Origin of the sequence: Microvirga roseola (genome assembly GCF_020866965.1) — a bacterium.
Classification (GTDB): domain Bacteria; phylum Pseudomonadota; class Alphaproteobacteria; order Rhizobiales; family Beijerinckiaceae; genus Microvirga; species Microvirga roseola.
In genome coordinates this window covers 1-47096 of record NZ_JAJATX010000030.1, presented here as the reverse complement: position 1 = coordinate 47096, position 47096 = coordinate 1, and the positions used below count along the sequence as shown (strand labels likewise).

The window sequence follows — 47096 nt, the reverse complement described above, 5'->3', positions numbered from 1 at the left end:
TACGATCGTCGGCGGCCAGGGCTCTGACTGGCTGATTGGTGGCACAGGTAGAGATATATTCTGGTTCGATGTCGATGCTCCCCTAGGTGCCGGCAACGTGGACACAATTGAGGACTTCGCAACCGGAGAGGATAAGTTCCAGCTCAGCCGTAGCGTCTTCACCAACGCGTCGGGCGGGACCTACATCGACAGCTGGTCGTTTGCGGTCGGTTCGGCCGCGACCTCCTCATCGCACCGCATCGTCTACAATCAGGCAACCGGTGATCTGTTCTACGATGCGGACGGATCCGGAGCTGCTGCGGCCCAGGTAAAGTTTGCTGCGGTCACGGCGGGATCGACCCTCAACTGGACGCATTTCCTGCTCGTCTAGGACAGTAAGAATCTCAGGTGGTGGAGGAGCCAGTGGATGACCACCGGCTCTTCTTTTTTGGAAGGCTTCGATCCCTCAGGCTTCGATGACAGCTACTCCGAGACCGGGCGACTTGGTCAGTCGTTGCTTGCGGCGCATGGGCAAAAGAAATTGCCGCTTCCATGGATGGGAGCGGCGCCGGCATCAGCTTTCGGGGTCCGGATTATAAGGGCAGGCGAAAAGCTTTCGCCTCGTCCGGCAGATTGCAAAGAAGAGGAAATCCCCGATCCGGGCCTGTTGGACCGGCCCGGCCTCAAGCCGCCTGTTCGCTGTCGCCCAGGCGCTTGTCGAGGTATTTGTCCACGGCCACCATCAGTTCGTCGACCCTGCCGTCGAAGAAATGGTTGGCGCCCTCGACCACCGCGTGCTCGAGCTTCACGCCCTTCTGGGTCTTCACCTTTTCGATGACGCTGATCACGTCCTTGACCGGAGCCACGCGATCCTCCGAGCCGTGCACGAAGAGGCCGGAGGACGGGCAGGGGGCGAGGAACGAGAAGTCGTAGCGGTTCGCCATGGCGGCGATCGAGATGAAGCCCTCGATCTCCGGGCGGCGCATGAGGAGCTGCATGCCGATCCAGGCGCCGAAGGAAACGCCGGCGATCCAGCAGGCGCGGGCATCCGGGTTCATGGCCTGGGCCCAGTCGAGCGCGGCGGCCGCATCCGACAATTCGCCCTGGCCGTGGTCGAAGGCGCCCTGGCTGCGGCCGACGCCGCGGAAATTGAAGCGCAGGACCGAGAAGCCGCGGTTCACGAAGTCATAATAGAGGTTGTACACGATCTGGTTGTTCATCGTGCCGCCGAACTGCGGGTGCGGGTGCAGGATGATGGCGATGGGAGCACCCTTCTGCTTCGCAGGCTGGTAGCGCCCCTCGATGCGACCGGCGGGACCCGTGAAAATGACTTCAGGCATGAACGCGAACCTCTTGCTCACCTCTCCGTCGGGAGAGGGAAAACCCCGAATGCCTTGACTTCCGGCTCCGGATTCTTCAAAAAAGGGGCCTTAGAATAGTTCTAAGTTGCACCTTTGTTACATTTGCTCTGCGCCGGAACGGCCCCAGGGCAAACCTGGCATGATGTGGTTGCGGTGCTTTAGCACGGCAACCAGGGGCAATTGCAAGAATTTCGTGAGGCTTGGGACGGCAGCCATGGCATCGGGCCAGCGCATCTACCTCGACCACAACGCCACCTCGCCGGTCAGGCCCGAGGCGGCGGAGGCGGTCGCGCGCGCCCTGCAACTGCCCGGCAACCCCTCCTCGGTCCATGCCGAGGGCCGCGCCGCGCGCGCCGAGCTCGAGGGCGCACGGGAAAAGGTGGCGAGGCTCGTCGGAGCCAGGGCCAAGAACGTCGTTTTCACGAGCGGCGGGACGGAGGCTGCGAACTTGGTGCTGACGCCCTCGTTCCGCCGCCTCGGACAGGCTGGGACGGTGCGGCTTCTCGTCGGCGCAGCGGAGCATCCCTGTGTGCTCAATGGCCACCGTTTTCCGTCGGAGAAGGTTTCGGCGATTCCCGTCGACGCCCGCGGCGTCCTTGATGTGGACTGGCTCGAAGCCCACCTGAAAGGGGCCGGGGAGGAGCGGGTCCTAGTCTCCGTTCAGCTTGCCAACAACGAGACAGGCGTCCTGCAGCCGGTTGCCGAGATCGCCGCCCTGGTTCATGAGCATGGCGGCCTCGTCTACACGGACGCCGTCCAGGCGGCCGGCAAGGTCCCGGTGGACATCGCCGCCCTCGGCGTCGATGTGCTGACCCTGTCGGCCCACAAATTCGGCGGGCCGAAAGGAATAGGGGCGGTTGTCTTCGCTTCCGACCAGTTCGAGATCGCGGACCGGCTCGTCCGGGGCGGCGGCCAGGAGAAGGGCCACCGGGCCGGCACCGAGAACGTTGCCGCCATCGCGGGCTTCGGAACGGCCGCCGAGATCGCGCAGGCCAACCTGACCCGCGAGGCCGGGCGTCTGAGTTCCCTGCGGGACGAGGCCGAGGCGCATCTGCGCCGGGTCGCGCCCGAGGCGCTTGTTGTGGGCGCGCAAGCTGAGCGGTTGCCTAATACCTTCGCCTTTGCCATACCCGGCCTCAAGGCCGAGACGGCATTGATCGCCTTCGATCTGGCGGGGGTGGCCCTGTCCTCGGGTTCGGCCTGCTCGTCCGGAAAGGTCAGGCGGTCGCATGTGCTCGACGCCATGGGCGTGGAGCCCGCCCTCGCAGAGGGCACTTTGCGTGTGAGTTTGGGGTGGACGACCACGAAAGAGGACGTGATCCGCTTTGCGGAAGCGTGCGAAAGGGTGGTCGGCACCTTATATAAGCGGAAGGCGAGCGCGGCCTGACTGAGTGGCCAGGCTTGCTTTTCATTGTCATCAACCCGCGGTCCTTGAAACCGTGAGAGGTGGGAGAGACAGATGCCTGCAGTGCAGGAGACGATCGACCAGGTCAGGTCGATTGACGTCGATCAGTACAAGTACGGCTTCGAGACCGAGGTCGAAATGGAGAAGGCTCCGAAGGGTCTCTCCGAGGATGTGATCCGCTTCATCTCGGCCAAGAAGGGCGAGCCCGAGTGGATGCTCCAGTGGCGCCTCGACGCCTACAAGCGCTGGCTCACCATGAAGGAGCCGAACTGGGCGCGCGTGTCGTACGACAAGATCGACTACAACGACATCTATTACTACGCCGCGCCGAAGAAGAACCCGGCGCCGAAGTCCCTCGACGAGGTGGACCCGGAGATTGTCAGGACCTACGAGAAGCTCGGCATTCCGCTCCGCGAGCAGGAGATCCTGGCCGGCGTCGAGCCGCGCAACCGGGTCGCCGTGGACGCGGTGTTCGATTCCGTGTCGGTCGCCACGACCTTCAAGGAGGAGCTGAAGAAGGCCGGCGTGATCTTCATGCCGATCTCAGAGGCGATCCGGGAATATCCCGAGCTCGTTAAGCAGTATCTCGGCTCGGTCGTGCCGGTGACGGACAACTACTTCGCGACGCTGAACTCGGCCGTGTTCACGGACGGCTCGTTCGTCTATGTGCCGCCGGGCGTACGCTGCCCGATGGAGCTGTCGACCTACTTCCGCATCAACGAGAAGAACACGGGCCAGTTCGAACGCACCCTCATCATCGCGGACAAGGGTTCGTACGTCTCGTATCTCGAGGGCTGCACGGCCCCGAAGCGCGACGAGAACCAGCTGCACGCCGCGGTGGTCGAGCTGGTGGCGCTCGACGATGCCGAGATCAAGTACTCGACGGTCCAGAACTGGTATCCGGGCGACGCTCAGGGCAAGGGCGGCATCTACAACTTCGTGACAAAGCGCGGCGATTGCCGGGGCAAGAACTCGGTCATCACCTGGACACAGGTCGAGACGGGCTCCGCCATCACCTGGAAGTATCCGTCCTGCATCCTGCGCGGCGACAATTCCCGCGGCGAGTTCTACTCGATCGCGGTGTCGAACGGTATGCAGCAGGTCGATTCCGGCACCAAGATGATCCATCTGGGCAAGAACACCACGAGCCGGATCATTTCGAAGGGCATCGCGGCGGGCAAGTCCGACAACACCTATCGCGGCCTTGTCTCCGCCCATCGCAAGGCGACCGGCGCACGCAATTTTACGAACTGCGACTCGCTGCTCATCGGCAACGAGTGTGGCGCGCATACGGTGCCGTATATCGAGTCGAAGAACGCCAGCGCCGTGTTCGAGCACGAGGCGACGACATCGAAGATCTCCGAAGATCAGATGTTCTACTGCCAGCAGCGCGGCCTCTCGGAAGAGGAGGCGACGGCGCTGATCGTGAACGGCTTCGTGAAGGACGTGCTGCAGCAGCTCCCCATGGAGTTCGCCGTCGAGGCGCAGAAGCTGATCTCGATCTCGCTGGAAGGCTCGGTCGGTTAATCGCAACTTAGCCCCTCGTCCTGAGGAGCCGCCAAAGGCGGCGTCACGAGGGACGAGGGGCGTCTCGCTGAAATCATCAATCATCCTTCGAGGCGGCGCGCAGAGGCGTGCTCCTCAGGATGACAGTTTTAGGAAAATCACCATGCTCGAAATCAAGAACCTGCATGTCCAGATCGAGGACAAGCGCATTCTCAACGGTCTCAACCTCACCGTGAACAAGGGCGAGATCGCCGCCATCATGGGCCCCAACGGCTCGGGCAAGTCGACCCTGTCCTACGTGCTTGCCGGCAAGGAGGACTACGAAGTCCTCGACGGCGAGATCCTGCTCGATGGCGAAAACCTGCTGGAGATGGAGCCGGACGAGCGTGCGGCTGTGGGCGTGTTCCTGGCCTTCCAGTATCCGCTGGAGATCCCCGGCGTCGCCTCGATGACGTTCCTCAAGGCCACCCTCAACGCCCAGCGGAAGGCCCGCGGCGAGGAGGAACTGTCGACCCCGGACTTCATCAAGCGCGTGAACGCCGCCGCCCAGCAGCTCGAGATCCCGAAGGACATGCTCAAGCGCGCCCTCAATGTCGGCTTCTCCGGCGGCGAGAAGAAGCGCATGGAGATCCTACAGATGGCGCTGCTGCAGCCATCCTTCTGCATCCTGGACGAGACCGATTCCGGCCTCGACATCGACGCGCTGCGCATCGTGTCCGAGGGCGTGAACGCTCTGCGCTCGCCCGACCGCGCCTTCCTCGTCATCACGCACTATCAGCGCCTGCTCAACCACATCGTGCCCGACACCGTGCACGTGATGCACAGCGGCCGCATCGTGAAGTCGGGCGGCAAGGAGCTCGCGCTCGAGCTCGAAGCGAGCGGCTATGCCGAATACCGCACAGGCGAGGCCGCGTAACATGGCCGACGTCACTCTCATGAAGACGCCGGCCGAGACCGCGCTGGCGCAGGCTTTCGAGAGCGCGAAGACCCTGTTGCCGGGCAACGTGGAATCGCGCGCTCAGGCCTTCGAGCTCTTCTCGGCGCGCGGGCTGCCGCACCGCCGGGTGGAGGAGTTCAAGTACACGGACCTGCGCGCCTTCCTGCGCGAGGCCGCACCCTTCGCCGTCGCGCCCTCGTCCAAGGAGGCCGCGGCGGCTTTGGAGAATGCCAAGGCGCTCGCAGGCGTCGAGGCTCTGCAGGTGCCGTTCGTGAACGGCCACTTCGTGCGCGATGCGGTGGATTTCAAAAGCCTGCCGGAAGGCATCGAGATCGTCCCCCTCGGCGAAGCCCTGGCCGACAACCATGATTGGCTCGCCAGGCTCAGCCCCGTTCCGTGGGCGAGCGACAACCCGGTCTACCAGCTCAACACCTCCTTCATGGCCGACGGCGTCATGATCCGCGTGGTGGGCGAGGTCACGGCGCCGCTCCATCTGCGCTTCGTCACGGCGGCAGAGTCGGCGGTTGCCACTGCGACCCGCGTGCTGGTGCTGGTCGAGGACGGCGCTTCCGTCACGCTGCTTGAAAGCCACGAGAGCACCGACGGCGCGAACCATCAGCCGAACGACGTGGTGGAGCTGATCGCGGGCGACGGCACGAAGGTTCAGCACGTGCGCGTCAATGCCGAGGGTGACAAGGCTCTGGCCCTGTCCACCATGGCGATAAAGGTCGGCGCGGATGCCGCCTTCAACAGCATCAACGTGGTGACCGGCGCGGCCGTGTCCCGCCATCAGGTATTTGCAGTCCTGAACGGCGAGAACACGAACCTGCGGGTCAACGGCGCGACGATGCTGAAGGGCTCGCAGCATGGCGACTCCACGCTCGTCGTCGAGCATGCCGCCCCGCAATGCGAGAGCCGCGAGCTGTTCAAGACCATCATCGACGGCGAGGCGACGGGCGTGTTCCAGGGCAAGATCATCGTGCCCCACCACGCCCAGAAGACCGACGGCCGTATGATGTCGGCGGCGGTCCTCCTCGGTGAGGGCGGCGCCATGAACAACAAGCCGGAACTCGAAATCTTCGCCGACGACGTGCAGTGCGCCCACGGCGCGACCTGCGGTCAGCTCGACGAGGACCTCCTGTTCTACCTCATGGCGCGCGGCCTGCCGAAGAAGGAGGCCGAAAGCCTTCTGGTCCAGGCGTTCCTCGGCGAGGCTGTCGAGTTCGTCGAGAACGAGGCGGCCCGCGAGGCGCTGGTTGCCACGGTCGAGGGCTGGCTGAAGGCTCGGGGCTGAACACTCCAATACGTCATGGCCGGGCCTGTCCCGGCCATCTCAATCCGAAAAGCCGGGCTTCAGTTCGTCGGGATCGCCGGCACAAGGCCGGCGAAAGGCGGGAGAGGGGAGCAAGAGGCGATGAACATGCAAGTGAAGCCTTACGACATCGAGGCCGTCCGGGCCGAGTTTCCGATCCTGTCCCAGCAGGTCTACGGCAAGCCGCTCGTCTATCTCGACAATGCCGCTTCGGCCCAGAAGCCGCGCGCGGTGATTGAGGCCATGGTGAACACCATGGAGACGGGGTACGCCAATGTTCATCGCGGCCTGCACTACATGGCCAACATGGCGACCGAAGGCTTCGAGCGGGCGCGCGAGACCGTGCGGACATTCCTGAACGCGGAATCCGTGGATGAGATCGTCTTCACCAAGTCCGCGACGGAAGCCTACAACCTCGTGGCGGATTCCTTCGGCCGCATGAATATCGGGGAGGGGGACGAGATCATTCTCTCCATCATGGAGCATCACTCCAATATCGTGCCTTGGCACCTCCTGCGAGAGCGCAAGGGCGCGGTCATCAAATGGGCGCCGGTGGACGATGAGGGCAATTTCCTCGTGGAGGAGTTCGAGAAGCTCTTCTCGCCGCGCACCAAGATCGTCGCCATCACGCATATGTCGAACGTGCTGGGCACCGTGACGCCGATGAAGGAGATCATCCGCATCGCCCGCGCCCACGGCGTGCCGGTGCTGGTGGATGGGGCACAGGGGGCCGTGCATCTCGACGTGGACGTGCGCGACCTCGATGCCGATTTCTATGTGTTCACCGGCCATAAGGTCTATGGGCCGACAGGCATCGGCGTGCTCTACGGCAAGCGCCAGTGGCTCGAGAAGATGCCGCCTTACCAGGGCGGCGGCGAGATGATCCGCGAGGTCCGCCAGGACGCGATCACCTACAACGACCCGCCGCACCGGTTTGAGGCGGGCACGCCTGCCATCATCGAGGCCATCGGCCTGGGAGCTGCGCTGGAATTCATGATGAAGCTCGGCCGGGAGAACATCCGGGCCCATGAGGAGGCTCTGTCGCAATACGCCCATGAGCGCCTGCGGGGCATGAACTCGCTGCGTATCATCGGGCAGGCCAGGGGCAAGGGTGCGATCATCGCCTTCGAGATGAAGGGCGCCCATGCCCACGATATCGCCACCGTCATCGACCGGCAGGGCGTGGCGGTTCGGGCGGGAACCCATTGCGCCATGCCGCTGCTGGAGCGCTTCGGTGCGACCTCGACCTGCCGGGCCTCCTTTGGCCTCTACAACACCATGGAAGAAGTCGATAAACTGGCGGACGCCTTGCAAAAGGCCGAAGCCCTGTTTGCGTGAGGATTGACCTGTGAACGACCTATCTCCAACCAATGCGCCGCAGGCTTCCCCCGGCTCGGCCATTCCGCCGGAAGAGCTCGACCGGATGACGGATGACATCATTGCGGCCTTGAAGACGGTCTACGATCCCGAGATCCCGTCCGACATCTACGAGCTCGGCCTGATCTACCGGGTGGATATCGACGATGACCGTAACGTCACCATCGACATGACTCTGACCGCCCCGGGCTGCCCCGTTGCCGGCGAAATGCCGGGCTGGGTGGAGAACGCCGTCTCCACGGTTCAGGGGGTGCAGAGCGTGAAGGTCAACATGGTCTTCGACCCGCCGTGGGACCAGAGCCGCATGTCCGATGAGGCGCGGGTCGCGCTGGACATGTGGTGAGTTCACCGACGGTTCGCTAATCCATTTTCTCATGCGTCATGGCCGGGCTCGTCCCGGCCATCGTCGTTCGGGCGCCTCATGGACGGAAGAGGCCGAGCACAGCCGGATCTGTGCTAAGCTTCCCCAGCCCGGCCGTTTGCGCCCGGTGTCCGAAGGAGGCCAAGCATGGATGCGCCTCAAGCCCCCGAAACCCTCCATGTCCGCTGCTGCATCGTCGGTGGCGGGCCTGCGGGGATGATGCTCGGGCTTCTGCTGGCTCGTCAGGGCGTCGAAGTCCTGGTTCTCGAAAAGCACGCCGATTTCCTGCGGGATTTTCGCGGGGACACCATTCACCCATCGACCCTCGAGGTCGTGCACGAGCTCGGATGGCTCGACGACTTTCTCTCCCGGCCGCATCAGGAGACGAAGACCGTCAGCCTCGCCGTCGGAGGCGAGACCCTGACCCTCGGCGACTTCTCGCACCTGCCCACGCGCTGCAAATTCATCGCCTTCATGCCGCAATGGGACTTTCTCGATTTCCTCGCCGATCACGCCCGCGAGTACGCGGAATTCCGGCTCCGAATGCAGGCGGAGGTGATGGACGTGATCGAGGAACAGGGCAGGGTGGCTGGCGTTCGGGTTTCCACGGCCGAAGGTCCCCTCGAAGTGCGAGCCGATCTCGTGGTCGCGGCCGATGGCAGGCGGTCCGTGGTTCGCGAGAAGGCGGGCCTCAAGATCCTGGATATCGGCGCACCGATGGATGTGCTCTGGATGCGGGTCTCCAAGCGGTCGGACGATCCAAGCCAGTTGCTCGGACGGATCGAGGCCGGGCGGATGCTGGTCATGATCGACCGGGGCGAATACTGGCAGTGCGCCTATCTCATCCCGAAGGGCTCGCTGGAGCGGCTCAAGCAGGAAGGCCTGCCGGCGTTCCGGTCGAAGCTTGCGGGCCTCGCTCCCTTCCTCGGTGAACGTGTCGAGGAGCTTCAGTCCTGGGACGACATCAGGCTCCTCACCGTCGCGGTCGATCGGCTGAAGCAATGGTTCAAGCCAGGCCTTCTGTGCATTGGCGATGCGGCCCATGCCATGTCGCCGGTCGGCGGAGTGGGGATTAATCTCGCGATCCAGGACGCAGTAGCCACCGCCAACATTCTCGGGATGCCGCTGAAGCTTGGCCCTGTGGGTCCGGAGGAGCTGGCGCGCGTGCAGAGAAGGCGGGAGTGGCCCACCCGTATGACCCAAAGGCTGCAGGTACTGCTTCAGAATCGGATGATCGATCCCGTGCTGAACAGCCGAGGGCCGGTCTCAGCGCCCTGGCCCATCCGTATGCTGGCCCGATGGCCCCAGTTCCGGCGGATTCCCGCCCGCCTGATCGGCATCGGCTTCCGGCCGGAGCATCTGCGCTGAAGACGGTCCGGCCATCCCCCCTGCGAGCAACCCTCGCACGGTCTCGACGTTTTCCCTTTCACCTCTTATCTATGAGGAAATGAACTCGTTCTGCCCGGGCCTTGAACCCGGCTGTCAGGAGAGAAGGCTTATGGCTCTACCCGGCTTCAAGGTCGTGACCTTGACCGATGCGGCGGCAAACCGCGTCAAAGACATCATTTCCAAGGCCGACCGCCCCATCGTGGGCGTCCGCGTCGGCGTGAAGAACGGCGGCTGCGCCGGCATGTCCTACACCATGGAATATGCCGAAAGCGTCAATCCCCTGGACGAGGTGGTCGAGGACAAGGGCGTGACCTTGCTCATCGACCCAAAGGCGGTGCTGTTCCTGCTCGGCACGGAGATGGACTTCCAGACGACCAGGATGTCGTCCCAGTTCGTCTTCAACAATCCGAACCAGACCTCGGCCTGCGGCTGCGGCGAGTCGGTCGCCATCACGCCCGCCACGCCGGGCACCCTCCAGTCGGCGCAGTAAGCCATGGATGCCGAGGCCATTCGCGACGTCTTGCGCAACCTCGGCCCGGTTCACATCCGCAGAATGTTCGGCGGGCAGGGCGTCTACCAGGGCGAGCTGATGTTCGCCCTCGAAGCCTATGGCGAGCTCTATCTGAAGGTGGACGACGAAAGCATCGGGCTCTTTCGCGAGCGCGGCTCGCGCCCGTTCGTCTATGAGAGCCGTGATGGCCGCACCACGACCATAAGCTACTGGCTTATTCCCGAGTCAGCCCTGGACGACCCGGACGAAGCTGCGGAACTGGCCGGACTGGCTCTGGCCGCAGCACGCCGGGCGAAGGCTCCCAAGGCGCGGAGAACAGGGAAAACTACGCCGCGCCGGAAGGCGCGGGAGCCCGAATCCCTTACTTGACCTTCTTGACCGGGACCGGCCTCAGCAGGAAGGCCGGGACGTGATCGCCTAGGCCGACGACAGGCGCATCGGAATCGTTGTCGTGGCGGGAGCGGCGTCGGTTGTCCCGTTCCGGCTGCCTGTCCTGCCTATCCCTCTCCGGTTGCCTCTCCCGCTCGGGGCGCGGCTTCCGAGAAGGCTGCTCATCACGCTCACGCAGGGCAGGTGCTTCTGCCTTAGGCTCGTCCGAACCGCTCCGGCGAACCTTGACCTTGCGGCCGCGAGAGCGCTCCTCCCTGCCTTCGCCACGTCCTTCACCGCGTCCGCCACGGCGGCGCGAGGCCCCCTCGGACGCCGGCCGCTCGGCTAGGCTCGGGCCTTCCCACGGAATGGGCTGCCCGATCAGCTTCTCGATGGCGGCCAGGGACTTCTCGTCGCCCGGTCCGACGAGCGTGAACGCAGCGCCGCTCCGCCCGGCGCGGCCCGTACGGCCGATCCGGTGAACGTAATCCTCCGCATGGTGAGGCACGTCGTAATTGAACACATGGCTCACCGCAGGGATGTCGAGGCCGCGAGCCGCAACGTCGCTGGCCACGAGAAGGGGCATCTCGCCTGAGCGGAAGCTATCGAGCGCCGCCATACGGGCGTGCTGGTCCATGTCGCCATGGAGGGCAACGGCCGCGAATCCGTGCTTCTGCAGGGAGCGGTGAAGAACGGCCACGTCGCGCTTGCGGTTGCAGAACACGATGGCGTTCTGGAGGTCCGTGGCGCTGCGGATCAACTCGCGAAGAGTTGCGCGCTTCTCGAAATCCTGGGAGCCTGTTGCAACCAGGCGCTGCGTGATCGTCGTCGCGGTCGATGCTGCGCGGGCGACCTCGACCTTGACCGGATTATGCAGGAAGGCGTCCGCCAGGCGCTGGATCTCCGGCGGCATGGTCGCGGAGAAGAAGAGGGTCTGGCGGGTGAACGGCACGAGCTTCACGATGCGCTCGATATCCGGGATGAAGCCCATGTCGAGCATCCGGTCGGCCTCGTCGATGACGAGAAGCTCGACGCCGGTGAGCAGGAGCTTGCCGCGCTCGAAATGGTCGAGCAGGCGGCCCGGGGTCGCGATCAGGACATCGACGCCCCGGGTGATCTTGGCATCCTGGTCGCCGAAGGAGACGCCGCCGATGAGGAGCGCCACCGAGAGCCGGTGATTGATGCCGTACTTGTCGAAGTTGTCCTCGACCTGGGCGGCGAGTTCGCGCGTCGGCTCGAGAATCAGGGTGCGCGGCATCCGCGCCCTGGCCCGGCCGGTCTCCAGCAGGGTCAGCATGGGCAGCGTAAAGGCGGCCGTCTTGCCCGTTCCGGTCTGGGCGATGCCCAGCACGTCGCGGCGCGCAAGCACGTGGGGGATCGCCTGCGCCTGGATCGGCGTCGGCTCCGTGTAGCCTGCGGCGGCGACGGCCTGTTGAACTTTATCGCTAAGTCCGAGTTCAGCGAACGACATGAATACAAGTACCGTTGTGGGCTGGGCGCGCTCTTAAGTGCCGGCCGCTCTCAACGGCAACAAACAGGCGCGGAACTGGTTTCACCCGAGATTTGGCTCAAGCCAAGGTGCGGCGGGACCATAGGACATGCTATGCGCTTGTCAATCCAAAGGAAAAAGCCGCAATGGCCGAGACGCTCGTTTTTGTACCCGGACTGGCCTGCACATCCCGCCTCTTCAAGCCGCAAATCGCGGCCCTTTCGGATGGCCGCACGATTCTCGTGGCGGAAAACCGTCGGGACGATTCGATTCGGGGAATCGCCGCCAGGCTCCTGAGCGAGGCGCCCGAGCGGTTCTCCCTGGCGGGTCTCTCCATGGGCGGCTACGTGGCTCTGGAGGTCGTGCGCCAAGCCCCGGAGCGGGTGGAGCGCCTTGCCCTTCTCGATACCAGCGCCCGGCCGGATTCCGTGGAGGCGAGTCAGGACCGCGAACGGCTGATCGCGCTGGCGGAAGCCGGTCGGTCCGAGGATATCGTCTCAAGGCTCTGGCCGCGTCTCGTTCATTCCGAGAATCAGTCCAACGGGGCCCTGAAAGGCATCATGACCGAAATGATGCGGGAAACGGGCGTGGAGGCTTATATCCGACAGCAGCGCGCCATCATGGCCCGCACCGATTCCCGCCCCATGCTGCCCGGCATCGAGATCCCGACGCTTGTACTGGTGGGGGAGGCGGATGCGATCACGCCGCCCGAGATCGCCCGGGAAATGGCGGAAATGATCGAATGGGCCTCTCTCGTCGTCGTGCCGGGGGCAGGGCACATGTCGAGTCTTGAGCAGCCTGAGCGGGTCACACAGGCGTTGCGCCTGTGGCTGCAGCGGCGCTGAGCCGGGTACATAGGGTGCGCCAGAACACGGTGCCGTAAGGCTGTTGCAGGAAAGCTACAGACGTTGGGGAAGGGCTCGCTTATAAGCTTGGCCGCACTCCTCAACTTGGAATGACACAATGAAAAAGATTCTTCTCTCCTCGGTTGCTCTCCTGGGCTTCACGGCTGGCGCCATGGCCGCCGACCTTCCGTCCCGCGTCGCTCCGGTTCCGGTCGTCGCTGCCGCTCCGATCTTCACCTGGACCGGCTTCTACGTCGGTGTGAACGCCGGCTACGGCTGGAACGCCAACGACAACATCGTCATCAACGGCGTGGTCTACGACCTCGACAGCGATGGCGGCTTCCTGGGCGGCGCTCAGGCCGGCTTCAACTACCAGATGGGCTCGTTCGTCGTCGGTCTCGAGGGCGACATCCAGTGGGTCGACCTCGGTGACGATGATCGCTACAACACCGTGCTCGGCTACTACGACCGCGGCTCGGACGACTGGTTCAGCACGGTTCGTGCCCGCGCCGGTGTGGCCTTCGACCGCGCTCTCATCTACGCCACCGGCGGCTTTGCCTTCACGGACGGCAACAGCGGCTGGACCCTCGGCGGCGGTATCGAGTACGCCTTCACCAACAACCTGACGGCCAAGGTCGAAGGCCTCTACGTCAACCTCGACGGCGACAACGACCGTTTCGGCGTTGTCGGCTACGACAACGACCTCGAGTTCGGCCTCGTCCGCGCCGGCCTGAACTTCAAGTTCGGCACCTACTAAGATCCGTCGCATCTGCGACAGGGAAGGCCCGGGGAAACCNCCTCGACGGCGACAACGACCGTTTCGGCGTTGTCGGCTACGACAACGACCTCGAGTTCGGCCTCGTCCGCGCCGGCCTGAACTTCAAGTTCGGCACCTACTAAGATCCGTCGCATCTGCGACAGGGAAGGCCCGGGGAAACCCGGGCCTTTTTGTTTTGCCGGTTCTGAAACGAAAAGCCGCCCCGGAGACCGGGGCGGCTTCCCGTAAAGAGGAACTGGTCGCTTACTCGATGATCGTCACGACCTTGCGCGACTGCGGGTCGACCAGCACCACGTTTCCATCATGCACGAAATAGCGGTGGCCCTTCACGTTCGGGACCTCGGACACGACCGTCTCCGGAACTGTCTGCAGCTCCATGTTCTGCGGAACCGTCCAGCCCACGGTGACATCCTCCTGAACGGTAACAGGCGCCGTGCTGCCCAGCTGCTGGCGGATGACCGTGCGCTTCTCAGGAGCAATGGTGATCGAGCCGGTGGTCTCGGCCTGGGTCGTCGTCGTGGTGGTCGTTGTCGAGGTCTGGGCACTCACGGGAGCAGCGGCCAGCAGACCGAGGGTTGCGGTCGCAATCATCAGCTTCTTCATGACTTACCTCCTCAAGGGGGTCTCGTATCCAGCCCTTTCACGTCGGGGCGGCAACGCGGGAGGTTCGAAAGGCGTTCCAGCTTGGCCGGCTTATTGTCCTCAAATATGCCTAAACTCTTGAATTAAAATAAAAAAGCCGGAGCCCGAAAGCTCCGGCGGAAGTGGGCTGCAAATTCTGCAACCGGGAGGAAAGTCTTCGTTCCCGCTTAGTGCCCGTTTGAAAATAGGCGCCTACCCCAACATGCAGGGAGAGCGGCCGATCCGGTGCGCTAAATGTTGTGCCATCGGGCAATTCTCAAACGGGCTCTTAGCAGGAATAGTACATCTGGAACTCGACCGGATGCGGAGTCATCTCGAAGCGGGCGACCTCGGTCATCTTCAGCTCGATGTAGCTGTCGATGAAGTCGTCGTTGAACACGCCGCCAGCCTTGAGGAACGCCCGGTCCTTGTCGAGACTGGCGAGAGCTTCGCGGAGCGAGCCGCAGACGGTCGGGATCTTCTTCAGCTCGCGCGGCGGCAGATCATAGAGATCCTTGTCCATCGCCTGGCCGGGATCGATCTTGTTCAGGATGCCGTCGAGACCGGCCATCAGCATCGCGGCGAAGGCGAGGTACGGATTGGCGGTCGGATCCGGGAAGCGGACCTCGACGCGCTTGGCCTTCGGCGAGGTCGTCCACGGAATGCGGCAGGAGGCGGAGCGGTTACGGGCCGAATAGGCCAGCAGAACCGGAGCCTCGTAGCCCGGGACGAGACGCTTGTAGGAGTTCGTCGACGGGTTGGTGAAGGCGTTCAGCGCCTTTGCGTGCTTGATGATGCCGCCGATGTACCACAGGCACTCCTGGGAGAGGTCGGCATACTTGTTGCCGGCGAAGAGGGGCTTGCCGCCCTTCCACAGGGACTGGTGCACGTGCATGCCCGAGCCGTTGTCGCCATAGACCGGCTTCGGCATGAAGGTGGCCGTCTTGCCGTAGGACTGGGCGACGTTGTGGATGCAATACTTGTAGATCTGCATCTCGTCGGCGGTGCGCACGAGGGTGTTGAACTTCGTTCCGAGCTCGTGCTGGGCGGAAGCCACCTCGTGGTGGTGCTTCTCGACCGTCACGCCCATGGCCTTCATGGCGGCAAGCATTTCGCTGCGCATGTCCTGCGCGGAATCCAGCGGAGGAACCGGGAAATAGCCGCCCTTCGTCTGGATGCGGTGGCCGAGGTTGCCGCCCTCGTAAGCCGTGTCGCCATTGATCGGTAGTTCCGAGGCGTCGAGCTTGAAGCCGGTGTTGTAGGGATCGGCCGAGAACCGGACGTCGTCGAACACGAAGAACTCGGCCTCGGGGCCTACATAGACGGTGTCGGCGATGCCGGTGGACTTGAGGAAGGCTTCGGCCTTCTTGGCAATGCCGCGCGGGTCGCGGTTGTAGGGCTCGCCGGTGGCCGGCTCCAGAATGTCGCAGTTGATCGACATGGTCGATGCCGAGAAGAACGGGTCCATCTGGGCCGTCGTCGGGTCGGGCATGAGGGTCATGTCGGATTCGTTGATCGCCTTCCAGCCGGCGATGGACGAACCGTCGAACATGATGCCGTCGGCGAACAGGTCCTCGTCGACCATGGACACGTCGAAGGTGACGTGCTGCCACTTGCCGCGCGGATCCGTGAAACGGAAGTCGACGTACTGAACGTCGGTATCCTTGATCGCCTTGAGAACATCCTTGGCGGTCTGCATGGTCTAGTCCTCTTCTGCCCTTGAGAGATTGCCTTGGCTTCAGGCCTTGGTCGGAGAAGGCGAGCTTAGATCGCGTCGGATCCGGTCTCGCCCGTGCGGATGCGGACGGCCTCTTCGACCGTCGACACGAAAATCTTGCCGTCGCCGATGCGGCCCGTCTGGGCCGCCTTGCGGATGGCCTCGATGGCGCTCTCGACCAGATCGTCGTTGAGGACGATCTCGAGCTTCACCTTCGGCAGGAAGTCGACGACATATTCGGCGCCACGATACAGTTCGGTGTGGCCCTTCTGGCGACCGAAACCCTTGGCCTCGATGACGGTGATGCCCTGGAGGCCGACCTCCTGGAGAGCTTCTTTGACTTCATCGAGCTTGAAAGGCTTGATGATGGCTTCAATCTTCTTCATCCGGATCAACCGTTTCGGTTCGTGACTTGCCGCTTTTAGCACCAGCACAGGATGCCTTCCACGGAGTCATCTCCTTAAAACGTGCGGTTTTGCCCCGTTCGTGGGCATAACATGATCAAAGTTTGTGCAGTTGCGGAAATCGTCGCCAATTCCCGAAAATGAGGCCATTCTGCCCCCATGACAGCCCCTGAACTGGTCCTGACCCCTGCCGAAATGAGGCGCGCCGATGCCGAAGTCATCGCCGGCGGCGTTCCGGGCATCGAACTCATGCGGCGGGCAGGACGCGCCGTCGCGGATTGTGCCGAAAAATTAGTCGCTTCGGGCAGCCAGATCCTGGTGGCGGCAGGACCGGGACAGAACGGCGGGGACGGGTTCGTCGCCGCCGCTCTTCTCAGCGAGCGGGGCTATCATGTCAGGCTCGGGCTATTGGGCGCCCTGGACCGTCTGACCGGGGATGCGGCCACCGCCGCCGAGGACTGGACGGGCGAGACCGGTCCTGTGGAGAATGCTCCCTTTCAAGAGGCCGATCTCATCATCGATGCCCTGTTCGGCACGGGACTCGCCCGCGATCTCGATGGCGCGGCGCGGCTGACAGTGGAGCGCATGAATGCGTCGGGCAGGCCGGTTCTCGCGGTCGACCTCCCGTCGGGCATCGACGGCGGCACGGGCGAGGTGAGGGGGCTTGCCGTCAAGACCACCCGCACGGTCACCTTCGCCGCGCGCAAGCCCTGCCACCTCCTGATGCCTGGGCGGGCCATGAGCGGAGCGGTCGACGTCGCGGGTATCGGGATCAGCCGGGACATTCTGGAGGCCTGCGGCGGGAGGCTCTTCGCGAATGCGCCGGCCCTTTGGCAACATGACCTCCCTCGGCCCAATCTCGCCTCCCACAAATATGACCGTGGGCACACCCTGGTCGCGTCGGGTGGAGCGACGCGGACGGGTGCGGCGCGGCTCGCAGCCCGGGCTGCCCTCAGGATCGGCTCCGGCCTCGTGACGGTCGCCTCGCCTCCGGAGGCGCTGGGCGTCAATGCGGCCCACCTCACCGCAATCATGCTGCGCGGATGCGACGGGCCCGAGGGGCTGCACCACATACTCAAGGACGAGCGCTTCAACTCCCTGGTGCTCGGCCCCGCGCTCGGAGTTCATTCGGAGACCCGCGCCATGGTGGCCGTGGCCGCGCAGGCCCGGCGCAGCCTCGTGCTCGATGCGGATGCGCTCACGTCCTTCGAGGGAATGGCGACCGAACTGCATCAGGCCTTCCAGAACGCGCCCACGGTTCTCACGCCCCATGGCGGAGAGTTCGCCCGCCTGTTCAAGGACCATCCGGACATCCTTGATCCGCCTTCGAAAATCGACAGGGCGCGCCGCGCCGCATTCTACACAGGAGCGGTGATCGTGCTCAAAGGCTCGGACACTGTAATCGCGGCTCCCGACGGCCGGGCGGCCATCAACGAAAACGGGACGCCCTATCTCGCAACAGCCGGTTCGGGCGACACCCTCTGCGGGATCATCGCAGGCCTCATGGCCCAGAATCTGCCTGCTTTCGAGGCCGCCTGTGCGGGCGTCTGGATCCATGCGGAGTCGGGGGCGAGCTTCGGGCCCGGCCTCATCGCCGAAGACTTGGCCGATCTCCTACCGGGCATCCTGCGGAGGCTGCTCAGCTGACCTCGATCCAGGTCCAAAGACCCGTGTCGAACCGTTCCATGATGGTTGAGGCGAGGAGCCATCGGCCGGGATTGTCCGCGACGAAGGCGATCCGAACGGTCCTGTTCTCTCCTACCTGCACGGTGTCGAGGAAGTAGGGTTCCCAGCCGTCGTCGAGGGGATGCAGAAGCCGGAAGGCGTGACCGTGAAGGTGCATCACCTGTGTGAGCGGCGTCCGATTCGTGAGCGCCAGCACGATGGGGCACCCGCGCTTCACGCGGATCAGGGGCGAAGCCGAGGGGCTTCCAGGCGCTCCATTGATCGCCCATGGGACATTCGGCTCTCGTGGATCGCCCGTGATGACGACGTCCTTTCGGGTCGCGTCCTGGAGGCGGATGACCTCGGGCAATCTCGGGTTCGGTGAGAGCCGGGCGACAGCGGGCAGGGCGGGGTGTCTGTCGCCCGAAGCGACGATCTCGACCAGGGGCAAGCCCTCGCCGATCAGGGCCATGACCGCGCCTTTCGCGCCAGCCTCGGAGGGCAGGTCGAGGAGGACGTCGTAGCGGCTGCCGGGCGCAAAGGGCAGGGAGGCCTGAAACGGTTCGAAGCTTCCGGCCGGCTGCCCGTCGACGGCGATGACGGAGGCCTTGAGTCCGTCGAGGCGCAGGCGCATGGACCGGGCATTGCAGGCATTCGCGAGCCGTAATCGTACGCGGCCGCCGGGGCGAGCCTCCACCCGCTGCGGTGCGGATTGGCCGTTGACGCTGAGCCAGCTTCCGAGCCTGCCCGCAGGAGCCGCCTCCGAGGAGGGCTCAAAGGACGCAAGGGAGCCGTCCTCCTTGAGCAGCCAGTCATCCACCAGCACGGCTACGTCCTGGTCCGCCGGCGGCGGCTCCGTCTCCTCGACGATGAGGAGGGCCGAGAGGCCGCGCTCCATCGGCTCTGCGCTGCCGCCCAGAACGCAGGGTCGGACCAGGAATGTCCCGGAATCCGGCGGTGTGAAGCGGTATCCGAAGCGTTCGCCGGGGAGGACGGGTTTTTGGGTGAAGCCGCCGACGCCATCCATGGCGTTTGGTCCATGAACTCCCTGAAAGTGCAGGGAAAGGGGCAGGGCGGTCTCATTAGCGAGGGCGAGGCGCAGCTCCTCCCCATGCCTGATGCGCAGGACGGGACCCAATACCCCGTCGAAGGTCCAGACCTCCGCCTCGGCGGTCGCATCGGGCCGCAGTCTCATCGGACTTGGCCTGGCGGTCAGGGTTCTGGGTTCCGCAGCTGCCGGTGAGGGCTGAGCCCACCCTGCACGCGGGAGACCGGTGAGGGTCGTAGCGAGGCCGGCGACGGCGGCGCGGCGGGTGATCATGGAACGGGCTCGTGCTGGCGCGGAAAGATGGTCGTTCGGGTACAGCCTTGAACGCGAACCGCCAAGTTTGGTTGCCATATTGGCGCACGCGAACTTTTTTGATGCACCTTGCGCCAGCCGTGCTATAGAGCCGCGTCCTGGACGGGGGCGCGCTTGCGCGCGCTACTTCTGCGCGGGCGTGGCGGAATTGGTAGACGCACTGGATTTAGGTTCCAGCGACGAAAGTTGTGGGGGTTCGAGTCCCTCCGCCCGCACCAATCCGTCAGGGTTGGCTATCCGGAGGCTCCTTGCGGCCTGGTTGACGGCAATCATGCCGCATCGGCCGGAGCCGGACATCAGATTTCTCGAGTGAATGAAGGCGAAGAATACTATGCAGGTGACGGAAACACTGTCCCAAGGCTTGAAGCGAGAGTTCAAGGTCGTGCTCCCGGCCACCGAGTTGGAGCAGCGCCTGAACGACGAACTGGCGACCCTGAAGGACCGCGTGCGGCTCAACGGCTTTCGCCCGGGCAAGGTGCCGGTCGGTCACCTGCGCCGGGTCTATGGCCGTTCGGTGATGGCCGATGTGGTCCAGAACGCCGTCAACGAGGCAAACCGCAAGATCGTCGAGGACAACGACCTGAAGCTCGCCAACGAGCCGCAGATCCAGTTTCCGGAGAGCAAGGACGAGGTCGAGAAGGCTATGGACGCCAAGGGCGATCTGGCCTTCACCGTGGCCCTCGAGGTCCTGCCGAATTTCGAGCTCGCCGACATCTCCGACGTGACGGTCAAGAAGCCCGTCGCCGAGGTCTCCGACGCCGAGGTTAATGAGTCGCTCGAGCGCATGGCCAAGCAGAACCGCTCCTTCGAGCCGAAGGACGGCGCGGCGGCCGAGGGCGACCGGGTGGTCGTGGACTTCGTGGGCCGCATCGACGGCACCGAGTTCGAGGGCGGCAAGGGCACGGACATCCGTGTGGAGCTCGGCTCCAACACCTTCATTCCGGGCTTCGAGGACCAGCTCGTCGGCCTGAAGGCCGGCGACACCAAGCTCGTGAAGGTCAAGTTCCCGGAGAACTACCTGGCGGATCACCTCGCCGGCAAGGACGCCGAGTTCGATGTGACCGTGAAGGAGGTCGAGGCTCCCGGTGAGCTGAAGATCGACGACGAGATGGCCAAGAACTTCGGCATGGAGTCCCTGGACAAGCTCAAGGACGCCATCCGCGACGCCATCAAGCGCGACTTCGACGCGCAGTCCCGCCGCAAGGTGAAGAAGGATCTTCTCGATTCGCTGGACGCCAAGTACAGCTTCGAGCTGCCTCCGAGCCTCGTCGAGCAGGAATTCTCGGCCGTGTGGGCGCAGGTTGAGGGCGACATGCGCTCGAACAACCGCACCTTCGAGGACGAGGGCACGACCGAGGAAGAGGCCAAGGCCGAATACCGCAGGATCGCCGAGCGTCGCGTGCGTCTCGGTTTGGTCCTTGCGCAGATCGGTGAGAAGTCCGATATCAAGATTTCCGACGATGAAGTCACCCAGGCTCTCATCGAGCGGGTCCGTCAGTATCCCGGCCAGGAACGGCAGGTCTGGGAGTTCTACCAGAAGAACCCGCAGGCTCTCGCTGAAATCCGGGCTCCCCTGTTCGAGGAAAAGGTCGTCGACCAGATCCTGTCTCAGGTGAAGGTCGTCGAAGAGTCGGTTTCCAAGGAAGCCCTCTTCAGCGACGATGAGGCCGAGGAGACCGATTCCGAGCCGAAGGCCGCGAAGGCCAAGGGCGGAAAGAAAGCCAGCAAGGGCGAGTAACGCCGGTTCAGGCGCCTCGCTGCTTGCATCATTTGGACGGCCGCGCGGGGGCGCGCCCGACTTTGGAGCAGTGAGACGATGAGAGATCCGGTAGAGCTCTATAACAGCACGCTCGTCCCGATGGTGGTCGAGCAATCAAATCGCGGTGAGCGTGCCTTCGACATCTATTCGCGCCTCCTGCGCGAACGGATTATCTTCCTCACCGGTCCGGTAGAGGATTATTCGGCCTCGCTGATCGTGGCACAGCTCCTGTTCCTCGAAGCCGAGAACCCGAAGAAGGAAATCTCCTTCTACATCAACTCGCCGGGCGGCGTGGTGACCTCCGGCCTGTCGATCTACGACACGATGCAGTTCATCCGCTGCCCGGTTTCGACCCTCTGCGTCGGACAGGCGGCCTCGATGGGCTCCCTGCTTCTGACGGCCGGCGAGAAGGGGATGCGCTTCGCCCTCCCCAACGCCCGCATCATGGTTCACCAGCCCTCGGGCGGCTATCAGGGCCAGGTGACCGATATCATGATCCACGCCCGCGAGAGCGAAGCCCTCAAGCGCCGGCTCAACGAGATCTATGTCGGCCATACCGGCCGGAACTACGAGGAGATCGAGCGGGCGCTCGAGCGCGATAACTTCATGACGGCCCAGGCCGCTCTGGAGTTCGGTCTCATCGACCAGGTCATTGAGAAGCGCCCCGAGCCGGCTGCGACCCCGACCTAACCCGGAAAAGCTGGGGACAAATTCCTCCCGGGTGCGTCCAATTGGCGTGTTATCCCGTTTCTGTTGATCACGCGCCTTCGGCGTGATTGCATATGGATTCGGGAGGCGAGGCAATTTGCGTTCAAATTCTTGGCGTCGGAACCTTTCATTAGCTCCGGCGCTCATAACTTAAGGAGTGCGGGGCCGGCAGGGGTCGGCCCAGGCACGGATTGGAGATGTGATAATGACCAAGGCTGGCGGCAACGACTCCAAGAGCACGCTGTACTGCTCCTTCTGCGGCAAGAGCCAGCATGAGGTTCGTAAGCTGATCGCTGGCCCGACGGTTTTCATCTGCGATGAATGCGTCGAGCTCTGCATGGACATCATCCGCGAGGAGTCGAAATCGTCTCTCGTGAAGTCCCGCGACGGGGTCCCGACCCCCAAGGAAATCAGCCGCGTACTTGACGACTACGTGATCGGCCAGGAGCACGCCAAGAAGGTGCTCTCGGTGGCGGTCCACAACCATTACAAGCGCCTGGCCCATGCGACGAAGCATAACGACGTCGAGCTGGCCAAGTCCAACATCCTGCTGATCGGGCCCACCGGCTCGGGCAAGACCCTGCTTGCGCAGACGCTGGCCCGGATCCTGGACGTGCCCTTCACCATGGCCGACGCCACGACCCTCACCGAGGCGGGCTATGTGGGCGAGGACGTGGAGAACATCATCCTCAAGCTGCTCCAGGCCTCCGACTACAATGTCGAGCGGGCGCAGCGCGGCATCGTCTATATCGACGAGATCGATAAGATCTCCCGCAAGTCGGACAATCCGTCGATCACCCGCGACGTGTCGGGCGAGGGCGTCCAGCAGGCGCTTCTGAAGATTATGGAGGGCACCGTGGCCTCCGTCCCGCCCCAGGGCGGCCGGAAGCATCCCCAGCAGGAGTTCCTGCAGGTGGACACCACGAACATCCTCTTCATCTGCGGCGGCGCCTTTGCGGGCCTCGAGCGGATCATCGCCGGGCGCGGCAAGGGCACTTCCATCGGCTTCGGCGCCTCCGTCAGCTCCCCTGACGACCGCCGGACGGGCGAGATCTTCCGTGAGGTCGAGCCCGAGGATCTGCTGAAGTTCGGCCTTATCCCCGAATTCGTGGGCCGTCTGCCTGTTTTGGCGACGCTCGAGGATCTGGACGAGGATGCCCTGAAGAAGATCCTCCAGGAGCCGAAGAACGCCCTGGTCAAGCAGTACCAGCGCCTCTTCGAGATGGAGAACGTGGCCCTGACCTTCCAGGAGGAGGCCCTGTCCATGATCGCCCGCAAGGCGATCGAGCGGAAAACCGGCGCCCGCGGCCTGCGCTCCATCATGGAAGGCATTCTGCTGGAGACTATGTACGACCTGCCCGGCCTCGATTCCGTCGAGCAGGTGGTCATCGGCCCCGAGGTGGTGGAGGGCAAGGCCAAGCCGCTCTTCATCCACGGCGACCGCAACGATCAGACGGCAAGCGCCAGCGCCTAAAAAGGGTGCCTGGAGCCTGCTTATGAAGCATTCCGTTGCGGGCAAAGTTCTTGAAAGGGCCTGCCCGCAACGCCACATTATCTCTTGCGTGGACGCCGTTCGCTCATCTCCCGAGGGAGGGCGCCACGTACCGGATGCAGCCATAACAAAAGCCTGAGCACTCCGGTTTCCCGTCCGAAGACCAGCTTATCCAAGGGGTACTCCGGACGCAGCCGAAAGGATGTCGTCTCATGACACAGTCGAAGCCACGTCAGCCTGTCGTCCCAGGCTCGACCGGAACCTACGCGGTTCTGCCTCTGCGCGACATTGTCGTCTTTCCGCATATGATCGTGCCGCTCTTCGTCGGCCGCGAAAAGTCGATCCGCGCGCTCGAGGAGGTGGTCAAGGGGGACCGTCACATTCTCCTGGCAACCCAGATCGATGCGACGGATGACGATCCGGCTACCGATGCGATCTACAAAGTCGGTACCCTAGCGAACGTTCTGCAGCTGCTGAAGCTGCCCGACGGCACCGTGAAGGTGCTGGTCGAGGGCGCGAGCCGCGCCCAGGTGAAGAGCTATACCCGTACCGACGAATACTACGAGGCCGAAGCTGAGGTGCTTCCGGACTCCCTCGGCGACCAGATCGAGGCCGAGGCGCTCGCCCGCTCCGTCGTGGCCGAGTTCGAGAATTACGTGAAGCTCAACAAGAAGGTCTCGCCGGAGGTCGTCTCCGCGGTGACCCAGATCGACGAGCCTGCGAAGCTTGCCGACACCATCGCTTCGCACCTCGCCGTCAAGATCGCCGACAAGCAGGCGATCCTTGAGACCCCGACAGTCGCTCAGCGGCTCGAGAAGGTCCTCGGCATGATGGAGAGCGAGATTTCGGTTCTCCAGGTGGAGAAGCGGATCCGCACCCGTGTGAAGCGTCAGATGGAGAAGACGCAGCGCGAGTACTACCTCAACGAGCAGATGAAGGCGATCCAGAAGGAGCTCGGCGACGACGAGGGTCGCGACGAGCTGGCCGAGCTCGAGGAGAAGATCGAGAAGACCAAGTTCACGAAGGAAGCCCGCGAGAAGGCACTGGGCGAGCTCAAGAAGCTCCGCCAGATGTCGCCCATGTCCGCGGAAGCGACCGTCGTGCGCAACTATCTCGACTGGCTGCTCGGGATCCCGTGGAACCGCCGCTCGAAGATGAAGAAGGACCTGAAGGCCGCCCAGGACGTCCTCGATTCCGATCACTACGGTCTCGAGAAGGTCAAGGAGCGCATCGTCGAGTACCTGGCCGTGCAGCAGCGCGCCAACAAGCTCACGGGTCCGATCCTCTGCCTCGTCGGCCCTCCCGGCGTGGGTAAGACGTCGCTCGGCAAGTCGATCGCCAAGGCCACGGGCCGTGAGTTCGTGCGCATGTCGCTCGGCGGCGTCCGTGACGAGTCGGAGATCCGCGGCCACCGCCGGACCTATATCGGCTCGATGCCCGGCAAGATCATCCAGTCGATGCGCAAGGCCAAGACGTCCAACCCGCTCATCCTGCTCGACGAGATCGACAAGATGGGCATGGACTTCCGCGGCGATCCGTCGGCGGCCCTGCTCGAGGTTCTCGACCCTGAGCAGAACGCGACCTTCAACGACCATTACCTAGAGGTCGACTACGACCTGTCCAACGTGATGTTCGTGACGACGGCCAACACGCTCAACATCCCCGGTCCGCTTCTCGACCGTATGGAGGTGATCCGCATCGCGGGTTACACCGAGGAAGAGAAGGCCGAGATTGCCCGCACGCACCTGATCCCGTCGTCCACGCAGAAGCATGGCTTGGCGGATAAGGAGTGGAAGATCGGCGATGACGCTCTGCTCATGCTGATCCGCCGCTACACCCGCGAGGCGGGCGTGCGTAACCTCGAGCGCGAGATCAACAATCTCGTCCGCAAGGCGGTGAAGGAGATCCTCATCTCCAAGGTGCCGTCGGTCGAGGTCACGACCGCCAACCTGCCTGACTTCCTCGGGCCGCCGCGCTACCGCTACGGCGAGGCCGAGACGGAGGACATGGTCGGCGCAGTCACAGGTCTCGCCTGGACCGAGGTCGGCGGCGAGTTGCTGACCATCGAAGGCATTATGATGCCGGGCAAGGGCAAGATGACCGTCACGGGCAACCTCCGGGACGTCATGAAGGAATCGATCTCGGCCGCGGCGTCCTATGTCCGCTCCCGGGCCGTCGGTTTCGGCGTCGAGCCGCCCCTGTTCGACCGTCGTGACATCCACGTGCACGTGCCGGAAGGCGCGACGCCCAAGGATGGTCCTTCTGCCGGCATTGCCATGGCGACCGCTATCGTCTCCGTCATCACGAGCATCCCGGTTCGCCGCGATATCGCCATGACGGGCGAGGTGACGCTGCGGGGTAGGGTGCTGCCCATCGGCGGCCTGAAGGAGAAGCTCCTGGCGGCGCTCCGCGGCGGCATCAAGAAGGTGCTGATCCCCGAGGAGAACGCCAAGGATCTGGTGGACATCCCGGCGAGCGTGAAGAACGGGCTCGAGATCGTCCCTGTCTCCACCATGGATCAGGTTCTCCAGCATGCGCTCGTGCGGACGCCGGAGCCCATAGAATGGGACGAGGCCGCGATGCTCGACGCCGCTAAGCGCAAGGGCGTTGAGGACGATTCGGTCGGGTTCGTCGCCCACTGATCTCGTCAAAGTTGACGTTACGAGAGGTCCCCGGATGGAAATCCGGGGACCTCTTTTTGTTGGGGAAGGCCAAAAAACGGCTTGTTTCAGCCAATCCGGCACTTGCCTATGGACCAGCTTTGGGCCACAGGGATGTGGCCTGAAACGGTGGTACATAGTGTCTTGAAGCCGCCGTGATCATTGGAGGACAGAAATGAACAAAGGCGAGCTCGTTGCGGCCGTCGCCGATAAGGTGGGTCTTTCCCGGGGCCAGGCTGGTGAGGCGATCGACGCCGCCATCGAGGCTATCACGGGCGCTCTGAAGAAGGGCGATGAGGTGAAGATCGTCGGTTTCGGCACCTTCGTGGTGACCAACCGCGCCGCCGGCGAGGCGCGAAATCCGCGCACCGGCGAGAAGGTCAAGGTTCCGGCCTCGAGGACCCCGAAGTTCCGCGCTGGCGCTGGCCTGAAGGAAGCCGTGAACGGGAAGTAACGCTTTTTCAGCGACGTTCGCATTCAAAGAGGGCCGACCGCGCTTGCGTTGTCGGCCTTCTCTTTTTATGTCAGGCGGAACGGGCGGTTAGCTCAGCTGGTAGAGCATCGGTTTTACACACCGCAGGTCGGGGGTTCGATCCCCTCACCGCCCACCATCTTCCCTCGCACCGACGGCCGGGATCCAGCGCTGCTGCGCTGCCGCAGTTCGGCGGCAAGCCTCGCGCAAGCTTCGTGAGCGATCCTAGAGCCCTCAAGGCAGGTGCGGGCGGCCTGGGGATCTCGGCAGCAAGAGCCCGCCTTCGCAGGGAGGGCTTTATGGTTACTCTTCTCGTCGGATCTGTCATCTGCGCCTTCGCAGGCCTCGTGCTGCCGCCGACCTTCCGTATCATGGCCATTCGTGAGAAAGGCGGGTTTCCCGCCAAAAGAGCGGCTTGAAGTCAGGACTCCGCCTGGCCGCGAGCATGTTTTTCACCGGCTCCTGCTCGTACAGGAAGCCTGGCATCACCCTTGTGGCCATTTCGTATCGAAAATGAATTTCAGGGGTTGCGAACGGCCTCCGTCAAAGCTAAGTGACACAAGCCGTTAAGGCGTCGGAGCGTAGCGCAGCCCGGTTAGCGCACTAGTCTGGGGGACTAGGGGTCGTGGGTTCAAATCCCGCCGCTCCGACCATTCTTTCTCTTGAGAGTTCAAGAATTTGTACTGAGCCGCCGTCCACGGGGGGCTTTGTCGTATCTGGCTCGGCAGCCGCTAGCGCAGCGAAGAAGTGGGTGGGCGGCACAGGCTTGAATGGTGCTCTGCTGAAGAAGCGTCCAACCTGCAGACACGAGGAAGCGTCAGTTTCGAGGCGCAGCTAAAGCGTCGGTGCGAGCAGGAGCGCGAAGGGGAGGACGAGCCCAAGCGCTGTGACACCCAATGCAAACAAGAAGTCCGACATTCCCCGCCCCGCGATTCCCTGCCGGGTGACTAACGTATGTTAGTTTGGGAAAGGCGGAATGGTTCCCGTCACGAAGCCGTGCGATTTCAACAGGTCATGTGACGCTGGATAGGACATTGTGAGTGTCCTTGGCCCGGATGAGCTGAATTTTGTGGCGACACGGGTTGCATTCCTGGGGTCCTGACCTGCGCTATTCGCTTTCCGTTTGAGGCCGGACATCCATCGGGGCGGAGCACGGGAGCTGGCAAAGCAGCAATCCATCTCGTCGGACGGAAGCCGCAACTGCATCGGGGGAGGGCGCCAGGCTGGTACCCCCGTGATGGGGCATGATCGAGCGGGACTACCCTTCGGTGCTGGTCTTGAAGGAGCGCAACATTTTGTCCCCGAACGGATGCCGTTCGATCAGCTTTCGAAGTGACGCTTGCACGCCGATCTCTCTTACCATTTTCGCACGCCGCATGATCGTGCGCATGTTCTGGCTCGCATAGGGAAGCGAAACCCTGTCCGGAGAAGCCATCTGCTGGGTCTCGATGCACAGGACGGGCTTGCCTGAAAGCTTTGCTATGGTCTGTGCCTGCTGCTGCTCGCTCTCCACAAAAAGGATGCAGTCGCTTCTTTTGTAGAATTCCGCCTTGAAGCTTCCATGGATGGCCCTGCGACGACGCTCTTCCGCAGAGGGTAGATCGAGCATTATAAGCTGGCCGTAGTCGATCCCGTTCTTCCTCAGCCATTCCTCCGTTTGGCCCCTGTATTTCTCAAGGCGACTTGTAACCAGGAAGCCGATTTTTCGCGTGATCTTAAAAAGCGGCGTAGCATCGGCGACAAAGCGCTCATAGGCTATCCCGTCATCGTTCTCCTTGGGAGTCGGATCGAGACAAAGTACGCCGTCTATGTCGACGCAACTCCTCTCGAGATAGCCGTGATGGAGGAAGTTCCACTGAAATACCCGTGGGTGAGGAATAGTTTCGAGAACGAAATCCACATGTTCATGGTAAGCTCGCGAACCATAGATTGCACCGTAGACGATATCTCTGTTCGCCTCGGGACTGGCCGCGATCCGGGCGCGTGCATCGCGCATAGCTCCCCCACTATCGATACTGTCATCGACCACGAGTATGCGGCGTCTGTGCTCGGGCGCTGTTTCCAGTCCGTTCCAGTGCTTAGTCACACCGGACGTAAGCGTCTTGCCCTCTAGAAAACGGTCAAGATCGGTCATCGGAATATTGGCCAAGAGGCTAATAAGGTTCGCAGCGAGCATGCCGCTCCGAGGAATCCCAACGACTAGATCGACATCCCTCGGAATGCGATGAAAGTTCCTCATGATTGTGTCGTTGAGATCAGCAACAGATCGGTAATGCATACCTTCTCTCCCTACATGTTTGAGGAAGGGCTGTTTCGCCGTATAATACTTCAAGTGGTTGTCACGGCAGACGCGGCCTTATGACCCATCAATATTACGACAACAGCATGCAGATAAGCTTTAGCCGATAATAGAAGCCTTTGCGATATTTATAAAGGGTTACAGTCGTACCTTGCCTGCTCTGCCGAAAGCAAATTTATCTCACTGCACTCCTTCTTGTATCGAACAGTTTTACCACCGAATCCTCATCGAAGATTGCTTAGATCCTCGGCAGAGGTACTCCTTATGGTGCAGCCAGGCCAGACCTGGGACTCTAGCGGGGCGCAGCCCAGAGCTTGCTCAGCAGCAATTCCACCTCGTTGGAAGGAAGCTGCGACTGCATGGGGGCCAAAGGAGCCAGGCTGATACCCCTAAGGTGGGGCCAATCCTCATCATCCTCGCTTGGCGGATCGATCAGCTCCCAGCTGTCGAAAAGGTCAATGGACTGGTGCCCGGGCAAATCCTTCGAGAGGTAGGGAATGATCTCAACCCAGGGACGGCCATGCGGCCGTGGCGTCACCTTCGTCACCTGCCCGAAGAAGTTCGTCAGGGGACAGCGGACGAAATCACCGATCTCAGGCCAGCGCACCCGCTCGCGCTCAAGTTCCGCCTCCGCATCCTGGAGCGCCTCCCGGAGGCTTGCGACGATCGCCTCGAGCTCTTCGACGCGTTTGGTCCGGCAATGCCCGTGCAGTTGTTCCAGCTTGGGGGCCAGAGACAATTTCTCCTCATCCTCTGTGGCGCTCTCAAAAACCGGGCGCATCTCAGGTCCTTTCTCGACCGGCGGGGCAGGGATCGCCTCGATGGAGAGGACAGGTTCCTCCGACATATCAAACAGGAGTTGGGGCGCTGGTTCCTGCGGACAAGCCGGAACCGGGGGGAGAGGACGCCAAAGAGCGGCTCCGCATTCGGCTGCAATCTGCTTCGCGCTCATCGTGCCTGTAAAAGGTGAGCCGTCCGAAATCGCCGCATCTGCCTGGATGACCATCTGCTGATAGCCTCCCTTTCCACCCGGAAAGGCGAAGAGGCCCTCGGCCAGATCATCCGGAGCCTCCGTGAGGGGACGCCATTCTCCGGCATCCTCACGGCGGTACTGGGAAAGGAGGCGCGCCAGATCCTTTTCTGCCCGGGCGCGGTCGCCGAATGCGAGGGAACAGGTGAGGCCGAAGGGGTCATCAAGGACCTCCCTGGCGCGTGCGAGATCCTGCCTGTCGAACTCCTCCATCAGAGGCAGAACTTCTCGCAGGAGGGAATGGCTCAGCACGGCTCTTCTCCTCGGCCCACATTAGGATTCACGATCCTGTCCAGAAGACACGTTGTCGGTCGTGAGAAAAAGCTCCCATCACGAGGTACTCCAGGCGATGGGTCCACCATTCGGCGTCCAGGAGAGAGGACGGGAGGGAACGGCTGGCCGAACGGCGAAGTTAATCAAGAGGGGCGGGGCTCTCGCCGGAGGAATTGGAGGCAGAATGCCGTTTCGCCTTTTCCATAGCCACATGGCCGGGCAGACCATCGGTCTTGCACTCCTGGCAACCTTGGTGTTCGTCACCCCCGGAGCGGCGCAGGATCCGTCGGCGCCTCTGCCTCCGGCCCGACCCGATGCGACCGAGGCTTCCACACAGAAGAACACGCCGGCAGAGCCTGAACCCGGTGAGCAGACGACACAGCAGGCCGATTCCACGGGCGAAGCCTGCCTCGAGCGTCTTCGCAGCCTCGGCCTTCGCTTCGAGAGCCAGCCACCCGTGGAGGAGGACGCCTGCAGAATTGAGAATCCGGTGTCGGTTTCAGCTCTTCCCAACAATATCGACGTAACGCCGGAATCCTTGATGGAATGCTCGCTGGCCGAAGACGTGGCGCAGTGGATGGGCGAGGTGGTGACACCCGAGGCGGAGCGGCACCTCCAGAGCGCCCCGACCCGGCTGCTCATCGGAACGTCCTACCAGTGCCGCGCGCAGCGTTCGGGCGGCAAACTGAGCGAACATGCCTTCGGCAATGGCATCGATGTCATGGGGTTCAACTTCGACAAGCGCGATCCGATGGTGATCCGCTCCCACGATGAAGGCTCCCCGGAAGCAGCTTTCCAATCCGCCATCCGCACTGGGGCGTGCCCGATTTTCACGACGGTGCTCGGCCCGGGCTCCGACTATGCCCACAGCGACCATCTTCATCTCGACTCCCGGGAGCGCAAGGGCGACTACCGCATCTGCCAGTGAACCTTGGGAACAGGCCGGCTCCTTCGCCCTTATCCAAAGACAAAGCAGCTTGATGGGAGTTTCGGATGAAGGCGTTGGCGTATGTTCTTCTTGGTGTCTGGGGGCTGGTCAGCCCGGCGCTTGCGGCATCCGCAGGTAATGACCTGAGCCGTGAGGCCGTGAACGGGGCCCAGCTTCCGGTCCAGGATAGCGACGGCGTCAGCCCTATCTTCCTCAAGACTCAGGTGCTGCTCGACCGGGCGCGCTTCTCGCCCGGCGTTATCGACGGCCGCAATGGCGACAACACCCGGTTCGCCATCCGGGCCTTCGAGAAAGCTCATGACATGGAGGTCGATGGAAGACTCGACGAGGCATTCTGGTCCAAACTGACCGAAGGCGCGGACGAGCCGGTTCTCGTCGAATACGAGATCACCGAGGACGACGTGAGCGGTCCCTTCACCGAGATCCCTGACGAGATGGAGGAGCAGGCCGATCTCGAGCGCCTGGCCTATACCAACGCCAAGGAGCTTTTGGCCGAGAAATTCCACATGGATCAGGACCTCCTCGAGAGGCTGAACCCGAACAAGGACTTCACCAGGGCCGGAGAGACCATCGTGGTCGCCAATGTGGATGTCGGCCAGGGACAGACCAGCGACGAGCCCAAGGTCGCCAAGGTGGAAGTCTTGAAGGGGGAGAAGGCCGTACGGGCGCTCGCCGAGGACGGCTCGCTCATTGCCGTCTATCCGGCCACCATCGGCAGCGACGCCAAGCCCGCCCCCGACGGGTCGTACGAGGTCAAGGCCATCGCCATGGACCCGAACTACACCTACAATCCGAACGAGTACAGATTCGAGGACGTGAAGACCGACGAGCCCTTCCAGATCGCGCCGGGGCCGAACAATCCCGTGGGCACCGTCTGGATCGATCTTTCTGCTGAGACCTACGGCATCCATGGCACGCCGGAGCCTGCGAAAATCGGCAAGACCTATTCCCACGGCTGCGTCCGGCTGACGAACTGGGACGCGGTGGAACTCGCGAAAATGGTCGAGCAGGGAACGCCGGTTGCGTTCCTCGAATAGGAGGGCGGCCCGGGTCTAGTCGTCGTTGGCCGAGTTCAGCTGATCCGGGCGCATGCCTTCGTCGACCTCCGCGTCATGCATCCTGACGAGCCATTCCAGCTGCTCCTGAACGAAGTCCGGATCGCTGTGAAAGCGCATGGCGCAGGCAACAAGGAAGATCGCGATCTCAGGCAGGTCGCGGTCGCCCAGATCGGGCAGGACCAGTTCCAGGTCGCTCATGCCGCCGCTCGTGACGAGGGCTGCCTCGTTCGGGGGAACGACCATTCCGGCGCTGTCGGGGGACTGAGACATGGGATTCCCTTTGGTTGGCGGGCACCGAACGAATTTCGGCCTTCAGGCCTGCGCGTCTGGGGATTTCACCCCTGTGAGTTCGGATGCGAGGATTGAACCTATTCTGCTAGCTAAGGCAACAGGACGGCCCGTAAAGTCTCTCGCGAGGTTTTCTCGCCAATGAAAAACCCGCCGCAGGTGCTGCGGCGGGTTCCCTGGTCTGCTGAGAGCAGCGTCAGGCTCAAGGGGTGCAGACGTAGCGCACGCCGTTATAGGCGAGATAGGTGCCCGTCACCGGATCGTAGGAGCGGTACTTGCGCGCGCAGTAGGCGGCGACGGACGGGCTCACCGTTCCAGGAGGCGGCGGAGGTGCCGCCTGCGCCTGGTTGGCGATGGCGCCCGCGATCAGCGCACCGGCCGCAAGTCCGGCGACCCCGGCGGCCACGGCCGCACCGCTGTCCCGGCGGTAGTAATAGGGGCGCGGGTGATAACGGTAGGGCCGATAGCCCCGGCGATAGTAGTACTGAGAGTAGCTCTCGTTGGGATAAACCTTCTGAACGTCTGGCAGAGGGCGGCCCTGGAAGGGCTCCGCGCCTGCCGGCATGGCTGCAGTCAAAGTGGCCGCAGAGAGCAGGGCTCCAATGAATTTGCGCATCTCAAGCTCCTCATGTGCAATTTTGCAGGTGGACCATGGCTCCGCTTCGGAGCGGAATATAGGCTTCAAGGCTAAGCTTGTAAAACTTCTTAGTGGCTATCCTTTCCACTGCAGTGCTGAACCGCACATGAAGAAAGCTTATGAAAGAAAAAGTGCATCGAAATCCGTTGCTTCTGCAGCGTCAGGGATGCCGCCGCCGAGTGGAAAACCCGGAGTTCGTCCGCTGCCCGATGTCCGAATACTGCGCTCCATCCCAGGGAGATGCTGGACGCGTCCCTAAAGGGATGCTCTGCTTCGGGCAGCTCTCCTGCGCCGGCTAAGGGGATGTGCAAGGGATTGAGGAGTTCCGGCTGGATTTTCGACATAATTTCATTCAGAACATGTTTGATCTATTATAATCTAACATCAAAGTGACCGTTCATGCGCCGCATTGTGCTGCTCCTGTCGATGATGCCTCCCGATGCTGGGAGGCGGGGCGAGCGCGGCCGAACCGCTTCCTCCTCCGGGCGGCCCCGTCATCCTGACGATTGCAGGCAATATCGAGCAGACGAACGCGCCGGGGGAGGCCCGCTTCGACCGGGAGATGCTCGAGGCTTTGGGGACGGCTTCCATTGTGACGAGATCTCAAGTTTCGGAGACACCACAGACGTTCGAAGGGGTGCCGCTGCGGGTCGTCCTGGAGCGCGTGGGCGCGCGTGGGCGAGTCATGAAGGCCGTTGCGCTGAACGACTACGAAATTTCCATTCCTCTCGATGACCTGCGCTACGAGCCCATCCTGGCCATGCGTATCGACGGGCAATTGCTGACGCCGCGCGACAAGGGGCCCCTTTGGATCGCCTACCCGCGTGACGCTCACAGCATCCTGCAGGACCTGAAGTATGATGCCCGCTGGGTATGGCGATTGCGGCGGCTGACGATCGAATGAAGACGAAGCTCGGTTGACAAAATGACCGGACGATCCTGATCACGCTCCTCTGGGTGGCGGCCCTGGTCGCGTGCCTGGGCTTTACGGTGATGCGGCTGTTCGAGGTGGACCGTGAGCTTCGCATTCAGCATCCCTCCGCGGACATCTGGCAGATTACCCAGGCTCAGTACGAAGCCGCTCTTCTGGCCGAAAGCCTGGCCCGCCACGCGGCGGGAGAAGTCATTGCGGTTCCGGAGCAGGCACCAAGCTTCCGGATGACCATTCTCATCAGCCGGTTGAATGTTCTGCTGCAGGGCCCTCAGGGAGAGGTCGTGGATAAACTCGGGCTTTCGGGGCCTTCGAAGCAGGCTTATCTGCAGCTCTCCCTGGCCGAGCCCCTTTTCAACGGCCATGTGGAGCCTTTGAGCGCGAAGCTGCTGCAGGGGCAGATGCGGGATCTTGCGTTCCAACTCAGGGGCGCGGCCAACAGGATGCTCGTGTTCAGCCGCGAGGATGCGGCTACGCGGCGCTCCCGCTATCTGCGCGTCGTGTTCGAGGGCCTAGCATTCACGACGGGCATCGTGATCAGCGCGGGCTTCGTCCTGCTCCGCCTCTTCAGGGGCTTGCAGGAAGCCACGCAGGCGAAGCGCCTGCTGCGCCAGGAGCAGGAGCTTTCCGACCCCGTCATCAACAACATCAGCAATTAGGGCATCGTCATCTTCGACGGCAATCTCTGCTGCCTGCTCTGGAATCCCGGCATGGAGGGAATCCTCGGGATCCGGCCGCAGCAGGCGGTCGGGCAGCCCATGCCAATTCTCGACAATCTCTTCAGCAGACCGGAGATCATGCAGTCCCTGCGGCAGGCCATTCAGGGGACCAACTCGGTCTTCGAGCATGAGGCCATTCTGCCGTCGGGCCATGAGCGCTGCCTGGAAGTCAACTGCCTGCCGCTCAGCATGGCGGAGCGCAAGCTTGGAATCGCGTTCCTGCGCGACGTCACGGAGCAGTGGCTCGCCCGCAAGCAGGCCGAGCGGCAGAACTCGGACCTGGAAATCAAGGTCCTTCAGCGCACGGCAGCCCTGAGGCAAGCGGAACGCCGGCTGATCGCCGCCATCGAGACCGCGCCGGACGGATTTGCCGCCTTCGACTGGACGGGAAAGCTCCTTCTCGCGAACGAGCAGATCTGGGCGGCGGAGCCCGTGACCTTCTGGTGCAAGGAGGAGCTGACGCTGTCCACCTTCCTGCGCTGCTTCGCCATGTGCGAGGGAGCCGACCGTCGGTTCCTGGATGCCGGGCCGCCCTTCGAGGAGATCGAGATCGATCTCATGCTCAAAAGGAACGTCTGGGCTAGGCTCTCGGTGACCAAGGCCGACGGGGCGACGATCTTCGTGCGGCTGACCGACATTTCCGTCTACAAGCATGCTGCGCAAGCGCTCCAGTCTGCCCTGGACCGCGAGCGCGAGACGACCAGCGCCTAACGCAGCTTCGTCTCCATGGTGTCCCACCAGTTCCGCACGCCGCTGGCGATCCTCGACTCGAGCGCCCAGCGAATTCTGCGAAGGGGCGCCGAACTCACGCAGGACGAACTCGTCTCAAGGGTCCAGAAGATCAGAAGCGCCACCAACCGCTTGACCCGCCTGGTGGAGAGCGTGCTGAACGCCGCCAAGCTCGATGCGGGCAGGATCGAGCTCAATCCCGCATCCAACAACCTTGCCGGGCTCGTCCTCGATATCTGCGACAGGCAGCGGGAAATCAGCCCTCATGCCGATATCCGCTTCGATGTTCCGGACACTCCCGTGCAGGTGTATTGCGACAGCATGCTGATCGAGCAGGTCGTCATCAACCTGCTGTCGAATGCCATCAAGTACTCGGGCGACACTCCGGTGGCCGAGATCAAGATATGGATGGAGGGCGCCCGAGTCTTCTGCTCGATCCGCGACTGGGGCATCGGAATCCCGGCGGACGAGGTGTCGAAAATTCAAGCTGCATGAGTGATCCAGGACAATGAACAATCTTAAGACAATCCTGTGCGTCGAGGACGAGGAAGACCTGAGGAGCGACCTCGCAGAGGAGCTGACTGCCTCGGGGTACAACGTCCTTCAGGCTCCAACGGGGGCGAGGCCATTGCGCTCCTGGAGCGGCAGCGGCCCGATCTGGTCCTGTGCGACATCACCATGCCGGGCCTCGGGGGCTACGACGTGGTCAAGGCCATGCGGCAGAAAGAGAACATGGCGGATGTCCCGCTGATCTTCCTGACCGCCCTGGCCGACCGGAACGACGTGCTCGTCGACGAGCAGGCCGGCGCGGACGACTACCTGGTGAAGCCCATCGACTACGAGATCCTGCTGGCCACCATCGCAGGCCGTCTCGATCAGGTCGCCCGCGTCCAGACCGGCGCCATCCACCGCGCCGAGGAGGCATGGCAGGATGTGAGGAGGCATGGCAGGATGTGTTGAAATCCTCCCACGGGCGTGCTGTCGACGCGCTCTACAAGGCCACTTTCACCTTCGACCGCTTCATGGTCGGTGTCGTTATCGTCGGCGAGGATGGCAATGTCCGTCTGATGAACAAGGAGGCGGAGCGCATCCTGGGCGAGAACGACGGCCTCGTCGTTTCGCAGGGAGTGCTCAAGGGCTCCGTGCCGAAGCAGAACGCCAAGCTCTATGAAGCCATCGAGCGGGCTTTCGAGGAGGAGACGCTGGACGAGATCGTCTCCTTCCCCCGCATCTCGGGCGGGCGTCCCTACCTCGTGCTCATCCCGGGCCAGCGCTTCTCGGCGGATGAGCGGCCGGAAGCCGTCGTGCTCCTTATCAACGATACGCAGCAGCGGACCCGCGTGTCCGGCGATGCGCTCGTCCGGCTCTACAATCTGACCCCGTCCGAGACCCGGGTGGCGCTCTTGCTGATCGACGGCACGCGCCTCGACCAGATTGCGGAGGAGCTCGAAGTCGCCCAGACCACGGTCGTCTTCCACCTGAAGAACCTCAACTGTATGCAAAACACCAAAAAAGGCAGCAGGACGCCAGTTTCGTGTTTTGGACCTCAAGCGTTGGCAGGCACTACATTTCCGGTCGCCTGACCCTTTCAAAGCATGCAGCCGATCCAGAAAGCGCCCTGTACGTTCTCGTGTTAGTGAACGATCTTCGAAATGGCTTGGGCCAAGTCCTGACCCAAGAACGGCTTCTGGATACGAACAGCATCGTGATAGCCTTCGATGAACACTTTTGAACCGTAGCCACTCGCGAACAAAAATGGGATTCCACGCTGCCGCAGCACGTCAGCAACAGGAAAGCTTAGTCGCCCATCCAGATTCACATCGAGAACGGCGAAGTCGAAATCACCTTCCAGTGCCAGCGGTAGCGCCTGATCCAAGCTTGTCGCCATCCCAGCAACGTCGAAGCCAAGTTCAACCAAGAGGTCTTCGACGTACATCGCGACCATAACTTCATCTTCCACGATGAGCGCCCGTCTGGGCCTTGTACTCTGACCCATCTTCTCAAAACTCTCGGGAAGCGGTTGTCGGGAATGGCGTATCAATGATGCACACCACACCGCTTTCTGGGTAGGATATCTGGACAGAGCCGCCGAGTTCTGCTGCCAATCCTCGCTCAATGAGCCGGGTGCCAAAGCCCTTGCGGCTGGGCGGCGTGACTTTTGGCCCTCCTTGCTCAGACCAGACCATATGAAGTTTTTGCTCCCCATCTCCTTGTTCGACCTGCCAATGAAGGCTCACCTTTCCGCGCTCATTCAACAGGGCACCGTACTTGATCGCATTGGTGGCGAGTTCATGAAGCGCCATCGCAATGGCCAAAGCGGTCTTAGGGGACAGGTGAACCTCTGGGCCGCTGACCTCAAACCGTTCCTCCCGGTCACAGCGGTGCGCGCGCAGCGCCATCTCCACCACCAGATCGAGGGTGGTTCCTTGCCAGTTGTGCTCCGTGAGAAGATTGTGAGCGTTCGATAGAGCAATCAGCCGCGCATCAATTCTTTGGCGAACGTCTGCTTCAAGTGCGCTCGTTCGGAGAGTCTGTGCTGCGATGGATTGAACCGTCGCAAGGGTGTTTTTCACCCTGTGGTTCAATTCATTGATGAGCAGTTCGCGGTGCTTCTCTGCTTCTCGCCGCTCCCTGATCTCCCGTTGGGCTGCATCATAAAGGCGAGCGTTATCAATTCCAATGGCAGCTTGCGCTGCGACACCAACCAGCAACTCCTCGTGACGTGCAGTGAATCTGCTGGGCTCGGGATGGCCGAAGAACAGCCCGCCCATCACCTCTCCCGAGCGGGACTTCACCGGAACGGCCAAGTAGCTCCTTACCGGGAGGTGGCCCTTAGGCATTCCATTGTAAGGCGCATTGCGCCCATACCTCGGGTCTACGAGAATATCGTCAGATCGAACCGGACCTTCGCCGTTGAATGTCGGTGAAAACACATGGGTCGCTCGAGGGTTTGGGAACTTGGAAAAGTTCTCCTTTGGCACACCCGAGATCGTATAGAGCGTAAGCGTGTCACCGCGATTGTCGGTGGTGTTATAGAAGAATGCGCCAAACTGGGCTCCCGTGAGGCGCACGCCCGCATCGGTGACGATCTGCACCAGCCTTTCAAGGCTAAGCTCCGCAGAGACCAGCGCCATGGTTTGATTCAAAGTCTCAAGATGCAGCTTTTCTTGCGTAAGAACCTCAGCAATCCGCTGCTGCTCGGATATTTCCGTGTTGGTTCCACACCACCGGATCACGCGGCCCTGCTCATCCTTCTGGGGCTGAACGCGCGTGAGAAATGGCCGGAAAACACCGTCCGCGCCTTTGATTGGGAATGCCCATTCAGCGGGTTCACCCGAAGCGACTGCTGCAAACCACAGTTCCACAACAATCGGAAGCACAGCGGGATCAAGGGCGGACCTCCAGCCCTGCCCAAGCATCTCTTCAGGTGTCATCCCGGTGTAACGATACCATTGCTGGTTATACCAGTAGGCGTGCCCATCCGGTGTTGCCATCCAAGCAAGTTGCGGCAAGTGATCCGCAAACGCAGCGAAATCCGCTACCTCCGGTGCCTTGAGGGACAACATAGTTACCACTGAATTGTTAGTCATGGAGTTGGAACACGCACCGATGCGCTGGCGTAGCCATGACGCAATGCGGCAAATCCCTCTGAACCGTCCCAAATCATTTGCAGCCCCTTCGCACCAGCATGCGCTAAAGTGCTTCTCACAGCCGATTTTTCAAGTTTTCTCACTATGTCAAGGTGCTTACCGGCTGTTTATGCCGCTTCAGTGTGAGCTTCAGTATGACATGGCTGATTGGCAAGGACTGCACGAAGAGCGTCTGAAAGGGATTGATAGCTGAAGGGCTTCGGAAGTGTAGGAGCGTTACAGAACCGGCCTGGAAGAACTTTCGATCCATATCCGGTTGCGAAAATGACAGGGATGCCACGGGTGCTCAGGATATCTGCAACAGGGTAGATCACTGAGCCATCCACGTTGATGTCGAGGATTGCCGCATCAAGCTCGGCGGTTTGTGCAAGTTTGATTGCCTCGGCCATCTTAGCGGCTGGCCCGACAACCTCACTGCCGAAGTCATGAACCATGTCCTCGACAAGCATGGCAATCATGGCTTCATCCTCAACAACGAGAACGCGGCATCGTGGTTTTTCACTCATGCGTGCTCCCGAACCGGCCAAAAAAGCAAAGCTCGGGATAACGGTTACGGTTCGAAGGGGTTCCCGCTTAGAGTATCCTGCTTTCCGTCTCTCGAACCTCTTCCGCAAGACCGGCACCAACCGGCAGGCGGATCTGATCCGTGTCCTGCTGTCGGTCCCCCTGCGGACGAGCGGAGACGATATGGCGCCCATGAAAGGAAGCGGCGGACGTTAACCTGTCGGTCACCATTCTTCGAGAACGGAGCGGTGATCCGGCCCTTGCCACATTCCGTTCAACTTCCGGAGAGGTTCGCCCGGATATAAGCTTTGCAAGAAGGGGGAGGTGGACACTCCCTCATGAGCTCGGGTGATTGATCATGAAGGTCTTCCGTTTCGTCTCCGGTACGGCTGCCGCCATGGCGCTGGCGGCCGGTCTGGCTGCCGCCCAACCCGCCGCGGCTGCCGATCGTCTTTCTCCCGGTGCGGCTGCGGCCCTCGGCGTGTTGGGCGGCCTTGCGGTCGGTGGCGCCATCGCCGCCTCGCAGGCCCCCGTCTATGCGGCTCCGGCCCCGGTTTACGTGGCTCCGCCGCCGCCTCCGCCGGTCTATGTTCAGCCTGCGCCGGTCTACTACGTGCCGCCGCGTCCGCGCCCCGTCTATGTGGAGCGCTGCGTGAGGGAGCATTACAGCGAGTGGGTCCCCGGATGGGGATGGGAACGCCGCACCCGCCGGGTCTGCGGATAGTGCCGAAAAGGCCCGCCTCGAGCGGGCCCTTTTCTTTTGGCTGCCCCCAGAACCGGGACTCCGCTGAGGCGTTGACGAGGAAAGGTCTTCAGCGAGTCCCGTCATGACGAAGAATCCGAGCGATCACGCCGCCTCCGACCAACCGAAGCTCAACCCCGGCGATCAGGCTGAGCCGGGAACGCCCGGCGCTGGCGAGAATATCTGTCCGGAATGCAAGGGCAGCGGGCGTATCGGCGCAACCGCATGCCCGATCTGCAGCGGAACCGGCAAAGTCGTCGAAGGGATCGGCGGGGCCTGACCAGCAGCGCCTCTGGCGCGCTCAGGACTTGTCCGGCTTGGCCATCCAGCGGATCAACGGCATCAGCGGTACGACCCAGATCAGCCCGAGAACCATGTAGGCGAACGTCTGGACAAGCTTGGGTGCCGCCGTGATCCGGCCCTCGGCAACGGCCATCGCGAAGAGCGCGTAGAAGCAGATGAAGGCGATCATCACCACCGTGCCGATCAGCTTGCGCGTGCGAATGCCCATAATCTCCACCTCTCCTGAAGCCTGTCGCCGTGCCGCTGCGTCACTGGCATTGATTGCGTCCGGCGGGCGCAGCCTCTATGTGACAGGCCATCTCCTGGGTTCAAGCCCTAATCGACTGTGAGAGTGAGCATGGCTGTCGCAGCCTCCACGGAGGGCATGCCGCTGGCGCGCCTTCCTCAGACGCAATCCCTGACCGCGGTCCGGTCCTGGCTTTATCTTCTTGCCGCCCTGGTCGTCCTGATGGTGGCGGTGGGCGGAGCCACGCGCCTGACCGGGTCCGGCCTCTCGATCACCGAGTGGAGGCCCGTCACCGGAGCCATTCCGCCGCTGTCCGAGCAGGCGTGGTTGGCCGAGTTCGAGAAGTACCGGCAGATCTCCCAGTACGAACTCGTCAACAAGGGCATGACCCTCTCCGAGTTCAAGTTCATCTATGCCTGGGAATGGGGGCACCGGCAGCTCGGCCGGTTGCTGGGTCTCGTCTTCTTCCTGCCGCTGGTCTGGTTCTGGGCGAGGGGAGTCATCAAGGGTCGGTTCGCGCTGACCCTGCTCGGGATCGGGGCCCTGGGCGGGCTTCAGGGCGCCATCGGTTGGATCATGGTGGCCTCCGGGCTGGAGCCCGGCATGGTGGCCGTCGCTCCCATCAAGCTCGCCCTGCACCTCACCGTCGCCAGCGTCATTCTCGCCTGCCTCGTCTGGGTGGCTGCAGGACTGAAAGAGAGAAGCGCCTCCGAGAAGACGGCGGAGATTGCCGGACATGCTCCTCGTATTCTGGTCGGCCTGATCCTGTTCCAGATCGCGCTCGGCGGCCTTGTCGCGGGCTCGAAGGCGGGACTGACCTACAATACTTGGCCGCTGATGGATGGGGCATTCATCCCGCCGGTCTCTGCGCTCTTCGTGGTCCAGCCGTGGATCGAGAACTTCGTCGACAATGTCGCGCTCGTTCAGTTCAACCACCGCATGGCAGCCTATGCGATCGTCGCCTTCGCGATCTGGCACGCCTGGGACATGCGCCGGAGGGTGCCTGGGGCCAAGATCGCCTGTCGCGCCACGGCCGTGGCCGGACTCACCCTTGCGCAAATGGTTCTCGGGATCGTGACGCTGCTGCTCGTGGTGCCCCTCTGGGCCGGTCTCGCGCATCAGGTCTTCGCCATGGCGGTCCTCGGCATGACGGTCGCCCATGCGCGCCTGAGCACCCGATAAGAAAAGGGCGGCCTCAAGGGCCGCCCTCCACAAAGCCTGAAACCTTGGCTTTTAGCGGATCACCTGCACGATGCGGCGGGTGCCGGGCTCGACGAGAACCGGAACTTCATTGACGACCGTGTAGCGATAGCCGGTCGCTCCATACTCGGCCGGAACCTCGTAGAGGGTCACTTCCTGCTCAGGGAGAGTCGTGCCGACGCGAACTTCCCGCTCGATGCGGTAGGACGGCACGTCCTGCTGAACCACGTACTGGCGGAAGCGGGGCTCCTGGGACTCGCCGAGGATGCCGCCGACGATAGCGCCCGTCACGCCGCCCACGGCTGCGCCGACCGGACCGCCGATAATCGCGCCGCCGGCTGCACCCGTCGCCGCGCCGGCCGCAGCGCCGCCGCCACCGGACTGAGCAAATGCGCCGACCGGAGCCATAACGGCAAGAACGGCGCTGGTAAGGATCATCTTCTTCAGCATTGAATTCGCTCCTTGATCGTGAATTCGCGGACTTAACGGCGAGGAGCGGAGGAGGTTCCGAGTGGTTTTGGCGAGAAAACTAGATGCGTTTTACTGTGAATAACCCTGGAACCGCATGGAACAACGCATTCAAGGCAAATCCAATGAACAGGAGACCGGAAGCTCGCGTGATCGCCACCTCGTACCGGCGGTAGGTCTTACGAACGGCCCCGGCGCCGACGATAATGACGAGAATGGCGTAGGCCAGCATCCCGCCCAGGGTGCAAGCCAGAACGAGGACCGGCAGATGGATCCAGGTAAGGGCGTTGGCCTGGGCCGAGAGCAGGGCCGTCAGGGTGGCGATGGCCACAGGATAGGCTTTTGGGTTTGTCATGCCGAAGGTCAGGCCGTGGAGGAGGGGACGGCGAACGGGAGCATCGATCCGACCGTCGCTGCCCCGCCGCACCCGAACGGCCCGCCAGCCGAGCCAGAAGAGATAAAGGCCGCTGACGAGGCCGAGGAGGTCGAAGACGAAGGTGCCGATCGTGGTCACCCCGATGATGGCGATCAGCGCCAGGGTCGACCACAGCACGTCTCCGGCCAGATGCCCGAAGAGGAAGGCGGCTCCCGCCGTTCGCCCCCTGTCGGCGCCGATGCCGAGAACGGCGAGCACGCCAGGGCCGGGGGTGATTCCGTAGACGAAACCGGCAAGGACGGCGGAGGCGAGAAGCGAGATGTCCATGGCGTCTTCATGCAAGGGATCGGAATGATCCGGCCTCGTCCTGTAAACGTTTATACTGGCTGCTGAAGCTCTGCTTTGGTTGAAGCCGTGTCTTTGGTTTTGCTTCGCTCCCAGCCGTCTTCCGGGGCGCTTCAGTTTCTCAACCGGGCAAATACCCGACGGCATGGATGACGGTCGGATAACCGGCGGTCGATTACAAAGGAACGGGAATTCTTCTACGTGCTTATTGCTATCCGCCCGGGATATGCACAGAGTGATGAGCAGTGGAAATAGGAAATCAGGTCCTGTTCTGCTACAGAGAGACAGGTTCGGGAGCGAAATCGCTCTCTTTCGCCGGGCTGTAGGAACAGGCTTATTGAGGAGTCAGGCATGAATGTGCTGGTGTTTGCTTCGCGCAAGGGTGGCTCAGGGAAGAGCACGCTCGCCGCTCACCTTGCGAGCTATATCGCACAGCCCGGGCGTCCGACGCTGCTGATCGACAACGATCCGCAGGGTTCGCTCTCCCTGTGGCACAAGATCCGCGATCAGGAGCATCTCGGCCTCAAGCACAACGTGCGCAACATCGCCGACGCCGTGAAGGAAGCCAAGCGCGAAGGTTATGAATGGGTGCTCATCGACACGCCCCCGAACAAATCCGCCATCGTCGCCGAGGCGATCAAGCAGGCGACGCTCGTGATCATCCCGACCCGCGCCAGCCTGTTCGATATCGCAGCGCTCCAGGACACCGTCGCCATCGCGCGCGACCTGCGCAAGCCTTACGCGGCAGTCATCAACGCTGCGCCGCCCAAGCGCGGTGAAGCCGAGGCTCCCGTCGTGGCCGATGCCCGCGGCGCCCTGAACGCTCTCAAGGTGCCGGTCTGGTCCGGCCAGATCACCCACCGTCCCGAGCTCACCCTGTCGCTCGCGACGGGCGAGGGCGCCAGGGAGTATGAGCCGTCCTCGCAGGGCGCTGAGGAAATCGGACGTCTCTGGACGGCGCTCGAGCGCTCCCTCAACGCGATCCACAATTCCTACAAGAAGGCCGGCTCCCGCGCTGCTTAAAGCCCCCGGCTTCTCCATTCATCAAAAAAGGGCGGCTCAAGGCCGCCCTTTTCTGTTTCGGCCTGGATCGCGGCTATGCCGCGTCCAGGGCCTGGTTCAGATCGTCAATCAGGTCTTGCGTGTCCTCGAGACCGATGGAGAGACGCACGACCTCGGGGCCGGCGCCGGCCTGCGTCTTCTGCTCGTCTGTGAGCTGGCGGTGCGTGGTGGAGGCCGGATGGATCACCAGGGAGCGGGTGTCGCCGATATTGGCGAGGTGCGAGAAGAGCTTCAGATTCGAGACCAGCTTCACGCCCGCCTCGTAGCCGCCCTTGAGGCCGAAGGTGAACACGGCGCCCGCGCCCTTGGGGCAGTATTGCTGGGCGAGGTTGTGGTAGCGGTCGGAGCGAAGCCCCGGATAGCTGACCCAGGAGATCTTGCTGTGGCCCGCCAGGTGCTCCGCCACAGCCAGCGCATTGTCCGAGTGGCGCTGCATGCGCAGCGGCAGGGTCTCGATGCCGTTGAGGATCAGGAAGGCGTTGAACGGAGAGAGGGCAGGGCCGAGATCGCGCAGGCCGAGCACGCGGCAGGCGATGGCGAAGCCGAAATTGCCGAAGGTCTCGCCGAGCACCATCCCGCCGTATTCCGGGCGGGGCTTCGAGAGCATCGGGTATCGGTCATCGCCCGCGAAGTTGAACGAACCACCATCCACGATGACGCCGCCGACCGAGTTGCCGTGACCGCCCAGGAACTTGGTCGCCGAGTGCACGACGATATCCGCGCCATGCTCGAAGGGGCGGATCAGGTAGGGAGAGGCCATCGTATTGTCGACGATGAGCGGGATGCGATGCTTCTTGGCGACGGCGGAGATCGCCTGAAGATCGACGATCACGCCGCCCGGATTGGCGATGGATTCGACGAAGATCGCCTTAGTTCTTGGCGTGATGGCGGCCTCGAAGGAGGACGGATCGTCCGAATCGGCCCAGACCACGTTCCATCCGAAGTTCTTGTAGGCGTGATTGAACTGGTTGATCGAACCGCCGTAGAGTTTCCGGGCTGCGATGAACTCGTCGCCGGGCTGGAGCAGAGTGTGGAAGGTCAGGAACTCCGCCGCGTGGCCCGAGGCCACGGCCAGCGCGGCGGTGCCGCCCTCCAGTGCCGCAACGCGCTCCTCGAGGACTGCGCAGGTCGGGTTGCCGATTCGGGAATAGATGTTGCCGAAGGCCTGCAGGCCGAAGAGCGAGGCCGCATGGTCCACGTCGTCGAAGACGAAGGATGTGGTCTGGTAGATCGGCGTCGCCCGGGCGCCGGTCGCGGCATCGGGAGCGGCTCCCGCGTGAATGGCAAGCGTGCTGAAACCTGGCAGACGGTCGGTCATGTTGGGCCCGTTCCTCGTAAGACAAATATCGTTCTATTTAAAGAACGAAACGTTCGTTACGTCAAGGAGCCCGCTGCGGTAACGATCCGGCTGCTGCCTTGCTCCTCTAGGGTCTGTTGAGCCCCAGCTTCTGGAAGCCCTTTCCGGAGAGGACCGGTTTCTTGGCGCTTAGCATCCGGGAGTTCACGCCCTGCCAGGAGATCTCGCCGGAGAGGCGACCGAATTCGATCTTGGGGCAGCGGTCCATCACGACCTGGACACCCTTCGTTTCGGCTCTTGCCGCGGCCTCGTCGTTGCGGACGGAGAGCTGCATCCAGATGACCTTGGGCAGCGGATCAAGGGCCAATGCCTCGTCGGTAATGGGGCCTGCCCCTTCCGAATTGCGGAAGATCTCGACCATGTCGATAGGGCCCGGCACCTCACTCAGCGAACCATAGACCTTCTTGCCGAGAAGCTCGCCCCCGGCCAGGCCCGGATTGACCGGGACGACGTCGTAGCCGCGTTCCAGCAGATATTTGGTGACAATCCAGCTCGGGCGGGCGGGGTTCTGCGAGGCGCCGACCAGCGCAATGGTCTTCACGCTGTTGAGGATGCCGCGGATATAGTCGTTCGGGTAGTTGTCGTGGTTCATGGAACGAACGTATGGGATAGGGAAGGGCAGTTCAATCGGCTTTAGGCATTCATGGCATCCCATCACCCGATCATGACCCGGGAGGAACTGAGCGAGTTCCTCGACCGGGAATTCCCGCAGATCCACATGGGCGGGCGCACCTACTTCGTGGAGGAGGTCGGTCCGCGTACAGCGCGGATGCGGATGGACTACCATGAGCGCCACATCCGTCCCGGCGGGACCATTTCGGGGCCCGCCATGATGGCCTTGGCGGATCTCGCCCTCTACGTCACGCTTCTGGCCCATATCGGCCCGGTCGCCCTGGCGGTGACGACGAGCCTGAACTTCAACTTCCTGAGGAAGCCGGAGCACCGCGCACTCATCTCCGATTGCCGCCTCCTGAAGCTCGGCAAGAGGCTCGCCGTGGGCGAGGTGTCCATCTTCTCGGAAGGCAGTCCGGACATGGTCTGCCATGCGACGGGGACGTACTCGATCCCGGATCGCCGGTGAACCTCGGAGCTATTTCGCTTCCCGGGGCGGCATCAGGGCATCGTCGATCTCCCGTGCCGGATGGCGGCCGGTCGGCTGGCGATGCGCTGCCAATAAGCCTCAAAGGCGGGGCGCTTTTCGAGCGTTCCGAACATCATGCCCCAACCGATCTGCGATCCCACGTAGACGTCTGCCGCCGTGAACCGGTCGCCTGCGATGTAGTCGGATTGGGATACGGCGTATTCCAGGGCGTTCAGCACGTCTTCGACGCTGCCGTACCCGACCATTCCCTTGCGCTCGGTGGGAATCTCGAAACCGAGGGACTTGTTGCTCACGGAGGCCTCGACAGGGCCTGCCGCAAAGAACATCCACCTAATGGGATGGACGGCTCTCCCTCCCGCCCTGCACGATAG

50 protein-coding genes and 3 tRNA genes are annotated in these 47096 nt (G+C 62.7%); 34 read left to right on the top strand and 19 right to left on the bottom strand.

Going from position 1 to position 47096, the window contains the following annotated elements:
- A partial coding sequence (locus LG661_RS16235; RefSeq protein ID WP_230532927.1) for a M10 family metallopeptidase C-terminal domain-containing protein occupies positions 1-370 on the top strand: 370 nt, incomplete at its 5' end.
- 292 nt (positions 371-662) lie between these two features.
- Here the strand turns inward: LG661_RS16235 and LG661_RS16230 are convergent.
- Positions 663-1319: an alpha/beta hydrolase gene (locus LG661_RS16230; RefSeq protein ID WP_230532926.1), complete on the bottom strand. Its 657-nt coding sequence runs from the start codon at positions 1317-1319 to the stop codon at positions 663-665.
- A gap of 235 nt (positions 1320-1554) precedes the next feature.
- On the opposite strand from LG661_RS16230, the gene LG661_RS16225 reads away from it, so the two are divergent.
- The 9 genes from LG661_RS16225 to LG661_RS16185 all read left to right on the top strand — a co-directional run bounded on the left by LG661_RS16225 (position 1555) and on the right by LG661_RS16185 (position 10507).
- The gene (locus LG661_RS16225) at positions 1555-2727 is read left to right on the top strand and encodes a cysteine desulfurase family protein (RefSeq protein ID WP_230532925.1); all 1173 of its coding nucleotides are present in this window, start codon (positions 1555-1557) and stop codon (positions 2725-2727) included.
- Between the two features lie 72 nt (positions 2728-2799).
- Positions 2800-4272, top strand: coding sequence for a Fe-S cluster assembly protein SufB (gene sufB / locus LG661_RS16220; RefSeq protein ID WP_230532924.1), 1473 nt, complete (start codon positions 2800-2802; stop codon positions 4270-4272).
- 142 nt (positions 4273-4414) lie between these two features.
- Positions 4415-5167 carry a Fe-S cluster assembly ATPase SufC gene (gene sufC, locus LG661_RS16215; RefSeq protein ID WP_230532923.1) on the top strand — a complete coding sequence of 251 codons (753 nt, stop codon included), beginning with the start codon at positions 4415-4417 and terminating at the stop codon, positions 5165-5167.
- A 1-nt stretch (position 5168) separates the two neighbouring features.
- Positions 5169-6482: a Fe-S cluster assembly protein SufD gene (gene sufD, locus LG661_RS16210; protein ID WP_230532922.1), complete on the top strand. Its 1314-nt coding sequence runs from the start codon at positions 5169-5171 to the stop codon at positions 6480-6482.
- A 120-nt stretch (positions 6483-6602) separates the two neighbouring features.
- On the top strand, positions 6603-7838 hold the full coding sequence (locus tag LG661_RS16205) for a cysteine desulfurase (protein ID WP_230532921.1): 1236 nt from the start codon (positions 6603-6605) through the stop codon (positions 7836-7838).
- An 85-nt stretch (positions 7839-7923) separates the two neighbouring features.
- A complete protein-coding gene (locus LG661_RS16200) occupies positions 7924-8220 on the top strand; it encodes an SUF system Fe-S cluster assembly protein (RefSeq protein WP_246408183.1) in 297 nt (98 codons plus the stop codon).
- Between the two features lie 165 nt (positions 8221-8385).
- Entirely contained in the window at positions 8386-9606 is a 1221-nt protein-coding gene (locus tag LG661_RS16195) for an FAD-dependent oxidoreductase (RefSeq protein ID WP_230532920.1), read from the top strand.
- Between the two features lie 130 nt (positions 9607-9736).
- A complete protein-coding gene (locus tag LG661_RS16190; protein WP_230532919.1) occupies positions 9737-10117 on the top strand; it encodes a HesB/IscA family protein in 381 nt (126 codons plus the stop codon).
- 3 nt (positions 10118-10120) lie between these two features.
- Positions 10121-10507 carry a TfoX/Sxy family protein gene (locus tag LG661_RS16185; protein ID WP_230532918.1) on the top strand — a complete coding sequence of 129 codons (387 nt, stop codon included), beginning with the start codon at positions 10121-10123 and terminating at the stop codon, positions 10505-10507.
- On the opposite strand, the gene LG661_RS16180 is transcribed toward LG661_RS16185, so the two are convergent.
- Positions 10500-11978, bottom strand: coding sequence for a DEAD/DEAH box helicase (locus LG661_RS16180; RefSeq protein ID WP_230532917.1), 1479 nt, complete (start codon positions 11976-11978; stop codon positions 10500-10502). The genes LG661_RS16185 and LG661_RS16180 overlap by 8 nt on opposite strands.
- Positions 11979-12142: 164 nt before the next feature.
- Between LG661_RS16180 and LG661_RS16175 the strand changes: the two genes are divergently transcribed.
- Together LG661_RS16175 and LG661_RS16170 are read left to right on the top strand one after the other, a co-directional pair.
- Positions 12143-12841 (top strand): alpha/beta fold hydrolase, encoded by a 699-nt coding sequence (locus tag LG661_RS16175; protein ID WP_230532916.1) that lies wholly within the window; start codon positions 12143-12145, stop codon positions 12839-12841.
- A 118-nt stretch (positions 12842-12959) separates the two neighbouring features.
- Positions 12960-13598, top strand: coding sequence for an outer membrane protein (locus tag LG661_RS16170; RefSeq protein WP_230532915.1), 639 nt, complete (start codon positions 12960-12962; stop codon positions 13596-13598).
- Positions 13599-13862: 264 nt separating this feature from the next.
- Here the strand turns inward: LG661_RS16170 and LG661_RS16165 are convergent, their stop codons facing one another.
- The 3 genes from LG661_RS16165 to LG661_RS16155 all read right to left on the bottom strand — a co-directional run bounded on the left by LG661_RS16165 (position 13863) and on the right by LG661_RS16155 (position 16343).
- On the bottom strand, positions 13863-14222 hold the full coding sequence (locus LG661_RS16165; protein WP_230532914.1) for a DUF1236 domain-containing protein: 360 nt from the start codon (positions 14220-14222) through the stop codon (positions 13863-13865).
- Positions 14223-14529: 307 nt separating this feature from the next.
- Positions 14530-15939: a type I glutamate--ammonia ligase gene (gene glnA, locus LG661_RS16160; RefSeq protein WP_230532913.1), complete on the bottom strand. Its 1410-nt coding sequence runs from the start codon at positions 15937-15939 to the stop codon at positions 14530-14532.
- 65 nt (positions 15940-16004) lie between these two features.
- On the bottom strand, positions 16005-16343 hold the full coding sequence (locus LG661_RS16155) for a P-II family nitrogen regulator (RefSeq protein WP_091134474.1): 339 nt from the start codon (positions 16341-16343) through the stop codon (positions 16005-16007).
- 177 nt (positions 16344-16520) lie between these two features.
- Between LG661_RS16155 and LG661_RS16150 the strand changes: the two genes are divergently transcribed.
- A complete protein-coding gene (locus tag LG661_RS16150) occupies positions 16521-18008 on the top strand; it encodes an NAD(P)H-hydrate dehydratase (RefSeq protein WP_230532912.1) in 1488 nt (495 codons plus the stop codon).
- Here LG661_RS16150 and LG661_RS16145 read toward each other — a convergent pair.
- Positions 18001-19347 (bottom strand): multicopper oxidase family protein, encoded by a 1347-nt coding sequence (locus LG661_RS16145; RefSeq protein WP_407666730.1) that lies wholly within the window; start codon positions 19345-19347, stop codon positions 18001-18003. The genes LG661_RS16150 and LG661_RS16145 overlap by 8 nt on opposite strands.
- Positions 19348-19519: 172 nt before the next feature.
- Here LG661_RS16145 and LG661_RS16140 point away from each other — a divergent pair.
- From LG661_RS16140 to LG661_RS16105, 8 genes are all read left to right on the top strand, one after another.
- Positions 19520-19604 (top strand) — tRNA-Leu (locus LG661_RS16140).
- Positions 19605-19717: 113 nt separating this feature from the next.
- Positions 19718-21124: a trigger factor gene (gene tig, locus LG661_RS16135; RefSeq protein ID WP_230532931.1), complete on the top strand. Its 1407-nt coding sequence runs from the start codon at positions 19718-19720 to the stop codon at positions 21122-21124.
- Positions 21125-21202: 78 nt separating this feature from the next.
- Complete coding sequence (locus LG661_RS16130; RefSeq protein ID WP_230532910.1) at positions 21203-21835, top strand: ATP-dependent Clp protease proteolytic subunit; 633 nt, start codon at positions 21203-21205, stop codon at positions 21833-21835.
- Between the two features lie 223 nt (positions 21836-22058).
- Positions 22059-23327 carry an ATP-dependent Clp protease ATP-binding subunit ClpX gene (gene clpX, locus LG661_RS16125; protein ID WP_230532909.1) on the top strand — a complete coding sequence of 423 codons (1269 nt, stop codon included), beginning with the start codon at positions 22059-22061 and terminating at the stop codon, positions 23325-23327.
- 230 nt (positions 23328-23557) lie between these two features.
- Complete coding sequence (lon, locus tag LG661_RS16120) at positions 23558-25987, top strand: endopeptidase La (RefSeq protein WP_230532908.1); 2430 nt, start codon at positions 23558-23560, stop codon at positions 25985-25987.
- A gap of 193 nt (positions 25988-26180) precedes the next feature.
- Positions 26181-26459, top strand: coding sequence for an HU family DNA-binding protein (locus LG661_RS16115; protein WP_230532907.1), 279 nt, complete (start codon positions 26181-26183; stop codon positions 26457-26459).
- An 81-nt stretch (positions 26460-26540) separates the two neighbouring features.
- Positions 26541-26616 (top strand) — tRNA-Val (locus LG661_RS16110).
- Between the two features lie 436 nt (positions 26617-27052).
- Positions 27053-27130: transfer RNA gene (locus tag LG661_RS16105), tRNA-Pro, on the top strand.
- 605 nt (positions 27131-27735) lie between these two features.
- Here LG661_RS16105 and LG661_RS16100 read toward each other — a convergent pair.
- Both LG661_RS16100 and LG661_RS16095 read right to left on the bottom strand, forming a co-directional pair.
- The gene (locus LG661_RS16100) at positions 27736-28716 is read right to left on the bottom strand and encodes a phosphoribosyltransferase (RefSeq protein WP_230532930.1); all 981 of its coding nucleotides are present in this window, start codon (positions 28714-28716) and stop codon (positions 27736-27738) included.
- A 352-nt stretch (positions 28717-29068) separates the two neighbouring features.
- A complete protein-coding gene (locus tag LG661_RS16095) occupies positions 29069-30058 on the bottom strand; it encodes a hypothetical protein (RefSeq protein ID WP_230532906.1) in 990 nt (329 codons plus the stop codon).
- Between the two features lie 205 nt (positions 30059-30263).
- Here LG661_RS16095 and LG661_RS16090 point away from each other — a divergent pair, with 205 nt between their 5' ends.
- Both LG661_RS16090 and LG661_RS16085 read left to right on the top strand, forming a co-directional pair.
- The gene (locus tag LG661_RS16090) at positions 30264-31007 is read left to right on the top strand and encodes an extensin-like domain-containing protein (protein ID WP_230532905.1); all 744 of its coding nucleotides are present in this window, start codon (positions 30264-30266) and stop codon (positions 31005-31007) included.
- A 65-nt stretch (positions 31008-31072) separates the two neighbouring features.
- On the top strand, positions 31073-32065 hold the full coding sequence (locus LG661_RS16085) for a L,D-transpeptidase family protein (protein WP_230532904.1): 993 nt from the start codon (positions 31073-31075) through the stop codon (positions 32063-32065).
- Positions 32066-32080: 15 nt separating this feature from the next.
- Here the strand turns inward: LG661_RS16085 and LG661_RS16080 are convergent, their stop codons facing one another.
- Together LG661_RS16080 and LG661_RS16075 are read right to left on the bottom strand one after the other, a co-directional pair.
- Entirely contained in the window at positions 32081-32356 is a 276-nt protein-coding gene (locus tag LG661_RS16080; protein WP_230532903.1) for a hypothetical protein, read from the bottom strand.
- A 220-nt stretch (positions 32357-32576) separates the two neighbouring features.
- Positions 32577-32990, bottom strand: a complete 414-nt coding sequence (locus LG661_RS16075; protein ID WP_230532902.1) for a BA14K family protein — start codon at positions 32988-32990, stop codon at positions 32577-32579.
- Positions 32991-33450: 460 nt separating this feature from the next.
- Here LG661_RS16075 and LG661_RS16070 point away from each other — a divergent pair, with 460 nt between their 5' ends.
- Genes LG661_RS16070 through LG661_RS16045 form a run of 6 tightly spaced genes read left to right on the top strand, consistent with a single transcriptional unit; the run spans position 33451 to position 36973 of the window.
- Positions 33451-33915 (top strand): molybdopterin-dependent oxidoreductase, encoded by a 465-nt coding sequence (locus LG661_RS16070; protein ID WP_230532901.1) that lies wholly within the window; start codon positions 33451-33453, stop codon positions 33913-33915.
- A gap of 53 nt (positions 33916-33968) precedes the next feature.
- Positions 33969-34601, top strand: coding sequence for a hypothetical protein (locus LG661_RS16065; protein WP_230532900.1), 633 nt, complete (start codon positions 33969-33971; stop codon positions 34599-34601).
- Positions 34602-34604: 3 nt separating this feature from the next.
- Positions 34605-35372: a PAS domain-containing protein gene (locus tag LG661_RS16060; protein ID WP_322098882.1), complete on the top strand. Its 768-nt coding sequence runs from the start codon at positions 34605-34607 to the stop codon at positions 35370-35372.
- Between the two features lie 15 nt (positions 35373-35387).
- The gene (locus LG661_RS16055) at positions 35388-35885 is read left to right on the top strand and encodes a sensor histidine kinase (protein ID WP_230532898.1); all 498 of its coding nucleotides are present in this window, start codon (positions 35388-35390) and stop codon (positions 35883-35885) included.
- A 36-nt stretch (positions 35886-35921) separates the two neighbouring features.
- Positions 35922-36350, top strand: coding sequence for a response regulator (locus LG661_RS16050; RefSeq protein WP_230532897.1), 429 nt, complete (start codon positions 35922-35924; stop codon positions 36348-36350).
- Complete coding sequence (locus LG661_RS16045; protein WP_230532896.1) at positions 36344-36973, top strand: LuxR C-terminal-related transcriptional regulator; 630 nt, start codon at positions 36344-36346, stop codon at positions 36971-36973. Before LG661_RS16050 ends, LG661_RS16045 begins: the two co-directional genes overlap by 7 nt.
- Before the next feature lie 50 nt (positions 36974-37023).
- Here the strand turns inward: LG661_RS16045 and LG661_RS16040 are convergent, their stop codons facing one another.
- The 3 genes from LG661_RS16040 to LG661_RS16020 form a co-directional block, all read right to left on the bottom strand.
- Positions 37024-37350, bottom strand: coding sequence for a response regulator (locus LG661_RS16040; RefSeq protein ID WP_230532895.1), 327 nt, complete (start codon positions 37348-37350; stop codon positions 37024-37026).
- Positions 37351-37390: 40 nt separating this feature from the next.
- Positions 37391-38980, bottom strand: coding sequence for an HWE histidine kinase domain-containing protein (locus LG661_RS25255; RefSeq protein ID WP_322098881.1), 1590 nt, complete (start codon positions 38978-38980; stop codon positions 37391-37393).
- Positions 38981-39147: 167 nt separating this feature from the next.
- On the bottom strand, positions 39148-39546 hold the full coding sequence (locus tag LG661_RS16020) for a response regulator (protein ID WP_230532894.1): 399 nt from the start codon (positions 39544-39546) through the stop codon (positions 39148-39150).
- A gap of 356 nt (positions 39547-39902) precedes the next feature.
- Here LG661_RS16020 and LG661_RS16015 point away from each other — a divergent pair, with 356 nt between their 5' ends.
- Positions 39903-40268, top strand: coding sequence for a hypothetical protein (locus LG661_RS16015; protein ID WP_230532893.1), 366 nt, complete (start codon positions 39903-39905; stop codon positions 40266-40268).
- Between the two features lie 103 nt (positions 40269-40371).
- Complete coding sequence (locus LG661_RS16010; protein WP_230532892.1) at positions 40372-40566, top strand: hypothetical protein; 195 nt, start codon at positions 40372-40374, stop codon at positions 40564-40566.
- A 21-nt stretch (positions 40567-40587) separates the two neighbouring features.
- Here the strand turns inward: LG661_RS16010 and LG661_RS16005 are convergent, their stop codons facing one another.
- The gene (locus LG661_RS16005; protein WP_230532891.1) at positions 40588-40797 is read right to left on the bottom strand and encodes a DUF2842 domain-containing protein; all 210 of its coding nucleotides are present in this window, start codon (positions 40795-40797) and stop codon (positions 40588-40590) included.
- A gap of 156 nt (positions 40798-40953) precedes the next feature.
- Between LG661_RS16005 and LG661_RS16000 the strand changes: the two genes are divergently transcribed.
- Positions 40954-41997: a COX15/CtaA family protein gene (locus LG661_RS16000; RefSeq protein ID WP_230532928.1), complete on the top strand. Its 1044-nt coding sequence runs from the start codon at positions 40954-40956 to the stop codon at positions 41995-41997.
- 51 nt (positions 41998-42048) lie between these two features.
- Here LG661_RS16000 and LG661_RS15995 read toward each other — a convergent pair whose 3' ends face one another.
- Both LG661_RS15995 and LG661_RS15990 read right to left on the bottom strand, forming a co-directional pair.
- On the bottom strand, positions 42049-42465 hold the full coding sequence (locus LG661_RS15995) for a DUF1236 domain-containing protein (protein WP_230532890.1): 417 nt from the start codon (positions 42463-42465) through the stop codon (positions 42049-42051).
- A 79-nt stretch (positions 42466-42544) separates the two neighbouring features.
- A complete protein-coding gene (locus LG661_RS15990) occupies positions 42545-43186 on the bottom strand; it encodes a LysE family translocator (protein WP_230532889.1) in 642 nt (213 codons plus the stop codon).
- Between the two features lie 369 nt (positions 43187-43555).
- On the opposite strand from LG661_RS15990, the gene LG661_RS15985 reads away from it, so the two are divergent.
- Entirely contained in the window at positions 43556-44227 is a 672-nt protein-coding gene (locus LG661_RS15985; RefSeq protein ID WP_230532888.1) for a ParA family protein, read from the top strand.
- Positions 44228-44300: 73 nt separating this feature from the next.
- On the opposite strand, the gene LG661_RS15980 is transcribed toward LG661_RS15985, so the two are convergent.
- Together LG661_RS15980 and LG661_RS15975 are read right to left on the bottom strand one after the other, a co-directional pair.
- Positions 44301-45584 carry an O-acetylhomoserine aminocarboxypropyltransferase gene (locus tag LG661_RS15980; RefSeq protein ID WP_230532887.1) on the bottom strand — a complete coding sequence of 428 codons (1284 nt, stop codon included), beginning with the start codon at positions 45582-45584 and terminating at the stop codon, positions 44301-44303.
- A 106-nt stretch (positions 45585-45690) separates the two neighbouring features.
- Positions 45691-46215: a CoA-binding protein gene (locus tag LG661_RS15975; protein ID WP_230532886.1), complete on the bottom strand. Its 525-nt coding sequence runs from the start codon at positions 46213-46215 to the stop codon at positions 45691-45693.
- A 51-nt stretch (positions 46216-46266) separates the two neighbouring features.
- Here LG661_RS15975 and LG661_RS15970 point away from each other — a divergent pair, with 51 nt between their 5' ends.
- The gene (locus LG661_RS15970) at positions 46267-46704 is read left to right on the top strand and encodes a PaaI family thioesterase (protein WP_230532885.1); all 438 of its coding nucleotides are present in this window, start codon (positions 46267-46269) and stop codon (positions 46702-46704) included.
- Between the two features lie 32 nt (positions 46705-46736).
- On the opposite strand, the gene LG661_RS15965 is transcribed toward LG661_RS15970, so the two are convergent.
- Complete coding sequence (locus LG661_RS15965) at positions 46737-47018, bottom strand: glutathione binding-like protein (protein WP_407666728.1); 282 nt, start codon at positions 47016-47018, stop codon at positions 46737-46739.
- Positions 47019-47096: the final 78 nt, after the last annotated feature.

Excerpts from the sequence above, each read along its gene's own strand:
- LG661_RS16230 (WP_230532926.1), bottom strand. The coding sequence starts at position 1,319 with ATGCCTGAAGTCATTTTCACGGGTCCCGCCGGTCGCATCGAGGGGCGC.
- LG661_RS16225 (WP_230532925.1), top strand. The coding sequence starts at position 1,555 with ATGGCATCGGGCCAGCGCATCTACCTCGACCACAACGCCACCTCGCCG.
- sufB (WP_230532924.1), top strand. The coding sequence starts at position 2,800 with ATGCCTGCAGTGCAGGAGACGATCGACCAGGTCAGGTCGATTGACGTC.
- sufC (WP_230532923.1), top strand. The coding sequence starts at position 4,415 with ATGCTCGAAATCAAGAACCTGCATGTCCAGATCGAGGACAAGCGCATT.
- sufD (WP_230532922.1), top strand. The coding sequence starts at position 5,169 with ATGGCCGACGTCACTCTCATGAAGACGCCGGCCGAGACCGCGCTGGCG.
- LG661_RS16205 (WP_230532921.1), top strand. The coding sequence starts at position 6,603 with ATGAACATGCAAGTGAAGCCTTACGACATCGAGGCCGTCCGGGCCGAG.
- LG661_RS16200 (WP_246408183.1), top strand. The coding sequence starts at position 7,924 with ATGACGGATGACATCATTGCGGCCTTGAAGACGGTCTACGATCCCGAG.
- LG661_RS16195 (WP_230532920.1), top strand. The coding sequence starts at position 8,386 with ATGGATGCGCCTCAAGCCCCCGAAACCCTCCATGTCCGCTGCTGCATC.
- LG661_RS16190 (WP_230532919.1), top strand. The coding sequence starts at position 9,737 with ATGGCTCTACCCGGCTTCAAGGTCGTGACCTTGACCGATGCGGCGGCA.
- LG661_RS16185 (WP_230532918.1), top strand. The coding sequence starts at position 10,121 with ATGGATGCCGAGGCCATTCGCGACGTCTTGCGCAACCTCGGCCCGGTT.
- LG661_RS16180 (WP_230532917.1), bottom strand. The coding sequence starts at position 11,978 with ATGTCGTTCGCTGAACTCGGACTTAGCGATAAAGTTCAACAGGCCGTC.
- LG661_RS16175 (WP_230532916.1), top strand. The coding sequence starts at position 12,143 with ATGGCCGAGACGCTCGTTTTTGTACCCGGACTGGCCTGCACATCCCGC.
- LG661_RS16170 (WP_230532915.1), top strand. The coding sequence starts at position 12,960 with ATGAAAAAGATTCTTCTCTCCTCGGTTGCTCTCCTGGGCTTCACGGCT.
- LG661_RS16165 (WP_230532914.1), bottom strand. The coding sequence starts at position 14,222 with ATGAAGAAGCTGATGATTGCGACCGCAACCCTCGGTCTGCTGGCCGCT.
- glnA (WP_230532913.1), bottom strand. The coding sequence starts at position 15,939 with ATGCAGACCGCCAAGGATGTTCTCAAGGCGATCAAGGATACCGACGTT.
- LG661_RS16155 (WP_091134474.1), bottom strand. The coding sequence starts at position 16,343 with ATGAAGAAGATTGAAGCCATCATCAAGCCTTTCAAGCTCGATGAAGTC.
- LG661_RS16150 (WP_230532912.1), top strand. The coding sequence starts at position 16,521 with ATGACAGCCCCTGAACTGGTCCTGACCCCTGCCGAAATGAGGCGCGCC.
- LG661_RS16145 (WP_407666730.1), bottom strand. The coding sequence starts at position 19,347 with ATGATCACCCGCCGCGCCGCCGTCGCCGGCCTCGCTACGACCCTCACC.
- tig (WP_230532931.1), top strand. The coding sequence starts at position 19,718 with ATGCAGGTGACGGAAACACTGTCCCAAGGCTTGAAGCGAGAGTTCAAG.
- LG661_RS16130 (WP_230532910.1), top strand. The coding sequence starts at position 21,203 with ATGAGAGATCCGGTAGAGCTCTATAACAGCACGCTCGTCCCGATGGTG.
- clpX (WP_230532909.1), top strand. The coding sequence starts at position 22,059 with ATGACCAAGGCTGGCGGCAACGACTCCAAGAGCACGCTGTACTGCTCC.
- lon (WP_230532908.1), top strand. The coding sequence starts at position 23,558 with ATGACACAGTCGAAGCCACGTCAGCCTGTCGTCCCAGGCTCGACCGGA.
- LG661_RS16115 (WP_230532907.1), top strand. The coding sequence starts at position 26,181 with ATGAACAAAGGCGAGCTCGTTGCGGCCGTCGCCGATAAGGTGGGTCTT.
- LG661_RS16100 (WP_230532930.1), bottom strand. The coding sequence starts at position 28,716 with ATGAGGAACTTTCATCGCATTCCGAGGGATGTCGATCTAGTCGTTGGG.
- LG661_RS16090 (WP_230532905.1), top strand. The coding sequence starts at position 30,264 with ATGCCGTTTCGCCTTTTCCATAGCCACATGGCCGGGCAGACCATCGGT.
- LG661_RS16085 (WP_230532904.1), top strand. The coding sequence starts at position 31,073 with ATGAAGGCGTTGGCGTATGTTCTTCTTGGTGTCTGGGGGCTGGTCAGC.
- LG661_RS16080 (WP_230532903.1), bottom strand. The coding sequence starts at position 32,356 with ATGTCTCAGTCCCCCGACAGCGCCGGAATGGTCGTTCCCCCGAACGAG.
- LG661_RS16075 (WP_230532902.1), bottom strand. The coding sequence starts at position 32,990 with ATGCGCAAATTCATTGGAGCCCTGCTCTCTGCGGCCACTTTGACTGCA.
- LG661_RS16070 (WP_230532901.1), top strand. The coding sequence starts at position 33,451 with ATGCTGGGAGGCGGGGCGAGCGCGGCCGAACCGCTTCCTCCTCCGGGC.
- LG661_RS16055 (WP_230532898.1), top strand. The coding sequence starts at position 35,388 with ATGGTGTCCCACCAGTTCCGCACGCCGCTGGCGATCCTCGACTCGAGC.
- LG661_RS25255 (WP_322098881.1), bottom strand. The coding sequence starts at position 38,980 with ATGACTAACAATTCAGTGGTAACTATGTTGTCCCTCAAGGCACCGGAG.
- LG661_RS16020 (WP_230532894.1), bottom strand. The coding sequence starts at position 39,546 with ATGAGTGAAAAACCACGATGCCGCGTTCTCGTTGTTGAGGATGAAGCC.
- LG661_RS16015 (WP_230532893.1), top strand. The coding sequence starts at position 39,903 with ATGAAGGTCTTCCGTTTCGTCTCCGGTACGGCTGCCGCCATGGCGCTG.
- LG661_RS16010 (WP_230532892.1), top strand. The coding sequence starts at position 40,372 with ATGACGAAGAATCCGAGCGATCACGCCGCCTCCGACCAACCGAAGCTC.
- LG661_RS16005 (WP_230532891.1), bottom strand. The coding sequence starts at position 40,797 with ATGGGCATTCGCACGCGCAAGCTGATCGGCACGGTGGTGATGATCGCC.
- LG661_RS16000 (WP_230532928.1), top strand. The coding sequence starts at position 40,954 with ATGCCGCTGGCGCGCCTTCCTCAGACGCAATCCCTGACCGCGGTCCGG.
- LG661_RS15995 (WP_230532890.1), bottom strand. The coding sequence starts at position 42,465 with ATGCTGAAGAAGATGATCCTTACCAGCGCCGTTCTTGCCGTTATGGCT.
- LG661_RS15990 (WP_230532889.1), bottom strand. The coding sequence starts at position 43,186 with ATGGACATCTCGCTTCTCGCCTCCGCCGTCCTTGCCGGTTTCGTCTAC.
- LG661_RS15985 (WP_230532888.1), top strand. The coding sequence starts at position 43,556 with ATGAATGTGCTGGTGTTTGCTTCGCGCAAGGGTGGCTCAGGGAAGAGC.
- LG661_RS15980 (WP_230532887.1), bottom strand. The coding sequence starts at position 45,584 with ATGACCGACCGTCTGCCAGGTTTCAGCACGCTTGCCATTCACGCGGGA.
- LG661_RS15975 (WP_230532886.1), bottom strand. The coding sequence starts at position 46,215 with ATGAACCACGACAACTACCCGAACGACTATATCCGCGGCATCCTCAAC.
- LG661_RS15970 (WP_230532885.1), top strand. The coding sequence starts at position 46,267 with ATGGCATCCCATCACCCGATCATGACCCGGGAGGAACTGAGCGAGTTC.